Source organism: Bacillus sp. RC251, assembly GCF_044908765.1.
Lineage (GTDB): Bacteria > Bacillota > Bacilli > Bacillales > Bacillaceae_G > Bacillus_A > Bacillus_A wiedmannii.
The window spans coordinates 1,614,586-1,672,256 of the sequence record NZ_JBIYDP010000001.1 but is presented as its reverse complement, the minus strand read 5'-3'; the positions used below and the strand labels follow the sequence as shown (position 1 = coordinate 1,672,256).

General features: G+C 32.6%; 53 protein-coding genes, 5 pseudogenes, 1 riboswitch and 1 other annotated feature (2 of these 60 only partly in view). Of the genes and pseudogenes, 14 read left to right on the top strand and 44 right to left on the bottom strand.

Annotated features, from left to right (window positions below; all coding sequences use genetic code 11):
- Positions 1-374: the beginning of a GNAT family N-acetyltransferase gene (locus ABH961_RS08385; protein ID WP_098721268.1), read on the bottom strand. The gene continues 427 nt to the left of window position 1, outside the view; only the first 374 of its 801 coding nucleotides appear in the window; its start codon is at positions 372-374; its stop codon lies beyond the left edge, outside the window.
- A 496-nt stretch (positions 375-870) separates the two neighbouring features.
- Between ABH961_RS08385 and ABH961_RS08380 the strand changes: the two genes are divergently transcribed.
- Entirely contained in the window at positions 871-1,584 is a 714-nt protein-coding gene (locus ABH961_RS08380) for a hypothetical protein (RefSeq protein ID WP_095205749.1), read from the top strand.
- Between the two features lie 52 nt (positions 1,585-1,636).
- Here ABH961_RS08380 and ABH961_RS30065 read toward each other — a convergent pair.
- The 3 genes and pseudogenes from ABH961_RS30065 to ABH961_RS08370 form a co-directional block, all read right to left on the bottom strand.
- A pseudogene (locus ABH961_RS30065) lies at positions 1,637-1,768 on the bottom strand (methyltransferase family protein); the annotation flags it as partial.
- Positions 1,769-1,858: 90 nt separating this feature from the next.
- Complete coding sequence (locus ABH961_RS08375) at positions 1,859-3,154, bottom strand: MFS transporter (protein ID WP_098630736.1); 1,296 nt, start codon at positions 3,152-3,154, stop codon at positions 1,859-1,861.
- A 112-nt stretch (positions 3,155-3,266) separates the two neighbouring features.
- Positions 3,267-4,490, bottom strand: a complete 1,224-nt coding sequence (locus ABH961_RS08370; RefSeq protein WP_048547171.1) for a methyltransferase domain-containing protein — start codon at positions 4,488-4,490, stop codon at positions 3,267-3,269.
- Between the two features lie 261 nt (positions 4,491-4,751).
- Between ABH961_RS08370 and ABH961_RS08365 the strand changes: the two genes are divergently transcribed.
- Positions 4,752-5,324: a DJ-1/PfpI family protein gene (locus ABH961_RS08365; RefSeq protein ID WP_098721270.1), complete on the top strand. Its 573-nt coding sequence runs from the start codon at positions 4,752-4,754 to the stop codon at positions 5,322-5,324.
- A gap of 135 nt (positions 5,325-5,459) precedes the next feature.
- Here ABH961_RS08365 and ABH961_RS08360 read toward each other — a convergent pair whose 3' ends face one another.
- The 12 genes from ABH961_RS08360 to ABH961_RS08305 form a co-directional block, all read right to left on the bottom strand.
- Positions 5,460-6,266, bottom strand: coding sequence for a DegV family protein (locus ABH961_RS08360; RefSeq protein ID WP_048547168.1), 807 nt, complete (start codon positions 6,264-6,266; stop codon positions 5,460-5,462).
- A gap of 198 nt (positions 6,267-6,464) precedes the next feature.
- Positions 6,465-6,971, bottom strand: coding sequence for a DUF3189 family protein (locus ABH961_RS08355; RefSeq protein ID WP_098047630.1), 507 nt, complete (start codon positions 6,969-6,971; stop codon positions 6,465-6,467).
- 79 nt (positions 6,972-7,050) lie between these two features.
- Positions 7,051-7,518, bottom strand: a complete 468-nt coding sequence (locus ABH961_RS08350) for a DUF1453 family protein (RefSeq protein ID WP_000353194.1) — start codon at positions 7,516-7,518, stop codon at positions 7,051-7,053.
- 206 nt (positions 7,519-7,724) lie between these two features.
- A complete protein-coding gene (locus tag ABH961_RS08345) occupies positions 7,725-8,750 on the bottom strand; it encodes a serine hydrolase domain-containing protein (protein ID WP_404519221.1) in 1,026 nt (341 codons plus the stop codon).
- Between the two features lie 104 nt (positions 8,751-8,854).
- Positions 8,855-10,093: an MFS transporter gene (locus ABH961_RS08340; RefSeq protein WP_098077362.1), complete on the bottom strand. Its 1,239-nt coding sequence runs from the start codon at positions 10,091-10,093 to the stop codon at positions 8,855-8,857.
- A gap of 65 nt (positions 10,094-10,158) precedes the next feature.
- Positions 10,159-10,417 (bottom strand) — a binding site (T-box leader).
- Positions 10,418-10,594: 177 nt separating this feature from the next.
- Positions 10,595-12,733 carry a penicillin-binding protein gene (locus ABH961_RS08335; RefSeq protein ID WP_098077359.1) on the bottom strand — a complete coding sequence of 713 codons (2,139 nt, stop codon included), beginning with the start codon at positions 12,731-12,733 and terminating at the stop codon, positions 10,595-10,597.
- 359 nt (positions 12,734-13,092) lie between these two features.
- The gene (locus ABH961_RS08330; RefSeq protein WP_098077357.1) at positions 13,093-13,692 is read right to left on the bottom strand and encodes an undecaprenyl-diphosphatase; all 600 of its coding nucleotides are present in this window, start codon (positions 13,690-13,692) and stop codon (positions 13,093-13,095) included.
- A 249-nt stretch (positions 13,693-13,941) separates the two neighbouring features.
- Positions 13,942-14,928, bottom strand: a complete 987-nt coding sequence (locus ABH961_RS08325) for a zinc-binding dehydrogenase (protein WP_098077354.1) — start codon at positions 14,926-14,928, stop codon at positions 13,942-13,944.
- A gap of 108 nt (positions 14,929-15,036) precedes the next feature.
- A complete protein-coding gene (locus ABH961_RS08320) occupies positions 15,037-16,452 on the bottom strand; it encodes a HAMP domain-containing sensor histidine kinase (protein ID WP_098077350.1) in 1,416 nt (471 codons plus the stop codon).
- Entirely contained in the window at positions 16,449-17,123 is a 675-nt protein-coding gene (locus ABH961_RS08315; protein ID WP_404519219.1) for a response regulator transcription factor, read from the bottom strand. The genes ABH961_RS08320 and ABH961_RS08315 overlap by 4 nt, the downstream gene beginning before the upstream one ends.
- A 12-nt stretch (positions 17,124-17,135) precedes the next feature.
- The gene (locus ABH961_RS08310; RefSeq protein WP_048547155.1) at positions 17,136-17,666 is read right to left on the bottom strand and encodes a hypothetical protein; all 531 of its coding nucleotides are present in this window, start codon (positions 17,664-17,666) and stop codon (positions 17,136-17,138) included.
- Positions 17,667-17,783: 117 nt separating this feature from the next.
- Positions 17,784-18,293 carry a GrpB family protein gene (locus tag ABH961_RS08305; RefSeq protein ID WP_098077348.1) on the bottom strand — a complete coding sequence of 170 codons (510 nt, stop codon included), beginning with the start codon at positions 18,291-18,293 and terminating at the stop codon, positions 17,784-17,786.
- 127 nt (positions 18,294-18,420) lie between these two features.
- On the opposite strand from ABH961_RS08305, the gene ABH961_RS08300 reads away from it, so the two are divergent.
- Complete coding sequence (locus ABH961_RS08300) at positions 18,421-19,302, top strand: protein kinase (RefSeq protein WP_098077346.1); 882 nt, start codon at positions 18,421-18,423, stop codon at positions 19,300-19,302.
- An 85-nt stretch (positions 19,303-19,387) separates the two neighbouring features.
- Positions 19,388-20,656 (top strand): sensor histidine kinase, encoded by a 1,269-nt coding sequence (locus ABH961_RS08295; protein WP_098077343.1) that lies wholly within the window; start codon positions 19,388-19,390, stop codon positions 20,654-20,656.
- Positions 20,657-20,748: 92 nt separating this feature from the next.
- Here ABH961_RS08295 and ABH961_RS08290 read toward each other — a convergent pair whose 3' ends face one another.
- The 4 genes from ABH961_RS08290 to ABH961_RS08275 form a co-directional block, all read right to left on the bottom strand.
- On the bottom strand, positions 20,749-20,856 hold the full coding sequence (locus ABH961_RS08290) for a YjcZ family sporulation protein (RefSeq protein WP_000120182.1): 108 nt from the start codon (positions 20,854-20,856) through the stop codon (positions 20,749-20,751).
- 135 nt (positions 20,857-20,991) lie between these two features.
- Positions 20,992-21,792 carry an energy-coupling factor transporter transmembrane component T family protein gene (locus ABH961_RS08285; RefSeq protein WP_098047619.1) on the bottom strand — a complete coding sequence of 267 codons (801 nt, stop codon included), beginning with the start codon at positions 21,790-21,792 and terminating at the stop codon, positions 20,992-20,994.
- Positions 21,785-23,488 carry an ABC transporter ATP-binding protein gene (locus ABH961_RS08280; RefSeq protein ID WP_404519216.1) on the bottom strand — a complete coding sequence of 568 codons (1,704 nt, stop codon included), beginning with the start codon at positions 23,486-23,488 and terminating at the stop codon, positions 21,785-21,787. Before ABH961_RS08280 ends, ABH961_RS08285 begins: the two co-directional genes overlap by 8 nt.
- A 10-nt stretch (positions 23,489-23,498) precedes the next feature.
- Positions 23,499-24,047, bottom strand: coding sequence for an ECF-type riboflavin transporter substrate-binding protein (locus tag ABH961_RS08275; RefSeq protein WP_001038206.1), 549 nt, complete (start codon positions 24,045-24,047; stop codon positions 23,499-23,501).
- 138 nt (positions 24,048-24,185) lie between these two features.
- A riboswitch (SAM riboswitch) is annotated at positions 24,186-24,301 on the bottom strand.
- Between the two features lie 153 nt (positions 24,302-24,454).
- Between ABH961_RS08275 and ABH961_RS08270 the strand changes: the two genes are divergently transcribed.
- Positions 24,455-25,135 carry an aspartate/glutamate racemase family protein gene (locus tag ABH961_RS08270; RefSeq protein ID WP_098077338.1) on the top strand — a complete coding sequence of 227 codons (681 nt, stop codon included), beginning with the start codon at positions 24,455-24,457 and terminating at the stop codon, positions 25,133-25,135.
- 49 nt (positions 25,136-25,184) lie between these two features.
- Here the strand turns inward: ABH961_RS08270 and ABH961_RS08265 are convergent, their stop codons facing one another.
- The 6 genes from ABH961_RS08265 to ABH961_RS08240 form a co-directional block, all read right to left on the bottom strand.
- Positions 25,185-26,363, bottom strand: a complete 1,179-nt coding sequence (locus ABH961_RS08265) for a macrolide family glycosyltransferase (RefSeq protein ID WP_098077335.1) — start codon at positions 26,361-26,363, stop codon at positions 25,185-25,187.
- A gap of 336 nt (positions 26,364-26,699) precedes the next feature.
- Positions 26,700-28,826: a peptidoglycan D,D-transpeptidase FtsI family protein gene (locus tag ABH961_RS08260; protein WP_098077332.1), complete on the bottom strand. Its 2,127-nt coding sequence runs from the start codon at positions 28,824-28,826 to the stop codon at positions 26,700-26,702.
- Between the two features lie 222 nt (positions 28,827-29,048).
- On the bottom strand, positions 29,049-30,836 hold the full coding sequence (locus ABH961_RS08255; protein WP_098067889.1) for a PAS domain-containing sensor histidine kinase: 1,788 nt from the start codon (positions 30,834-30,836) through the stop codon (positions 29,049-29,051).
- Between the two features lie 459 nt (positions 30,837-31,295).
- Positions 31,296-32,147: a Cof-type HAD-IIB family hydrolase gene (locus ABH961_RS08250; RefSeq protein WP_404519215.1), complete on the bottom strand. Its 852-nt coding sequence runs from the start codon at positions 32,145-32,147 to the stop codon at positions 31,296-31,298.
- A 177-nt stretch (positions 32,148-32,324) separates the two neighbouring features.
- Positions 32,325-32,903, bottom strand: coding sequence for a cysteine dioxygenase family protein (locus ABH961_RS08245; protein WP_098047614.1), 579 nt, complete (start codon positions 32,901-32,903; stop codon positions 32,325-32,327).
- A 113-nt stretch (positions 32,904-33,016) separates the two neighbouring features.
- Positions 33,017-34,231 (bottom strand): cytochrome P450, encoded by a 1,215-nt coding sequence (locus tag ABH961_RS08240; protein ID WP_098642408.1) that lies wholly within the window; start codon positions 34,229-34,231, stop codon positions 33,017-33,019.
- Between the two features lie 140 nt (positions 34,232-34,371).
- Here ABH961_RS08240 and ABH961_RS08235 point away from each other — a divergent pair, with 140 nt between their 5' ends.
- Positions 34,372-34,869 (top strand): PadR family transcriptional regulator, encoded by a 498-nt coding sequence (locus tag ABH961_RS08235; protein WP_098077319.1) that lies wholly within the window; start codon positions 34,372-34,374, stop codon positions 34,867-34,869.
- A 102-nt stretch (positions 34,870-34,971) separates the two neighbouring features.
- Here ABH961_RS08235 and ABH961_RS08230 read toward each other — a convergent pair whose 3' ends face one another.
- The 6 genes from ABH961_RS08230 to ABH961_RS08205 all read right to left on the bottom strand — a co-directional run bounded on the left by ABH961_RS08230 (position 34,972) and on the right by ABH961_RS08205 (position 40,320).
- Complete coding sequence (locus ABH961_RS08230) at positions 34,972-35,127, bottom strand: DUF1540 domain-containing protein (protein ID WP_000046089.1); 156 nt, start codon at positions 35,125-35,127, stop codon at positions 34,972-34,974.
- Between the two features lie 70 nt (positions 35,128-35,197).
- Complete coding sequence (locus ABH961_RS08225) at positions 35,198-35,830, bottom strand: Vat family streptogramin A O-acetyltransferase (protein WP_098642407.1); 633 nt, start codon at positions 35,828-35,830, stop codon at positions 35,198-35,200.
- The gene (locus tag ABH961_RS08220; protein WP_098642406.1) at positions 35,820-37,103 is read right to left on the bottom strand and encodes an MFS transporter; all 1,284 of its coding nucleotides are present in this window, start codon (positions 37,101-37,103) and stop codon (positions 35,820-35,822) included. Before ABH961_RS08220 ends, ABH961_RS08225 begins: the two co-directional genes overlap by 11 nt.
- Before the next feature lie 267 nt (positions 37,104-37,370).
- Positions 37,371-38,606, bottom strand: a complete 1,236-nt coding sequence (gene cypA / locus ABH961_RS08215; RefSeq protein ID WP_098077310.1) for a cytochrome P450 — start codon at positions 38,604-38,606, stop codon at positions 37,371-37,373.
- A 158-nt stretch (positions 38,607-38,764) separates the two neighbouring features.
- Complete coding sequence (locus tag ABH961_RS08210) at positions 38,765-39,169, bottom strand: hypothetical protein (protein ID WP_000282702.1); 405 nt, start codon at positions 39,167-39,169, stop codon at positions 38,765-38,767.
- A 146-nt stretch (positions 39,170-39,315) separates the two neighbouring features.
- Positions 39,316-40,320: a DUF1835 domain-containing protein gene (locus tag ABH961_RS08205; protein WP_404519213.1), complete on the bottom strand. Its 1,005-nt coding sequence runs from the start codon at positions 40,318-40,320 to the stop codon at positions 39,316-39,318.
- Positions 40,321-40,537: 217 nt separating this feature from the next.
- Between ABH961_RS08205 and ABH961_RS08200 the strand changes: the two genes are divergently transcribed.
- Positions 40,538-40,750 (top strand): hypothetical protein, encoded by a 213-nt coding sequence (locus ABH961_RS08200; RefSeq protein ID WP_048547123.1) that lies wholly within the window; start codon positions 40,538-40,540, stop codon positions 40,748-40,750.
- A 247-nt stretch (positions 40,751-40,997) separates the two neighbouring features.
- Here the strand turns inward: ABH961_RS08200 and ABH961_RS08195 are convergent, their stop codons facing one another.
- The 3 genes from ABH961_RS08195 to ABH961_RS08185 form a co-directional block, all read right to left on the bottom strand.
- Positions 40,998-41,201, bottom strand: a complete 204-nt coding sequence (locus ABH961_RS08195) for a hypothetical protein (RefSeq protein WP_048547121.1) — start codon at positions 41,199-41,201, stop codon at positions 40,998-41,000.
- 139 nt (positions 41,202-41,340) lie between these two features.
- Positions 41,341-41,757 carry a DUF3995 domain-containing protein gene (locus ABH961_RS08190; protein ID WP_098642404.1) on the bottom strand — a complete coding sequence of 139 codons (417 nt, stop codon included), beginning with the start codon at positions 41,755-41,757 and terminating at the stop codon, positions 41,341-41,343.
- A 142-nt stretch (positions 41,758-41,899) separates the two neighbouring features.
- Positions 41,900-42,670 carry a DUF3959 family protein gene (locus ABH961_RS08185; RefSeq protein ID WP_098076737.1) on the bottom strand — a complete coding sequence of 257 codons (771 nt, stop codon included), beginning with the start codon at positions 42,668-42,670 and terminating at the stop codon, positions 41,900-41,902.
- Between the two features lie 884 nt (positions 42,671-43,554).
- On the opposite strand from ABH961_RS08185, the gene ABH961_RS08180 reads away from it, so the two are divergent.
- Together ABH961_RS08180 and ABH961_RS08175 are read left to right on the top strand one after the other, a co-directional pair.
- The gene (locus ABH961_RS08180) at positions 43,555-44,721 is read left to right on the top strand and encodes an oxalate decarboxylase family bicupin (protein ID WP_098077302.1); all 1,167 of its coding nucleotides are present in this window, start codon (positions 43,555-43,557) and stop codon (positions 44,719-44,721) included.
- A gap of 107 nt (positions 44,722-44,828) precedes the next feature.
- Positions 44,829-45,566: an alpha/beta hydrolase gene (locus ABH961_RS08175; RefSeq protein ID WP_098681632.1), complete on the top strand. Its 738-nt coding sequence runs from the start codon at positions 44,829-44,831 to the stop codon at positions 45,564-45,566.
- 312 nt (positions 45,567-45,878) lie between these two features.
- Here ABH961_RS08175 and ABH961_RS08170 read toward each other — a convergent pair whose 3' ends face one another.
- The 4 genes and pseudogenes from ABH961_RS08170 to ABH961_RS08155 all read right to left on the bottom strand — a co-directional run bounded on the left by ABH961_RS08170 (position 45,879) and on the right by ABH961_RS08155 (position 48,786).
- Positions 45,879-46,394 (bottom strand): GNAT family N-acetyltransferase, encoded by a 516-nt coding sequence (locus ABH961_RS08170; protein WP_086406224.1) that lies wholly within the window; start codon positions 46,392-46,394, stop codon positions 45,879-45,881.
- Between the two features lie 86 nt (positions 46,395-46,480).
- A complete protein-coding gene (locus tag ABH961_RS08165; protein ID WP_097820511.1) occupies positions 46,481-47,020 on the bottom strand; it encodes a GNAT family N-acetyltransferase in 540 nt (179 codons plus the stop codon).
- Between the two features lie 323 nt (positions 47,021-47,343).
- Positions 47,344-47,796, bottom strand: a pseudogene (locus tag ABH961_RS08160) (aspartate/glutamate racemase family protein); the annotation flags it as partial.
- A 165-nt stretch (positions 47,797-47,961) separates the two neighbouring features.
- A complete protein-coding gene (locus ABH961_RS08155; protein ID WP_086390278.1) occupies positions 47,962-48,786 on the bottom strand; it encodes an MBL fold metallo-hydrolase in 825 nt (274 codons plus the stop codon).
- Positions 48,787-49,348: 562 nt separating this feature from the next.
- On the opposite strand from ABH961_RS08155, the gene ABH961_RS08150 reads away from it, so the two are divergent.
- The 5 genes and pseudogenes from ABH961_RS08150 to ABH961_RS08135 all read left to right on the top strand — a co-directional run bounded on the left by ABH961_RS08150 (position 49,349) and on the right by ABH961_RS08135 (position 52,528).
- Positions 49,349-50,725 carry an alpha/beta hydrolase family protein gene (locus ABH961_RS08150; protein ID WP_098077293.1) on the top strand — a complete coding sequence of 459 codons (1,377 nt, stop codon included), beginning with the start codon at positions 49,349-49,351 and terminating at the stop codon, positions 50,723-50,725.
- A 386-nt stretch (positions 50,726-51,111) separates the two neighbouring features.
- Positions 51,112-51,750: pseudogene (locus ABH961_RS08145) on the top strand (lysostaphin resistance A-like protein); the annotation flags it as partial.
- A pseudogene (locus ABH961_RS30060) lies at positions 51,732-51,881 on the top strand (WXG100 family type VII secretion target); the annotation flags it as partial. The pseudogenes ABH961_RS08145 and ABH961_RS30060, both read left to right, overlap by 19 nt.
- Positions 51,861-52,100 carry a hypothetical protein gene (locus ABH961_RS08140; RefSeq protein WP_404519211.1) on the top strand — a complete coding sequence of 80 codons (240 nt, stop codon included), beginning with the start codon at positions 51,861-51,863 and terminating at the stop codon, positions 52,098-52,100. The pseudogene ABH961_RS30060 and the gene ABH961_RS08140, both read left to right, overlap by 21 nt.
- Positions 52,100-52,528, top strand: coding sequence for an SMI1/KNR4 family protein (locus ABH961_RS08135; protein WP_404519209.1), 429 nt, complete (start codon positions 52,100-52,102; stop codon positions 52,526-52,528). Before ABH961_RS08140 ends, ABH961_RS08135 begins: the two co-directional genes overlap by 1 nt.
- 69 nt (positions 52,529-52,597) lie before the next feature.
- Here ABH961_RS08135 and ABH961_RS08130 read toward each other — a convergent pair.
- The 5 genes and pseudogenes from ABH961_RS08130 to tenA form a co-directional block, all read right to left on the bottom strand.
- A pseudogene (locus ABH961_RS08130) lies at positions 52,598-53,050 on the bottom strand (N-acetylmuramoyl-L-alanine amidase C-terminal domain-containing protein); the annotation flags it as partial.
- A gap of 9 nt (positions 53,051-53,059) precedes the next feature.
- Positions 53,060-55,447, bottom strand: coding sequence for an RNaseH domain-containing protein (locus ABH961_RS08125; protein ID WP_098642401.1), 2,388 nt, complete (start codon positions 55,445-55,447; stop codon positions 53,060-53,062).
- A gap of 306 nt (positions 55,448-55,753) precedes the next feature.
- The gene (locus ABH961_RS08120) at positions 55,754-56,233 is read right to left on the bottom strand and encodes a homoserine dehydrogenase (RefSeq protein ID WP_176519560.1); all 480 of its coding nucleotides are present in this window, start codon (positions 56,231-56,233) and stop codon (positions 55,754-55,756) included.
- Positions 56,234-56,601: 368 nt separating this feature from the next.
- The gene (locus tag ABH961_RS08115; RefSeq protein WP_176519559.1) at positions 56,602-56,943 is read right to left on the bottom strand and encodes a heterocycloanthracin/sonorensin family bacteriocin; all 342 of its coding nucleotides are present in this window, start codon (positions 56,941-56,943) and stop codon (positions 56,602-56,604) included.
- A 294-nt stretch (positions 56,944-57,237) separates the two neighbouring features.
- Positions 57,238-57,671, bottom strand: the 3' portion of a protein-coding gene (tenA, locus tag ABH961_RS08110) for a thiaminase II (protein ID WP_087985859.1). The gene runs 256 nt beyond the window's last position; the window shows 434 of its 690 coding nt (coding positions 257-690); its start codon lies beyond the right edge, outside the window; it ends in the stop codon at positions 57,238-57,240.

Below are 57,671 nucleotides of genomic sequence, written 5' to 3'. Positions count from 1 at the left end.
GTAAAACCTTTTGTCATGTTTATTAATGGATGAATTGTTTTTAAGTCTGCTATCATCGCGATATTTTGTTCTGCTTCTTTTAAGCCAAGTTTTATTAATTCGCTTTTTATAGTCTGCTCATGTCTATCATCCCAAAACCAAACACTCATTGGAAATTTCTTTTGATTATAGTTGTTTACCACTTTATATAGTTTCTCAATACCTTCCGTTAAATTATTGTTTAGTATAGTAATGATATTAAATGTATCTGCCGGTAAACCACAGTCGACAGCAATGTAATCCTTCGTTTCTTTTACATTCATTCCATGTATCTGCCGCGCAATATATGAGGTTTTATATGTGAAGTTATCTATTAGTAACTGTTTATAATTCATTCATTTTGCTCCTTTCATAAAAATTCGTTTTCGAATTCTTCAGTATTAAATATAACACATAAGAAATGTATCTATTTCTATAAAAATATCTCTATACATCACTCTTTTTGCCCTAAAAGAATTAAAAATGATATAACGTTGTCGGAATGAAAAAAGTGGTATATAATAAATAGTAACATTACTAGTAATTATTTTAGGTATTCCTAGAATAAAGGAGCGATACATATGAAAATTACTATTTATTTCGGAAGTCATGAAGATCAAGATGTTCGTACTATGGACTGTCATTTAGATGTAGAAGATGCAGAAGAGATCGTTTCTGTATCATAATATAAATTGTTGGGATGAACCCTCTTCCCTACAGCGTTTAAGGCACCTTTTATAGGTGTCTTTTTTGTTGTTTTTTTCGTCAAAAACCCTTTACTTTAGAGCGTTTTAATAGTAAAATATAAATATACGAACAAACGTTCTTTTTATTTTAATTGTACATGAAGGGATGATTTTTACAATGGCTCAAGCAAAGCGCAGAGGAAGAAAAAAGCAAACACCTATCATTTCAAATACAGGCTTTATCGGCTCTGTCTTTATTGATACATTGGAGTTACAAAAGAAATCCTATTATTTCGCTCGTAAAAAACTTCAAATTGTTCATCACGTACTTGATGGCCTCTCTGGGGCAACAAGTTCTCTATTTAAAGAACATAACATTTCAGCATACATGTCATGTGTGTATTTACATAAACAAAAGAAAATCGGCTTTGTTCTTTCAACGAAACCATTTGAACAAAGTGACGGTGTTGCTTACTTTATAAATTATTTAATCGAAAAGAATTTTTACGGTAATGACGAAGATGTAGAATATCAAGAAGTATTTAATACAGGTTTTATCGGTGTAGTATTCGCTGATTTATGTAGCATAGATCGCTTTAATTTCGAGTTTGAAATGGGTATGTTAACGAAATTAATGAAAGATATGATTATTCCGGTTAAAGAACTCTTTTTACGCCATAATGTACCGGCCTACATCTCCACTTCTCATTTAGAGGAACAAAACAAATTAGGTTTCGTTCTATCTGTAAAACCATATGATGAACGTGCAGAAGCAGATTTATATTTTGAGGCGTATTTAAAAGAACGCGGGTTATTTAATGGTGATGAAGAAGATGATATTGATAAGATTGTTATTAGAAAAACAGCTGAATTACGATAGAAAAGCGCAGGATGATGATCCTGCGCTTTTTATAATTTATGAAACTGATTTACTAAATAAACGGTATTAGTTTTTTTGTTTTCTGTTTATACACTGTAAATTGTTCACCGTACTTATTCTGTAAGTAATCATCAGATTGCGGAATATAGTCAAAAACAAATACAAAGAATAGGCCTATAGGAATTCACAAACTATAAATTTCGTTTTATAGTATTTGCTTTTCTTAGCTTGAAAGAGGTAGCAGTATCCATTCTATACATAATCTAAGAATCTACTAAGCACTATAATCTTTCGAATGAACCTCTAATATGAAACGATTTGATGAAACTTTAATTACTATTAAATATAAGAATCCCCCTACAATTGGAATGGTGTACGCTGGGATATAATTTAATAATAGACCAGATAGTGCCATTGCTATAGGGAGCATCATTTTACCTATACTTAATCCAATGCTGAGAACCCTTCCCCTGTATTCATCGGGAATCTCATTTTGCATGAAATAAATTAAAGGAATATCAATTAGCGCTATAATAAACCCTAAAAAGATCATAACAACACAATACGTAATAACGAATACTAAATCATTCACTTCAAAACTTTTGAATAAAACTGGAATTCCTAAAATAATCATAAAAACTGACAACATAGAACTTAGTTTTTTCAAAAGATAAGAGTAAGAAAAACGATCAGTTATCTTTTTTACTACAATTGCACCAATTATCATCCCTACTGGAAAAGTCCCTTGAATGATACCAAATTGCTTAGAACCAAGATTGAGTACTGTGTTAATAATGTATGGCAATGGAACAGTTACAGCAAAGCCTAAGAAGAAATTAAACGAAATTAAAATATGAAACGTATTCTTTAAGCTTTCCTTTTCAAGTAAGTAAGAAACCCCCTCTTTTATATCTTTAATAAAATTAACTCTTCTTTTTGCATTTTCCTCATTTATATTACACTCGAACAGTTTAAAGTGAATAAATAGTAATGCTATCCCGGAAAGAATAAATGAAATACCGTTTATAATGATAAAAGTTTTAATATCAAATACTGAAAAAACGATACCACCTAACATAGGGCCAAGAATTAAAGATACAGAATCGATAATTTTACTTATAGAATTAATACTCATAAGCCTCTCTTTAGAGACGATATTCGGTTTCGCAGCTTCTAACCCTATTCCAAAAAAGGTTGTAAATACCGTCATAAGAAATGTAGTAGTATAAATGATGAATAAATTTAATCCATAGTGGCTGCTTACTATATAAACAGCTATTAATAAGCAGCCACTAAGTAGATCCATACAAACGACGAGTTTCTTTTTATCAACTTTATCAGCAATTACACCAGCAAATGGATTCATAACAATCATTGGAATCGTTCCTAATATGAGCGTAATTGCGAAATTTAACGCAGATCCAGTTATTTGTAAAACATATAATCCTAATGCGAAACTATACATAGCGGTACCAAATATTGATACTGTTTTTGCAATTGAATATAAACAAATATTTCTTAGTTCTTGGTTTCTTTTATTATTTTCTATATGTAATCGTAAACTTCCCATCACTTTTCCCCCTGCCTAATTTTGTGTTACGTACATTGTAAGTTCTTGGGTCAACCCAATCGCAATATGTACTATTTGAAAAGTTTTCAGGGAAAATAAATAAAAGATGGGGTTAACCCCATCTTTTTCCGAAAAATGAATATGTATAAATTTCTTCTCCTTGAACAAAGAAATCCTCGTACTTTCCTCCTCGTTTCAAATAATTTGAAGTACTTTCATCGATGGATTGAAAGTGTAGATTTTGGATTTCTTTCGTTACTTTTGAAAGTGTAAAATTTTCTCGAAAGTTATTTTTAATTTGGCTATTTGAGCTGAAATTTTTAAATAAAATAAATAAACTTACTAAATAACAATCCGTTTTAAAAAGTGGATTTAATTCGCGAAGTAAAAAATCCTCATGCTCAAAACTATAATTGCTCGTACCAGAATGATCAATTACAATATCAACTGACTGATTCTGAATAGGGATATTCAAAAAATCAGCACAGATAAAGAGAATGTTTCTTTTCGGATTTCTTCTCGCTAATACATCTTTTAAAAATAAAAGTTTATTTAAATCTCGATCCACTGCAATGTATAGGCAATCTTCGGGCAGTTCTTCATAAATGTTTCTCAAAAAGAATCCAAGTCCCGATCCTAAATCCAGTATTAATTTGTTATTTAAATTTAAATGTATTAGTTTCTTTTTCGCCCATTCCCCTTCTCTATGCATATTTTCCAAATAAGCATTATCAGTTTCATGAATATAATCCGAAATAGTATCTTCAAGTGACGTTTGCTCATTTAATTTAAATGATTTACCAGCAGTTATAATTCCTGAAGTAATAATGTATTCTTCACCACAATTACAAAGTAACCTCCCCTCAGTAATTTGATTGTTATTAATAATTCCATCTTGAAGAATTAGTTTTTTACTACACTTAGAACATGTAAGCAAATGCAGTACGCTTAAATCTATCCCTATAATTGAATTTGAAGTTTCATTTGTTAATAATAAATCATGTAACACTTTCTTTAATTTATCCCGCCTCTTCACCAAAATTTCTATTTCCTGTTCCATCTTGTCATATTTCAATTTAAATAAAGATTGGTAAAAAGGATCATTTTCGTAATTCATAGATTTCGCTAATTTTTTATAAAAAAATAGTTCTTTAATTTCATTCAAGCTAAATCCTAGATCTTTGTAATATAATATAAGTTCTAAATCTGTTTGACAATACTCATCAAAAAAATAATGCGATCCCTTTCTTTCAGGAATAATGAGGCTGAGATCCATATAATGTCTAATTGTATCAATACTTATGTTATTTACTTCTCCAAACTTACCAATTTTCATAATACCCCTACCATTTGTATATATTTTTATATAGATTTCTATTTTTATATTTAAAAACCCTTTAAACTTTCGAAACAACATTATTTACATTATGTATGGGGTATTTGAATGCCACATATTTTATAAGGTGTATAATCCTTTTATTTAATTAAATTTCCATCGCATAGAATATACAGGAATTTATAACTTAATATAGAAAATAAAAAGGAGGAGTTTATATTCTAAATAAGGGGACATACATACGGAATGAGGGATTGAAAAATGAAAATTGCAATAGTCTGTTTCGATAACTTTACTGATATAGATGTTTTTCTACCATGGGATTTATTAAATCGTGTACGTTTAGTTGGCGGTATTTCTGATTGGAACGTTCAACTATTAGGAACGGGAAAAACTCATATATCCATGTCTGGCTTACGTATTCCCATGACAGGAAGCATATCTCATATTCCTACCGCTGACGCAGTAATATTTGCAAGTGGTAAAGGTGTACAAGATTTATATAAAAATCAAGAGTATCTTAATAGCATTCATGTAGATCCTCAAAGACAATTAATAGGATCTATGTGTTCTGGTTCATTACTACTAGGTGCTAAGAAATTGCTAACAGGTAAAAAAGCCACTACATATCCATCCGCAGTAGAACAGCTTAAGGAATTTGATGTGGACGTTATTGAACAAAGTTTCGTGAACGAAGGAAATATCTCGACTGCTGCAGGTTGTTTTGCTGCTCAAGATCTTTCAGCTTGGATTATAAGAACCTTAATCAATGAAAAAATGGTCGATACTGTGCTAGAAACTGTTCAGCCAGTAGGCAAAGGTCTATATTTTTAATTTCAAATCAAGTTGAGGGATTGGTTGCTCCCAAAACCGATAAAATGAGCTTTTTTGCTTGATGGCGACGTAATATACCTCCGATTCCAATTTAATTAAATAAAAAAACCCGCGAATCATTCACGGGTTTTCTGCTTAATAACTAATTGCTATTGTACCTTCACCTGCATGAACCGCAAATGAAATTGGTAATGGGTATAATTTGAAATCCATTTCAGGGAATGCTTGTCTAATATCTGCAATCCATTCTTCAGCTCCATCTTTATCGTTAGCATGGAACATATGAAGTACTTTTGGTAATTCTTTTTCAAGTTCATTTTTAATATATTCTCGACATTTTTGGATTTTACGAACTTTCTTTTCAAGTAAAAGCTCTCCACCTTTTACTTCTAATATTAAGTTGACACTTAATAAACTTCCAAGTAAAAATTGAACTCCCTTTACACGTCCACTTGCGTAAAGGCCTTTTAAACTTTTCGGGAATACGTGGAAAGGTCTTCTTTTTTCATCTACTAATGTTTTGTGTATATCTTGTAACGTCATACCATCATTGTATAACGATTTCGCTTTTCTAATTAGTTCATCCATTGGATAACTTGTTGTTTCACTATCCAATACCGTTAATGGGAAACCTGCCATGTCTGCAGCTAACTTCATGTTTTGATAAGTTCCACTTACTTTTCCGCTAATAGCAACTGCAAATCCCTCTTCATATTCTTCTTTGCATTTCGAAAATAAATCTACCATTTCCCCTATGTTAGGCTGTGATGTAGTGACAGTTTTACTTTCGTTCAAAGCATTATAAACGCGCTCACGCACACCTTCTTCACAATCTTTGTACGACACACCATCAATAATAACTTCAATTGGGATAACAAAGTTATCTCCTTCTGTTTTAAAACTCGCAGTTGTACTATCAGTAATCCAAGCAACACGCTTCATGTTGTTCCTCCCTTAATTCAACTCCTCTTTTCTGACTTTTCTATATATTTATGTTACGAAAAGAGAATATCCCTGTAATAGTAACAGGACTTTATTGTTTTGGCTATAGTAGATGAATATTAAATGTGAATATTTTTTGTCATTTTGGCCAAAAAAAGAAGAAAATCGGAGTTTTTCCCAATTTTCTCTTATCATACATTATTTAAAAGTTTCATTATCTAAAATTACTACATAATCATTGGTCAATCGACCAGCTTCCTTCGTATAACTAACAAGCCTTTGCACGTTATCACAGCAAAGTTTCGCTCCCCATACGAGTAACGGTACGCCGATGAAGTCGATGTGAAATCTTCTAGAAAACAGACCACCGAAAGTCATTGGTAAAGGCACTGTTGGTGATGTATTAGAAAAAATAATCTTTTCATGACTTTGATAATGTTTTTGCAAAATCTCTCCTAAATGTTTCATCGCAGGTACAACGACTTTTGATGCACCACATCCAATTGTATAAACCGGATTACCATTTTCGTCTATTCCATGAAAAATGATTTTTCCCATATCCTCTGTTTTCAATTTATTAAAGTAATCTACATTCAAAATTTCTTCTTTCGTTAATTTACGATCCGTTGGTAATTTATTTAAATGATAAGCTGCAGCAAGTGAAGTTGAATGTGTTCCGCCAAAATCTGTATAAACGAATATCATATTATCATCCCTTGTTGTAAAAATTCAATGTTATTTAGTATTACCGTTCACGGCGCTGTTAAACAATGGATGAATACTTTCATGTTTTTTGTATTAATTCATTATATTTTTTCCAAATATAATATCGTTTACTAATTACAGTACCTAATGTGATACATAAAAAGGTATTTGTTACAACCATTAATGTATAGTGAGTACTGCTAGAAAACATACTTTGTTTAATCAAAACCTTCGTACCTAGAATGGCAAGTAGAATAATTGTACTTAACCAATTTCCTTTTCGTAATACATGACCTGTTTCACTATCTAATCGAAATGTTAAAACTTTTCCCCTAATCATTCCAAGGCCCAATCCAATCCCCAGCATTACAACGAATAGTAATACTTTCAATATAGTTAATTGTCCCATATGAATAATAGACTGGATTGTCGCAAAGCACAGCAAAGTCGGAATGAACCAAATACGATTAATATTCACTTTATATTCTTTACCTTGCATTAATATCATTATAAAAACAACAAGTAGAATAACAAATAGAATATCCATTTAGAGTCCTCCTATTTACTTGTTTACATTTGAAAATTATATTCGCTTCTTTTCATTCCATACTTTAAATAAACTAGCTAATAAAAATTATAAAATATAGAATGTGATTTCCCATCAGTTTTAAGCATTGTTTATGCAAAAAAGACGTACAAATAAATAGTACGTCTTTTTTACATTTATTAATGCGTTCATAAACTCTTTTAACCTTATGAAAAAGAGTTTTCTAATTCTTTCATTATCTTTTCAGGACCCGCTCCTTTATTTGATGGGATAACCAATGTAATTCCTAAGTCTGGATATACGGCCGAGCGAAAACTAACGCCTGGATCATAACCCATTACATGATATTTGAATATCTTGTTTTCTCTCGTTTCAATCCATATTCCATATCCGTAAGACTGATTTTTATTTACTTGAATGTGTGGGGTTAAAAGTATGTTTGTATATTCCCGGCTTACAATTTCATAGTTAAACAACGCTTCCCAAAACTTCAGCATGTCTGGCGCAGTAATAAAAGCTCCACCATCAGATCCTCCTATTATTGGTATAGAGTATGCGTTTGTTCTCCAATTTTGGTTAATTTCGTCTTTTATATATCCTAGAGCTGTGTGTCTTGGTAATCTATCTAAAGAAAAATAGCCAGAATCGTTCATACCAATTGGATTAAATATGTTTTTTTCTATATACTCCGTAAATTTAAGTCCTGTCTGTTCTTCGATTATTAATCCAAGTATGATAAACCCAGCATTGTTGTAGTGAAACTTACTTCCTGTTGCAAACATCATATTTCTGTTTTGGAATAATGGTATGAAGTCTTTTAAATTTTTTAATAGATACATAGGAGTTTGTTCCCAAAGATCTTCGAAGTTATCCATAATACTTTCATCAAAATAATCCGGAATACCCGAACTATGCGTCAAAAGGTGATGTATTGTAATATCTTCATTGAAGTTTGGAAAGTTTATACGTAAACACTCTTTTAACTTTGTATGAAAAGTGATTACACCTTTTTCAACAAGTTGACAGATACCGATAGCAGTGAATATTTTACAACCGGAGGCAATTCCAAACCTTGTTTGTAGCGTATTATTTATACATTCATTGCGATTTGCGTAACCAAACGCCTCTTCATAGACTAAGCCTTTTTCTTCTCTTACTAAAATTACCCCAGAGAAATCTATATGCTGATGCATTTCTTTTACAATACTGTCTATTTGATTTTTTGTTTTCATTACAAAAACCACCCTCGTTTATCAATATTGTTCACCCTTCTTATATTTCCATATATAGGAGGGTAAACCCTCCTATTGAATACCGTAAATCAAAACCAAGATTACTATTTTGAATTGATTGACTCAGAGGAATGCACTTTAGACTGTGATGGCAATAAAATAAACACACACAATATGATAGTTATAAGGAACATGATTGATGAACCTATAATAACTACAAGTTGTATAGAAATAAATTGGGTTACAACTCCGAATAGAATCGTAATCGAAATGGTCATGAACGCAATAACAAGCCCATATATACTCCCAATCCGTCCCATCATATAGACAGGGACATTATTTTGATAAAAGGTGTTAAATCCTGTATTTGCATATGCCATAGAGAAAGATAAAATAAAGAATCCGATAGTAGCTATTAAAAACTCATTTGAAAAAGCATAAATTAAATAACCGATTGCGATGAATAATGATCCTATTCCAATTAAAAATGAAGGTGTTAATTTTTTTGATAAAACTGTATTTGTTATAGCTCCTAAAATAAATCCAGCTCCGCCGGTACTAACTAAAAAGCCATACTCACTATCTGATAACAGTAAAATTTTTTTAGCAAATGACAATTCAAGTGAATCATTTGCGGCAGCTAAAACCATCATCCCTTGAAATAAGAAGTACATAAAAACGATATATAAAGATTTTTTACTAAATTTTAAAACGATGTTCCAATCTTTTTTTAGTACAGCTAGAGATAACTTGTCATTTGATGTATGAATATCGGATTTTTTATCAAGATTAGGTAACAGTAATGTAATTACTCCTGATATGAGAAATGCTATAGCATTTATATATATAGCAAACTCTGGTGTACTTGCTATTAACAATACTCCCGCTATCGCTGGCCCAATTAAAAATGCACCAGATCCTATTAAACTACGTAATGAGTTAAAACGTTGTCTTTGCTCAACTGGAATTAATTTCGTCATATACGTCATAGCAGTTGGCTCATAAATTGCACTAGCCATACTAATAAAGAATACGAACACATAAACAATCCAAAGTGATGGAAGTAAAGGTAAAATAGCGATAAATACCGCACGATATATATCGAGGTGAATCATTAACTTCCGTTTATTTAAACGATCAATCATACTTCCTGACCATGCGTTTGTAAATAAAGCGGCTAATGGTTTAATTACATATAAAGTAGCAACAGCTAAGGCTGAGCCTCCCATATTATAGACAAGTACATTCAGTGCTATTAAGTAAATCCATGCCCCTAAATTCGCAATACCAACTCCAGACAGTAATAATAAAGGATATTTCCAACCTTTAAGTAAGTTTTTCATTTTAGGCCCCCGCTTTCCAAATTGTATTTAAACAATAAAAAAATCCCACCCCCAAGACTTTTTGTCTTAGGGACGAGATTTATCATCGCGGTGCCACCCTAGTTTGTTAATATGTCGCCATATTAACCTTATTAGGTACTGCATTGTAAATCATGCTTATACCATAGCTCTATAACGGGAGCTCCCGTCACACCACCCCCTAATAAAAGGTTCCGATGTGCCGCTCAGAGGCTTGGTTCAATAAAGAATTTTTACTCCTTTTCAGCTAAATGGAGCTCTCTGTGAAAAATTCATTTTATTTACTCTTCTCTTCACTGCATTTGATTTTTTCCATATTATCACAGAAATATTTAACTGTAAATAAAAAATAATCAGATATTTAATAACGTGTTTCTGTTAATTCTTTTATTTATTATTTTTTCTAAAAATTACGGTGCGTGAAATTACTTAAATCTATAAAATAAAGAGCCTATTGTATATAGACCCTTCACTTTGTCCGAATTAGTTTGTATTCGCCTCTGCTAGCGGTTGTAACGGTGGTTCCAATTCTAGGATTAATGCATCTCCTTCTTGTATATCTTGTCCCTTTTCAATGCTCTGACTCGTTACATAGCCCGTACCTGTAGTTTTTAAATCTAATTTTAATAATTTAGAGAAATACATAACATCACGCATTGACCAACCTTGTAAATTTGGCATTATTGCGTTCTTCCCTAATAAAAATATACGATCCCCTTCACTCATTACTTCACCAGATTGCGGATATTGTTTTATTATTTTTCCTTCGCCTAAAATTATCGGTTGGAGCTTCTCTTTTTTCACACTATTCTCTACTGTATCCATTGCTTGATTGACATAGTTTTGTACTTTTAATTGGGATCGTTTCGTTGCATCTGCCATTTGTTTTTCTGTATATGGTTTCACTTTTAAATATTCAAGGCTATTTTTCATAACTGGTTTAAATATTTCAGCGAGCGGCTGAGCTCCATACTCATCTCCCTTTAACTTTGGTTGCTTAATAGCTAAGTATACAATTAACTCTGGGTCATCAATCGGAGCCATTCCTAAAAATGAAAAAATATAGTTTTCTTTTCCTTCCATATATCGTCCATTTTCAGGATTCGGAATTTGCGCTGTTCCTGTCTTACCTCCTATTGGATAACCATCCACTTTATACATTGTACCAGTACCTTTTGAAGACGTAATAACACGCTCCATTAAGTCTCTTACCTTGTCCGCTGTCTCTTTTTTTATTGGATTCCCAATTTCTTTCGGTTGATTTTCCATAATAACTTGTTTATTTATTGGATTTACAACTTTGTCAACGATATATGGTTGCATCATTTTCCCGTCATTTGCTATAGCAGTAGCTGCTTGGATTAATTGAATGGGAGTTACTGTAGAACCTTGTCCGAAAGAAGTTGTGACTTGTTGAATTTGTGTATTTAATAATAATGTGTTTTTACTTTCGCCAGGTAAATCTATTCCGGTTTTTTGGTTGAATCCAAATTTATTCATATATTGCTTAAATTTATCCGGTTTCAATAACTGATCTTCTAAAATAGAAAAAGCTACGTTGGATGATCTTTCAAAGCCTTCATCAAATGTAATAGATCCCCATCCAAACCCACCGTTATGATCTTTTATATCAGATGAACCAACTGAATATTTTCCAGATTGGAAATATTCTTTCCCGTTATATACCCCTTCATTTATTGCAGCAGCTAACGTAAATACTTTCATAGTTGAACCTGGTTCAAATGCATATGCGATTGGGTCATTTAAAAAGTATTCGATATCTCCTTTATTAGGATTAAAACTAGGTTTACTAGACATTGCTAAAACTTTCCCTGTCTTTGGATCCGCTATGATTCCTACTAGCATAGAAGGATCATAGTGCTCTTGCGCCTTATTCATCGCTTCTTCTAAAAAACTATTAATTTGTTTATCTAGCGTAAGGTATACGTTATTCCCATTTTTAGCGGGTTCTATTTTCCCTATATCATTTGTAAGTGGGATCCCTCTTGGTGCTCCCACATATTCTATATTTCCGTTTGTCGAGCGCAAATATTTATCCAGACTCTTTTCCAGTCCAAATTTCCCTTCTGTATTCCCTTTATCGTCAGGTCTCGCAAAACCAAGAATATAAGATGCAAAATCTTCATTTGGATATACTCTTGCTTTTTCTGACATAAAAGATACACCCGGGATTTTCAATTGCTTTATTTGTTCCTTTACTTCTCTAGATAAATTCCGGCCAACTTTTCCAATCTCAACTTGCGTGCGTCCCTCATGAAAATTTTTTAATACGTCCTCTTTATCAATTTCAAGTGCATCAGCTAATCGCTCTGCGGTTTCCTCTTTATTTTTCACTTTATTTGTTCCTTTCAAATTCACAACAACACGATACGTTGTGGAATCTTGGACTAGCACCTTTCCAGTTTGATCATATATTGTGCCACGATTTGCTTCCAAAACACCATTTTTATTATGTTGTTCAGTTGCAAGATCCTTGACGTTCACATTATGCACGACCCCTACTGCTTGAATATAGAAAAAACGCAAAAGCATAATAAGAAACAAAACAATAAAAGCAATCATAAAATACCGCGCGCCTTTATTCGTTTGAAGTTTATGCATATTGATCTCCTTTCTTTCACAATTAATTGCGGCAAAGGTGTGCTACAAATTATGTAGTTTTTGATTTCAATACTATATGTTTCGAACTTTTCTTTTTAATTCCTTTAAAACGTTCTGAAAGTAGCTGTTGTTTCTGCTTTTATTTTTCTATTTACAGTACGGTGCGTGAAATTTACGAATATTCCGTTATAAGATGGTTAACTTATACAAATTTAATAGGAACTTATGATGCTAATTCCGTTGTTCTTTCTCCACTCTTTTAATACGCATACCCTTATCTTGTGCATAATAAAAAAGTTCGCCTCTGGATTTCCAAAGGCGAACTCTTAAACAAACTTACAAATAGTTATTTATAAAAATTAAGCTATATGATTATATTTCGCTAAAAAAGGAATTCGTTTCGCTACCAATGCGTACATTTTAAATACAAATTTCGCTATCGGTTCAAACATACGTGTACTTTGTATTACTAAACTACTCGTAATAAATGTTAAGAACGCAGCACCTAGTATATCTAGAGGATAATGAACTCCTACGTACATACGTGATACACCAACTAATACTGCCCAAATAAGAGCGACATATTTAAGTTTTTCTCCTCTAAGTAAAAATACAAATGCGATGGAAAATACAAGTACAGAATGATCACTAACAAATGATGAGTCTGCTGCATGTGGTACTAATTGATGTACATCATGTGATACAAACGGACGTGGATGGTAATATACTGCATGTATCACCACATTTACTAGTAATGCGATAATGACTGAAAGTGTCGTATATAACACTGTGTATTGTTTTTTAATGGCATTGACTTTCTTTCCATTATTAAACCATAAGACAAACATAAACAAAATCGCTACATATACAGCACTATTTGTAATAGCAATCATTAGCGTATCTAATAGTTTGGACGATCCTGCAAAATTATTAAACCATTGAAATACTGTGTAATTCATAATACTCTCTCCTTACATAAAAGCGTTCGTGATTTACACAGTATACAACATCTATATGAAAATGGACTTAAACTTTTCTCATCTAATTCTCATTTTACTAATAGTTATTTGACAATATTAAGACTATTTATAATGGCTAATTATGTATAAAGCTGAAAAACCTTTAAAACAATACGAATCATATGCTTTTTATATATAGAATACATAACATAGTCATTTGAATATACTAGTTGCAAAATCATATTTGTATTACATCCGAAGTGCAATGTTACCAAATTGTTCTCCCTGTTCCATACGTCTTAATGCTTGAATCGCTTCTTCCAACCAATAAACTTTATCCATAATTGGTTTAATTTTATATTTCTCTATAAAATTAATCATTTCATTAAATTCTTCACTACTACCCATAGATGTCCCCATAATATCGATTTGATTATAAAATAACGCTCGTAATGGTAATTCAATTTTATCTCCAGAGCTTGCACCAAAATTAACAATTCTCCCATTTGGTTTTAATACATCAAAGTATTTTAAGAATGTTGCTGGACCTATACTATCGATTATTAAATCTACCTTCTCTCCGCATAAACTCTCTTCCCAATTTCCAGAACTATTAAAAGAAAAGTCTGCGCCATAGGTTTCGGCAAACTTTCTTTTGTTCTCTACCCTTGAAGTAACACTTACTTTTGCGCCAATTGCTTTTGCAAATAACATGGCAAATGTCGCTACACCGCCGCCTATGCCCGGAATTAAAACATGTTCTCCACTCTTTAATCTACCCTTTGTAAAAAGCGCTCTATATGCAGTTAGTGCCGATAAAGATAAGACGCCAGACTCTTCCCAAGTAAGATATGACGGTTTTTTCACTACATTTTCAGCGGGCACAATCACATATTCAGCAAACGTTCCATCTTTCGGTCCACCTAACACCTCTGGTAACTCGGGTATTTCAGCAATATGATCCCATCCAATACTAGGATTAATAATGATCTCGGTTTGTAATAAATCACCTGAAACACCTTCTCCAATTTCCGTAACAATACCTGCACCATCTGATCCTAGAACTAATGGTAATTGCATTTCTTTTCTGTTATTCATTATAAATAAATCTCGGTGATTTAAACCGGCTGATTTTAATTTCACTTTCACTTCTCCAGCATTAGGTGTTATCTCTGGTAATACTTTATATTCTACCCCTTCAAATCCAGATTTATATTGTTGTACGATAGCTTTCATTATTATTCCCCCTTCATGATTCTAATGTACTAGAAAGTTCGAAATAAACAAAATAATTTGACCGTAAAAAAGAAGGAATGCACAAAAACATCCCTTCTTTCTAAATTATTAAAGTGAAACGGTAGGCAGTGTAATCGTAACGATTGTTCCTTCGCCTTCTTTACTCTCTATTTGAATTGTTCCGTTGTATTTCTCTATAAGTCGTTTTGCAATAGACAAACCTAGACCGTTTCCACCCTGTTTTCGACTTCTTGCTTTGTCCACTCGATAAAAGCGGTTAAGAACAAAAGGTAAATCAGCTTCGGGTATTCCCGCTCCACGATCTATGATACGAATTTTAACTTTCCTTGATTGCACACTAGATTCAATACAAATATATTTATTAACTTCTTTTGTATACTTCACAGCGTTATCCATTACGATAATAATAATTTGTTCTAAGTAAGATGAGGGTATTGAGACATATGCCGTATCTCCATCCAGTTTCATTTCAAATTGAAATTCAGTTTGAAGTACGCCAAAGTTTTGTGTAACTTGTTTTAATATACTATTTACATGGACTGGCTCAGCTGCGATTGGATGCATCTGTTCTGATTCGGCTCTTGATAGTTCTAACAATTCTAAAACTAACTTATTTAAACGATCGACTTCCTTTAAACTGGATTGAAGCGATTTATCTAAAACTGCTGGGTCATTTTTCCCCCACCGATTTAACATAGATAAGTGTCCTTGAATAATTGTTAGTGGTGTTCTCAGTTCATGGGATGCGTCTTCAACAAACTGTTTCTGTTGTGTAAAAGAAGTTTCTACCTCATCCATCATTTCGTTAAAAAGAAACGATAATTTTGCAAGTTCATCATTATTTTCACGTACTGGAACTCGTTCATTCAATCCATTTTTCTTAATGCGTTTCATCGTATCCGTTATATTTTGAACGCTTGATAATAGTTTTTTCGTGATTAGTAGCCCACCTAAAAAACTAAAGATTAGTCCACATATTCCAGCAATAACCATTACCACTAGAATAATTTTTAATAAATGATCGAAAGCCTCTAAGTTTTTCGTAAGCTCAATAGTACCAGTGAACTCTTTTGTTTGGATTGGTATACGCTTAACTAATATGCGATCTTCTACATGTCTTTTTATAAATAATTCCTCTTGTGTAACTTGTTTTGGCTTTATCCATGTTTCATTAAAATCTCGCGAAACAGTAACAATTGGTTTCCCGTCCATGCCGATAATACGAATCATTTGATGCTTATCAATCATATTGTTTAAGAAATCTTTACTGTTTTCAAACGTTTTACTCAAAAGGGTATCATTTTTATCTTGGAAATAGGCCGCTATTTCTGTCACTTGTCTATTTATTTGTTTCTGTTCATAGTCTATAGTCCACTTGTTAATTACAATAAACTGCAGAGTGCTATATAAAATGAATAAAATAAATACTAGAGTAGTGGACCAAAGTGTTAATTTCCACTTTATAGGTAGATTTCGAATTCGATGCACAATATTTTTAATCATTTCATTATATATCCAGCACCGCGGACCGTTTGGATATATTCCTCCTTATCTACACTATGTAACTTGTTACGTAAATAACGAACGTATACATCAACGATATTTGTCTCAACCATCGCGTCATATCCCCATACTTGATCCAATAAAACATCACGGGTAAGTACTCTATTAATATTTTTCATAAACATCAGTAATAGTTCAAATTCTTTATTTGTAAGTTCGATTTCTTCATTACCTTTTGTAATAGTTCGCGATTCAATCTGGAGCTGTAAATCTTTAAACGTAAGAGATGATACATGTTTGTTTTCTATATGTTTTTCTCGTCTAAATATAACTCTCATTCGCGCTAATAGCTCTTCAATTGCAAATGGTTTCGGAAGATAATCATCGGCACCGCTATCTAACCCTGTCACGCGGTCCATAATACTATCGCGTGCAGTCAGCATAATAATAGGTGTATTTTTAGTTGCCCTTAATCTACGACACACTTCTAGTCCATTTAACCCTGGTAGCATTAAGTCAAGTAAAATAAGATCATAATTTATTTCAAGTGCGGCCTCTAATCCCTTCCTTCCATCAAACTGTATGTCTACCTTATATCCTTCATACTTTAATTCTAATTCTAAAAAATCAGCTAAACTTTCCTCATCCTCAATAATTAATATATATTGCAACCGTAATTCCTCCTATATAGTTAAATGAATGAGTAATCCTATCCCAAATATAATTGCAATGATTTGATGTGCTTTTCTATACAATATCAAGTTTGTTTTTTTATTATGTTTCTGTAAGAAAAATCCGACGACTCCTAGTATGATTAAAATGAAAAGAGAGAATATACCACTATAAAATATAAGTATATGCCGACTTCCTTTTAATAAAAAATAAACGCCATGAGTAAATGATACAGCTAATACAGTATATCCAATTAATACGTGAAATTTTTTTATAAAAAGATATATATCCTTTATCAATTTAAACCCAATTATATTTTTCTTTTTTAAAAATAACCATACATGACGTAAAATCCATAACGATGCAGCTAAAATTGCCCCGTATTCACCGAAAGAACCTAATTTCTTATTTAACCATTTCACATTTAATGCGTTGCCGTATATTACATTAATAACTAACAATGCTATACTACAAAAAATTATAGTAATGCCTGTAATTTTAACATACAAATGAAAATATTTATTTCTTAGTAGCTTCTCCAATTCATTCAAGCTCCTTCCTTATAAACCTTCTGTAACAAGCAGAATATCAAATTAAAAAGAAAGGAACATGAGAGAAAGATTAAAATAAAATGAGAATTTGAAGATCACTTGAATTTTCTAGTGATCTTTTTTAGCTAATTTTATTATATTTTGAATAAACGGTGCTTTTGCACTTGTATATGAAACACGATCAAAAGGATATGTAGTTGCAAGTTTCTCTTTTAATTCTCTATATTCTTTACGTGCCCATTCATGTTTTATTAGAAAGTCTCGAAATAAAAGATTGTTTTTCCATTCGTCACTATTATAAATATAAACATGCAAATGATGAGTACCAGCTCTCCATTTTCCCTTTCTAAAAAAACGTCGATTAGGTGTTTCTTTTGGAACATACTCATATCCAATATTTAATAAATCTTCAATCCACTTTTCAGTAATTTGTAAATCCGTTACGCCAATCATCATATCAATTAGAGGTTTCGCTCCTAATCCTTGTACAGATGTGCTCCCTATGTGCTCAATAGCAATACATTCTCCTTCAAATAATGAAATAAATTTCTCTTTTTCTATTACATACTCTTCATACCAATCTTTTTGATATGGTTTAATAACGATTTGTTGTTCCATATTGTTCACCCTCTTATAAGTGTTTATTATTATATTTATAAAATTTTATGTGATTAACATAGGATTTTTACAAAATATGTCGAATACTGAAATATACAACTTAATTATAATAAATGTGAGGTATATTATGAAAGATATTCCAGTTGAAATTCAATTAAATCAAGTAACATTTAAATTAAAAGAACATCATAATTTTGATTGGCTATTGAAATTAGGAACCGTATTTGCGGTTTTTGACCAGCAAGATTCAGGCAATCTATCTTTTGGTGTAGAAAAAGATGGTCATAAGAAATTTATTAAATATGCAGGGGCACATACAATTGCATATAACGGAAGGACCAGCGATGCAATTGATAGATTAAAAAATTCAGTTTCCTTATATGAAGAATTAAAGCATGAGTCACTAATACAATTAATTGAACATTTTCCCGTTCAATCTGGATATGTCTTAATTTTTGATTGGTTTGATGGCGAATGTCTTCATTCACATTGGAGTTTCCCGCCTCCTGAGAAATATAAAAATCCAAACTCTCCTTATTATAAATATAAGCATTTATCTGTTTTGGAGCGAATTCAGTCCTTAAATTCTATGTTTTCTTTCCATACATATGTCGAAAAGGAAAACTATGTAGCAATAGATTTTTATGACGGTAGTATTTTATATAATTTCCATACAAATGAGACGAAGATTTGTGATATTGATTTATATTCTAAAAAACCATACGTGAATAAAATGGGAAGATTATGGGGTTCCTCGCGTTTTATGTCTCCTGAAGAATTTGAGCTAAACGCTATGATTGATGCAAGAACAAATGTATTTAATATGGGGGCGATGGCTTTCGAAATTTTAGGAGGTGGAAAAGATCGTTCCTTTACAAAATGGGAAGCAAGTAGGGATTTATATGAAATAGCGCATCGTGCTGTAAATGAAAGCCGAGCTGAACGATATGAATCAGTTAAAGTATTTTATGAAGAGTGGATAAACGTGGCAAATGCTGAAAAGATATAACCTATATTATTAAAAACATAAAGTTTCTACTATAATCATGTATAATACATATAAAATGGAAATTCAAAATAACGAGGAAAATATTATGAACTTTGTTTATATTAATCAAAACGTATTAAATAATCTTCTTTACATTTTAAGTAGTATATTTATTTTTTATTTTATATATGATAGCGGACGCTATTTAAAGAAATATAAAAAATTACTTATTATCCTTTGTACGAGTATCCCTCTTATTTTATGTATGCGCTATCCAATCTATATGGATGAAAATTGTATTCATGATTTAAGACAAATACCAGTTATAATAGGCACACTTTATGGTGGCTTCCCTGTTGGTATCATTTTGTTTGCTATTTTATTAATTACAAGATTTTCATTTTATGGATTTAGTATGTTAACAATACTAGTTTATGGAACAATGTTTATCGTTACAGCATTCGCATCCGCAAAATTTAATAAGTATAATAGAAAAATTAAAGTAGCTTATGGAATGTTTTTAACATTTTTTCTAGCAATATTTACAACTGTAATTGTATTAACTTTATCAGATTTTGAAGTAAATAATTTGTACATTATTTATTTCATAATATTACCAACCACTTTGATGTTGTTTGGCATTTATTTTAATGAAGTTTTAAAAGATGCAGTATGTATGCGATCGAAGATGATTAAAATGGAGAAAATGGAGATTGTTAGCCAACTTGCTGCTAGTATATCGCACGAAGTAAGAAACCCCTTAACTGTCGTAAAAGGATTTACTCAACTTTTAAAAACACCTAATTTAACTCCAGAATCAAGAGATGAGTATATTGAACATATACTTGAAGAGTTACATCGTGCACAAGGAATTATTGATGATTATTTAACGTTTGCCAAACCCGCTTCAGAAAAATTAGATCATATTTCAGTAGAACAAGAGTTGAACCGAGTTATTAATATGATCTTACCATTATGCAATATGAATACAATACATATTACAAAAGATTTTTCTACGGCAACAATTGTAGGCAATAAACAGCACTTTCAACAATGTTTTTTAAACTTAATAAAAAATGGGATTGAAGCAATGCCTAATGGTGGTACTTTACATATCTCCTCATCTATTAGTAATAATAAAGTTATTATTCGAATTGAGGATAGCGGAATTGGTATGTCACAAGAGCAAGTAAATCGATTTGGTGAACCATATTTTAGTACAAAAACAAAAGGTACAGGTTTAGGTACAATGGTTGCTGTTAAGATCATTGAAACGATGCAAGGTAGTTTGAAAATCCGAAGCGTTATTAATAAAGGTACAACTTTGACAATTACATTGCCGAGATGTAATATGAATTCATCTGAAAACAAATAAAAAAGGAGCATAATTGCTCCTTTTTTATTTGTTTCGATACATAAGTATCTTCTATGTTTTTTAAGTTTACATTTGTGGAGACTAATTAGAAATTAGTACCCTCCGCCCCAGCAGCTGCATCCAACGATAATTAATAAAATAAATAACACAACTAATAACGCGAAACCTCCACCAAAACCACAAGAACCACCGTAACTCATATTTTCTCCTCCTTTTGGTTTGAAAACTAATAGGTAGTTGATCATTTTAACTGGTTCGTATTATACATTATGTAAATATCCCTTTTTTGAGCATGTCCACATAAAAATAAGTAAAAGCACTCATTTGAGAGTGCTTTAAAATGGATACCAAAAGTTTTGGAATACATGTAACTTTAAATACACTGCAACAATTAAAATAAAAACACCTACAAATAAAGCAATGAAATCCCCGCTTTTCGCTTTATTTGTATAAAACCAAGTTCGTGTATTCTTCTTTCCAAATCCTCTTAAATCCATTGCATTTGAAACTGTATCGATTCTATCTAGTGAATGAATAATTAAAGGCCAAAAAATTAAGACACGGTTTTTCATACGAATCCATAAACTTGCTTCTCCTTTTTCAAAAGCTACTCCTCTCGCCTCTTGTGCATGTTTAATAACTTTATATTCGGACTGAATATCAGGTATATAACGTAATGCAATATTTATTGCATATGTAATCTTATAATGAATTCGAAATTTACTTAAGCTACTCACAAATTTGCTTGGATCAGTCGTATATATATAAATAAGTGTAAATGGTAATAACGTAAAATATTTTAATGAAAGTGTAGCTGCATAAAATAATGTTTCATATGTAATTGTTGCATATCCGATATGTAAAAACGAAGTATATGATTCGGTTAATTCGGATCCATGAGTTGGTGTAATAAATAAAATCATGACAGAATTTAATAAACTAAATGTAAATATAACAGTAAAAACAATGCAAATTTTACGAAATGGAATTTTAGCAATAAACAGTCCGATACATCCAATCATAAATACAAATAGCAATATACGAAAATCAAAAAACAAAAAAGTAAGTGTCATACAAAAGATAAATAACAACAATTTCACTGCTCCATCCATGCGATGAAAATATGTACTATACACCTTCCTCCCTCCTATTATCCTCAAAATAATATTCCATAAACCTTTCAGGATATGAAATTCCACTAAATTTAACTAGTTTGAATAAAGAACTTTCCCTTAGGTTTGCCCTTTGTAACGTTTCTGTATCCCCTAATACAACGCACGCGGAATTATTCGCAATAATTTCCCCTTCATCTAGAACAATCGCTCTGTCTGCATATTCTAAAGCGAGATTCATATCATGTGTGATAAAAATAAAAGATATTCCCTTTACAGCTAGTTTTCTAATAAACGACATAAACTGTTTATAATGATAATAATCTTGTCCCGCTGTCGGTTCATCTAATATGATAAGTTTCGGATTTGCTATTAGTACAGATGCAATCGTTACTCTCTTCTTTTGTCCATAACTTAATGCCTGAATTGGCCAATTTCGAAATGGATACAAACCACAAAGTTTTAATGTTTCTTCCGCTCTAAGCTTAATTTCTTCCTTTGAAAACTTTTTTAATTTTAATGAAAATGAAACCTCTTCTATAACAGTAGGTTGTGTAATCATATGATTTGGATTTTGCATCACATAACATATAACCTCACCACGTTTACGAATAGACCAAGAATTGATATTTACTTCATCAAATATAATCCTATCATTTTTTGTTTTGTTTATGCCTATAAGACTATGAGCTAATGTTGATTTCCCGGCTCCATTATGGCCCAAAAGTGCTACAATTTCACCTTCATATATGGAGAAATTTACATTGTCCAATACTTTTTGTTTATTAGGATAGGAGAATGATAAATTCTCTACTTTCAATAATTCTTTTTTTGTAGGAGTACCTTTACAAGAAACTTGCTTCTCCATCCACTCATTTATTACGCTACGAACACTTTCCCTTTGAAGATTTTCAAGTGGGTAGTATATTACGTCATTATTACCATCAAACTGCAATTTCTTTAATACTTCTACGTACATAGGCTCTCTTAAGCCGATAGATGGTAATATATTTGACGCTAAAATCTCTTCTGGTGTCCCTATCGCAACAATTTCCCCTTCATTCATTAAAATGATTTTATCTAAATCCAGGTTTAACATTTCTTCTATTCGATGTTCAATAATTACAATTGTTTTATTATATTGTTTATGTATGCCTTTAATAAGTTCTATTGTATGTAAACTACTTGCTGAATCTAAATTTGCTAACGGTTCATCGAACAATAATATATCAGCATTTGTTGTTAACAAACCTGCTAAAGAAACAGTTTGTTTTTGCCCTCCTGATAATTCATGTGGACTTTGTTTATGAAAAGCATGCATCTTTACCTTTTTTAATGAGTTCGAAACAATCTTTTTCATATCATCTTGATTTACACATTCATTTTCTAAATAAAAAGCTACATCCTCTTCTACTGTAAGACCAATAAATTGAGCATCTTGATCTTGCAAAATTGTGCCTACCTGTTTACTTAGTTCAAAAACACTCTCTTTCCTCGGGTCTTTTCCGGCAATTAAAATATTACCAGTATTAATCCCTTCATAAGAAAAGGGGATTAGCCCATTTATACAATGAGCTAACGTTGACTTCCCTGAACCACTTCGTCCAGCAATTAGTACTTTTTCTCCAGGGTATATATGAAATGTAATGTCTTTTACAGTAGGCTGCGCAGCATGTTCATATTGAAAACTGAATTGTTCAAAAGAAATGATTGGTTGCATGTTAACATCCCTACTTTTCAATTTTTAAATGTGTATGTTTCTTATTAGATTTAGCTAGACCTATTGTAATTGGCAATCCAAGAACTAAAAATACAATAACATCCGCAATTGTCGCTCCTAATACTTGTATAACAATTTTGTCAAATGGTTCTCCCATCACAATAACATCGAATGCCCCAGCAAATATAATAGCAATGACAATACCAATTAACCCAGTAATGGCTAAATAAGAAATATCCCGCTTATTATACGTCCCGTTTTTCACACTAAAGCTAACTCTTTTTTGAATGAGTCCCATTGCAAAGCCGATAATACCTGAACTAATAACCCACCCCCACCAAATACCCCATCCAGCGATTGTATCTGTTACGGTATGACCGATAAGTCCTATTAACAGTCCTGCCACTGGACCAAATAACGCTCCAAAAACGGTTAAAATAGCTAATGCAGGTTTAATAAATGTATTTGGTGCAATAGAAAATCCCCAAAGTCCTAATATCCCGTATAATGCTGCTCCAATTCCGATTGCTACTACTAACTTTGTTGATAATTTGTTCATTACAATTCCCCTCCCGTATTAGTCAACTTTTATTACTCTATATTTATTTTGAAAATGAATTATGCATCGACACTCCCTTTCTATACAACAAAAAATGACCCCTTACATAAGAGGTCATTTTCTTCACGTTCAAGAATCCTCTTATCTTCCAAAAAACACGTCGTGTCCTCTGCGGAATTAGCACCTTCCTATAAAGTTATATAGGGGTTGCTGAGGTTTCATAGGGCCGTTCCCTCCACCTCTCTGGATAAGTATTAATTTGTAATTCGTATTATGGCATTAATAAGTGTAAATTTCAACACTTTTCTAATTATTTTTATTTTTCGTTTAACGGTACATTTAAATCATTGTATTCTTATCGGAATTATGAAATAATGAATTCAAAATAGTAACGGGAGGAATGTACGATGAAAGTAATCGGTTTAATTGGTGGACTAAGTTGGGAATCTACATCGTTATACTATAAACATATTAATACACTTACACTCTCTCAATACGATCAAAATGCGAAGCTTGTTTTATATAGCATGGACTTTGGTGAAGTAACTACTTTATTACAAAATCATCAATACGAAGAAGTGAAAAACGAATTAGTCACAGTTGCAAAAAAGGTTGAAAAGTCCGGGGCTGAATGTTTATTAATGTGTTCCAATACGGTCCATTTATTTGCTGAAGAAGTAGAACAGGCAATATCTATTCCACTTCTTCATATTGGTGATGTAAGTGCTAAAGAAATGGTAGAGCAGAATATAAAACGGATCGGACTATTAGGTACGAAACAAACGATGGAACAAGACTTCTATAAATCACGTCTAGCGAACTATAACATTGAGACAATTATTCCAAATAAAGAGGAAAGAAATTTTATTCATCATGTTATTTTAAATGAATTAAGTAAAGGAATTATTTCAGAAACATCAAAAGAAAAGCTATTACAAATTACAAACTCATTAATTCAAAATGGCGCAGAAGGTATATTGCTAGGCTGCACTGAAATACCATTGCTCATTTCCCAAAACGACCTTACTGTACCTGTTTTTGATACCGCTTTTTTACATGCAAATACTGCTGTGCAGTTTGCAGTATAATAATATAAAAGCATAAAGGTAGTGCCTCTATGCTTTTATATTGTCTAAACTATTTATTTAAAAGAGATGTAATCACTGCAATTGCTTCTTTAGTACCACCACATTCTAAAAAACTATCATTCAGTTTTCGTATACCATGTTTATATTTTTCATTTGAAAGAACGTCTGTTACCGCTTCATTTAAAGTTTGCACATTAACATTCTCTTTCAATAACCGATGTGCGGCTTCAAGTTCAGTTAATCTTTGCGCTATCATTGGCTGGTCTTTATCGTGTGGAATTATAACAAATGGGACATTAAAATAAATGGCATCGTGTACGCTATTCATACCACCATGTGTAATGAAAACATCTGCTTCACTTAATATTTCTGATTGGGGTACGTATGAAGCAATTATAAAATTGTCTGGCGCTTTCTTAATTTTTGAACGATCATTTCTATCACCAATTGCCATTACAACTATTCCATCAAAATCCGAGAAAGTATCAATGCAAGTATTAAAGAATGGTTCAAGTCCTTCAAGCAGTGTCCCCATTGAAATATAAATAACTTTCTTATCTTTAAGTAATTCAAATGGAAACTGTACATTTGTTTTACGCTTTGAAATACTCGGTCCAATAAAAATGTTATTTCTTCCAAATAAATCGCTATTAGGTTGAAAATAGCGACTTGTGTACACAAGAGTAATATCTCCCTTGTTATGCATAAATTGAAGATTATTTTTAGGTGTTACTCCAAATTCATGTTCCATTTGATATAGTAACTGTTCAGAAATTTTATCAGGTTGGTATGGTATTTCTGCATTTGGATGAAAAGGTAATGTTTCCAAAAAATTTGGAGGAATTAAAAATATAGGAGAAGAAACTATGCCTAGAATTTGTAAATACTCCTTTACTAACTCTCCAGCGCCAAATATATCATAAATTACGAAATCAAAATGTATGTTTTCACATAATTGTTTCGTAATTTCTAATATATATAAAGAAGTTTGAACATGTACACGAAAGAAAGAATTCAGCCCATCTGGAGTTTCAGAATCAATAGAAATCTCCTTTAATAAATCTGGATGTGTATATACAGTAGCTCCCAAATCTTCAATTCTGCCTTTAAATTGTTCTGTCGTAATATAATGTACGTGATCACCTCGTTCAGTATAGGCTTTGACTAAACTTAATGTAGGATTTACATGTCCCTCCGCTGGAAAATTAACCACTAAAATATTTAGCACTTATTTCTCACTCCTTACATTTCAATTCGCTTATTAAGCATACTGTAATTATTACCGTCAATCTTCACCTAATAGTCCTAATACGCTTGCTACTTTAGGTTGATAAATAATTGTTAGTGATTAAATTAAAAAAGGCATCTACATAAGTAGATGCCAAACCGTGATAAGGAGTGTTCTGTGAGGTTAGAATAAGCTTTTCAGCTTGTCCTATGCTATCAATATATGATTTATTTTATAAAATGTGAATAATTGATAGAATGATTTTACCTCTTTATCACCCATTTTGAACCTATTTCTAAATAAGTCGACTCTAGTTTCTGTACTATTTTATATGTTTTAACCTTCTTGAGAGCTATCTATTTTTATAGTTTCTCCAGTCAATCTCTTATTTTTCAGTTCAAAATAAGCATCTAAAACTTCTTTTCCAATATCAGAGTTAATACCAGATTTATCATTAATAACCCACGGCACAACTACAGAGAATGCTACTTCAGGATTATCATACGGGGCATATCCTGCTAACGTTAAATTATAACATTCTCTTCGCTCACCTTTTTCATTTCTTCCAATATCACTTTCTCCACCGTATACTGTCTGTGCTGTCCCTGTTTTACCTGCTGGCTTATAAGATGCTTTTTGGAACGCCCTTACTCCTGTTCCATCACCTTCTTGGAATACCTTTCTAAATCCTTCTTTTACTTGATTTATATATTCCTCTTTCATATCTATCTTATTTAAAACGATTGGTTCTACTGTATGCACCACTTTACCAATCTCATCTTTTTGCGACGTTTGCTCTCTTACCTCTTGAACAATTTGTGGCTTCATTCGATATCCACCGTTTGCGATTGTTGAAATATACTGTACAAGTTGAAGTGGCGTATAGGTGTCATACTGGCCAATTGAGTAGTCTAGTAAGAAACCAGGTTGATTATCTTTTTTACCAATTTGTCCAGCTGTTTCATTTGGTAAATCAATACCCGTTGGAACACCTAATCCAAATTGCCTGAAATAATACCTCATTTTATCAAAGTACTCCTGTTTAATATTTAATGAACTATTTTTCACATAATCTACACCTGCAATTTTTAATGCTGTATGAAACATATAAACGTTTGAAGAGACTTGTAACGCTCTTAAATCATCAATATTTCCAAACTCTTTCCAAGACTTTTTTTCCTTTGTTCCTTTAAACTTCATAGGTGCATCATAAAAATAAGTACCTGGTGTTATAGCTTTCGTTTCAAATCCAGTTAAAACTGTCGCACCTTTCACTGTTGATCCAAGCTCATAAGAACTAGTCATTGTGCCTAATGCATAGTCTTCAACTTCTGTTTTTCCGTCTTTTTCTACAAGTCTTTTCCCGGCCATGGATAATACTTGTCCGTTTTTCGGATTTATCATCACAACGAAAGCACGGTCCAACATGGATTCTGACCCTTTATATGTCTTTAATATTTTTTCAATACTTTCTTCTACTTTCTTCTGTAATTCCATATCTATTGTTAAAGTTAAATTCTTACCGCTCTTTCCCTCAGAAACGATTTCCGTTCTAATTGTATTACCTTGTTTATCTGCAACGCTTCTTACTTCTTTTTTTGTACCATGAAGTACATCTTCGTATTGCTGCTCGATATAACTTTTTCCAACCCTATCATTTCGGCTATAATCACGTACCAAGTAGTAATCTAATCGTTCACTTGGTAATCCTTCATCGGAATTAGAAACATTTCCAAGAACAGATCGGAATAATCCATCATTTACATACACTCTCTCCCAATCAACCGATACGTCTACACCTGGGAGATTCGCTAAACTTTCACTAGTTATAGTAAATTCCTTTTCACTAACATCTTTTTTTATAATTTGAGGAGCCATTTGATAACCAGAAGTCATCTTACTTTTAATAGCTAACACTTTTATATCTTTCTCTGTTAATTCCTGAAGATTTTTATCTGTAACCCGTTTTCTTTTTAACTCTTCTATTTTTTTATCTAGCTTCTTGCCGCTAATATCCTTTTCTCTAAATGTATCTATTTCTTTTTTCGATACTAGATTTTCAGCCAGTTTCGGATTTAATTGCATCCAAAAATCTTTCTTATCTGTCTCAGTTAACTTAGCTATATCTTCTTGCGGCATTTCAATTATGTCTGCAAGTTGTCTTGCAGTTTTTAATATATCTTCTGATTTTACACCTTTCATCTTTGTGTACGTGATCGTACGCAAAGATGTATTATCAACTACTGGATTCCCTTCTCTATCAAATATTTTTCCACGTGGGACAGATAGGCTCACAGTTGCATTTTCTCTCTTTTCTACTTCATTTTTATAAGTCTCTCCATCGAAAATTTGCACTTTACCTAACTGTATAATCATTGCAGAAAATAATAAAAATACACAAAGAAATAAAATATTTAACCGCGTCGGTATTGCTCTCCCACTTTTTTTCTCATGCTTTTTCACCTTGTCATAATCTCCTCCTTACCGAATTCCTACTAATAATTGAATCTATATATTAAAAGTAATGCACATTTTCTATACAGTACTTTGCACAAATATTAATATACTGATAAAAACTTAATAGAAATTAAAACAAAGGTTAAGAAAAGGTAAAGTTTACTAAATTAAATATAAAAATCCCCAATAACCAAAAGTTAAGCTTTTGGTTATTGGGGATTTAGTAATTTAAGAGTTAATAATTGGACGTATTGATTCGAATCTATCATCATAATTTGATAGAGATTTTTCGCTCTGAGCTTTCGGTAAGTAAATCGTTACTGTTGTCCCGACTCCAACTTCACTCATAATACTTATATTTCCTTGATGACTTTCAATGATTTTATAACTTAACATTAATCCGATACCGGTACCTTTTTCTTTCGTACTATAAAAAGGCTCACCTAATCTCTTAATTCTATCTTCAGGTATCCCTATTCCTTCATCAATTACATGAATAATGACACCTTCATCGTTTATCTCTTTAATATGAATTGTAATTTTCCCGCCATCTGGCATAGCTTCGATTGAATTTTGCAAAATATTAATAAACACTTGTTTCAATTGATTTTCTGAGCATTCAATGCTTATGTCTTTGTTGTCTGCATATAGTTCCACTTGAATATTCGTCATAATTGCTTTTGTATTCATTAACGATACGACATTATTATAAATTTGATAAATATTTTTTTGTTCTGTATTTATCTCATCTGTTTTAGCAATTGATAAAAACTCTTGAAGTATCGCTTCTATTCTTTCAATTTCAGAAAGCATTAAATCAAAATATTTTTCTTGATCTTCTTTATTAATTTGAAATAACTGTATAAACCCTTTAATGACAGTTAATGGGTTCCTTACTTCATGAGCCACACCAGCTGCTAATTGACCAATCGCTGCAAGTGTATCTGATTTATTTAGCAATTCTTCTGTCTTTTTCCGTTCTGTAATATCGCGTACAATGATCATAATTTTATCATGTAATAATGGTAAGCATCTAGCTTCAAAGAAATCGACACTCCCATTAATTGTAAGTGGATACTCAACAATTACATTCGTCCCTTTTTCCTTCACTTGATGAATTGCTTCCTGAAACTGCTGTGCTACTGGAGATGGTAATACTTCGAAAAACTTTTTTCCCATAAAAGCTTGTGCCGGTACGTAAAATTTCGAAGGGGATCCTGCTTTATAATCTATAATTGTGCCATCAGCTTCTGTTAAGAAACATAAATCTGGTAAAGCCTTAAAAATTAATTCCAATTCAGACGTTTGTTGTTTTAACTGGTCTTCTATCGCTTTTAAATGTGTAATATCTACTCCGACAGCCCAGTAGCTATATCCTGTTACAGGAAACTGTTCTGATATATTGGACCACATGATTGTTTTGATTTCACCATTTTTACATGTTAAGTGCATTTCCCAATCCCTGAAATTTTTTCCACAAGTTAAAAATTTCGTTTGTATTTGGTGACGATAATTATGATCTGGGTACAATAATTGTAGGGCATTTGGATTCCCTATTATTTCTTCAGCTGTATAACCTGTTACAATTTCACACTCCCGATTCCACAAAACAAAATCTCCATTATAATCAAGCGCATCAACCATAACAGGCATGTTTTGTAAAATCGTATGCAGTTCCTCCTCTTTTCGAGAAAGCAACGTTGTATTTTTACTTTGAAATACCTTTGTTGCTCCATCTATAATTAGATTTGAAAGCATTTCAAAGTATTTTTGACAATTGAAAATGTCACTTTTGTTTGACCATACTACAAAAGATCCTAAATGTTGATTGTATAAAAAAATGGGGATTTCAATTTTGGGAAGTTTACATATTTTCATTTCATTTATTCCAAAAGAAAATATACATTCTTTTTCAGCATCAAGAAGTTGATGTGATATGTTGGTTAATTTATAAAACTGTTCTGCCATGGTTTCTATTGTACTCACATCAATAAGTTCCATTAGCCGCGCATTCATTCCTTTTTCACCTCAATATGTAAAATTAATACAAATTCAAATTTTATACTTCTCCATTATACGTAGAATGTGCCTTTAGGTATATAGCTGCAGAATAATTATTCGAATAAATTTTATTTTTCAATTAAAATAGAGAAGAATTTGCGTATAAAATGAATCCTTAATCAGTACGTATTTTGTTCATCACATATTAATTCTGAATGTACGACCAACCTAAAACGGGTACTCATGCAGAAACCGGATTTTAATATCAGAGTCATACACATCGATTTTAGTAGTATAAAAATACAAAAATATAAAGTTCATAAAATTTTCACAATTAGTATGAAAAATATAAACATTTATTCCAATATATTCTATATAATAAAAAGTAATAAGGCTTCTATGAATCTCATAGAATACCTTACCCCTAATAAAAAGAAAAAAAGAATCCATTTGGATTCTTTTTTTCTTTTTATATTACATTACATAATTATATAAAGCATGTGCAACACCGTGTTCTTCATTTGATAAAGTTTCGTATTTACACATTGCTTTTATTTCTTCGACTGCGTTCCCCATTGCAATTGATATGTTTGCTTTTTCCATCATGGATACATCGTTTAGCCCATCACCTATCGCTACAGTATTTTCAACTGGAATATTTAGATGTTCTGCTAAAGTATATAATCCATTTCCTTTTTGAGCATCTCGATGATTAATTTCTAAATTATGCCAATATGAAGATGTAATTGCTAAATCAGTATTATGCAGAAACGTTGCTTTTAACTTTTGTAATTTTTCTATGTTATAAGAAAATGGTAAAAGCTTATGCACATGTATATCAGTTTCTACAATCGGTTTACAACTTTCTGCACTATGAAACGCTGTATGCTCAAGGTATAAAGCTGCGATCGTTTCTAATTCTTTCAAGTCGAAATTTTCTTTTGAATTCTTCACATACTCAATTTCATTACGTACACTCTCTACTCCATAATCCGGTACATACACACCTTTATCAGTATAAAGCTGATAATATAAGCCATTCTCTTCAAGATATTCTACAATCTCAAGTGCTTGCATATTTTGAATTGGATATCTCTTCATCATTTTTTTATCTTTATATATAAGCGCACCGTTTTCCGCAATAATTGGACACTCTAAATTAACTTCTAACAACAATCTTTCAATGTCGAAGATAGAACGTCCTGTACAAATTGCTACAACATGACCCGCTTCCTGACATTTTCGAATTGCTTCTGCATTCTCGTTACTAATCATTTTATTCCCTGAAAGAAGAGTTCCATCTAAATCAATTGCGATTAATTTCATTATTTCTTCACCACTTTCTATAAATACACGAGTTCATTATAAACACAAGGTATCGTTTTCATACTGATCTCGTGAAGTACCCCTTATTTATAATTTATGAAAAGCGTTTCAGGTCAAGAAATAATTAATAATAAAATCAAAAACTTTTCTTTTTAAAGAAAAGTTTTTGATTTTATACTATGAACTATAACTAATATATTTCGTCTCACACATGTACACATTCTTTTCTTCAGTTGGGACATATACTTTAAACTTTTCTAAACGTTTACCGTAAATATGAATAGTGATAACGCTTTCATTTTTAGCTATTTCAAGAATATGACAATCAGCTGGTGGAATGACTTTATCTGTTTCTCCTTCTCCCAAATAAAGATTTCCTGTATGTGTTAAATAAACAAGTGAATTTTCAAACTGCTTCGTTTGTATAAAGTTTTGCACCATTATCCTCCCTGTAAAAACGCCTTCTACTCCCCATGTACCATCATGATCATGTAAAGGTGTAGATTGTCCATCTTTCCATACAAGAGCTAATACTTCAAAACGATTAAAAGGATCTTCATATAACAAATGTCGTGCGTATTGAGCCGAATTCGCCTTCTGTTTTTCTAACGGAAGCCATGTTTTCTTTTCTAAAAGTTCTTCTAGTAATTTTTCAATCGCACAAACAATTTGATCTTCTAATAAATTACTATCCATTAAATCCGTTACAGCTTTAATGAACGTTTGAAACGTTTTACTTCCATTACACGTTAACATAAGCGTCCTCCTCCATTCTTTTTCACACATCTCCATACTAAATAATCAACTAAAAATTTACAATTGAGAAATAAAAAAACAAGGTACAGTAAATTTGTACCTTGCTGATCAATTTACCTATTATTCAAAAGAATAGGTAAATAATTTAACGTTTGTTCATTTTCCAATAGACATTTTTCTAAATTGAACAATGGAGATAACTCTATTTTTTCAAAAGCATTTATGAAAGTTCTTAATGCAATCTCAGCTTCTAAACGTGCAAGTGGTGCTCCTAAGCAAAAGTGAGCACCTTTACCAAATGTTAAATGCTTTTCATTTCCTATTCGGTGTATATTAAATTTAGAGGCTTGTGAAAACTTTTTCTCATCTAAATTTGCTGCACTTACCCACGCAACAATCATTTGATCCTTTTTCATAAAAGGCCCAAATATATTTGTATCCTCTGTAATCCTCCTAGCTAATGTAACGGGAAATCGATAGCGCAATACTTCCTCAATTGCCTTTGAAATTAATTTAGGTTCTTCTCTTAATTCTTTATATGTTCCAGGTGAATCCACTAAAAAGCAATACAAGCTATTAATAATTAAATTAGTAGTTGTTTCATTGCCTGCCGCTAATAAACCTAAAGAAAAAGTAACAATTTCTTCATCTGTTAATCTTTCGCCTTCATATTCAGCTCGTATTAAATCCGAAATAATATCATCGGTTAAATGGTACCTCTTTCCCTGAACAATCGGTAGAAGATATGCTTTAAATTCATTTAGTGCTATACCCTTTTCCGCATCCAGATCACTAAACTTTTCTTTACTATACGGCATAAATAAAATATCAGACCATGCTTTAATTTTTTTACGGTCCGTTGTTGGCACTCCTAATAAATCGGATATGACGGTAACAGGTAAAGGTGCAGCAAACTCTTCAACAATATTAACCTCACTATATTTTTCGATATGTTCTATAAGTTCATTTGCGATTGCCTGTATTCGGGGTTTCCATTGTTCTAAACTTCTTGGAGTAAATGCTTTAGAAACGATAGAACGTACATTGCGATGTTCTGGTGGATCCGTAGAGTTTATATTTATCCTAGTTTCTAAAGGAGGGATTGCGAATTGTCTTCGCTCCCTTCTACTTGAAAATAAGCGATAATCCGATAAAACTCGATTTACATCATCGTATAAAAAAACATTCCATACATCTTGCTCTTCATCGTAATGTACAGGGTGATTATCCCTCATAAATTGATACCACTCATACGGATTCCACAATTCTTCTTTTGTTTTCAGCTTTGAAATTTCATGAACTAAAATCACATTTTCCGGCGAAGCCATAGTTCTTTCCTCCCTTTTCTTTTACAATAAAAGTGATAGGTCGGTAGTTCAAAGTTGTATAATCTAACATATGTTATTTTAACATATACTAAAGGAGATTTTTTATTGGAGAACTTGAGAAATATATAAGGGGGATTTTTATGTACGTTGACATTTTACTATTAGCAGAATTAACAACTGGACCAAAACATGGATATGAAATAAAGAAAAATGTTCAAAACCGGTTAGGTGAGAATTTCGAATTAAATCATAACACACTTTATCCCGCTCTTCGGCGCTTCGAAAATATGGGTGCTATAACGAAAAAAATACATAAACAAGTCGGAAAGCCAAACCGAAATATGTACGATATAACTGAAACAGGTGAAGAAATTTTTTCAGAGATGTTAAGAGAGTTTCCTGAAAAAATTGCGACAAATAACGCTGAGTTCCTTGTACGTATCGCTCTATTTGAAAAACTTAATTACGAAGGTAGAAAAGAAATTTTAACAATACGCCAAGACGTACTAAATAAACAGCTTACTGCTATTCAATCTTTAGATGTTAGCTCATCTTTTATTACAGAAGTTATTGAATTTAGTAAATCACGTATAGAACACGAATTACTCTGGATTACATCACTTATGAAGAAAATATAAAAATTAACAAGAAAAGTTAAAAATAATGAATGAAAATGAGATTTATTATCAATACTATAATTAATAAAAGGGCAACCACGATTTGGCTACCCTTCAAAAAATTTATACTTCTGGATCGAAAGTTTTGCAATCTGTTTCTTCCGTAGTTGATGCATGTTTCCCTTTATGACTTACTACATAAATTGCATCTGCACTACATTTATTGCCGTTAGCCCAAAATTTACAGTTGTTTACTTCACATAAAACGTCTTGTGCCATAGTATCACACCTCCTTGTTCTAATATCATTAACAAAATTCGGAGGTATGATACTCTTTGTCATACATTTTTTATTCCCTTTTTAGTTTTCTTAATGGTTCAATGTTTCCTTGTACAATAGCATCTATATTTTCTGTTATTTTTTCAATGTCAAAATGCCACCATTGAATTTGCAATAATTCTTCTATTATTGCATTTGTAAATCTTTTCTTTATTTTATTTGCAGGGTTTCCGCCAACAATTGTATATGGTGCGACGTCTCTAGTCACAACAGATTTAGCTGCAATGATTGCACCATCCCCTATTTTTATTCCAGGCATAATCGTTGTATCCATACCAATCCATACGTCATTTCCTATAACTGTATCACCTTTGTAAGGTAAATCAGACAAATTAGGTGTATACTTCTCCCACCCATTTCCAAATATATTAAATGGATATGCCGAAAATCCATCCATCCGATGATTCGCTCCGTTCATAATAAAGGTAACTCCATTTGCAATACAACAAAACTTTCCAATAGTAAGATGATCTCCAAGAAATTCATAATGATGTAATACTCGATCTTCAAATGTTTCTCCATCTTTCGCATCATAATAAGAATAGTCACCAACAAGTATATTAGCTTTCGTTATTGTATTTTTTATAAAATGAACGTTTTGATTTCCTTCAATTGGGTATTTTACATTTGGATTAGGATTCATGTTGTACAGCACTTCCTTTACCATTTATTTCATTTTCTACCGCTATTACTGGCTTTAAATTGTATATAGGTAAAATAAATAATAATCCAATTATAAATAGTAAAGCTGTGCCCTCATACATCGTACTTAATGAGAACACCTCTTTTAATGAACCAGCAATACTCATTGTTACTACCATTGAACCGGTGAATAGTGGACTTAAAATGCCATTTACACGACCAATAAAATCTGTATCGCTGTTTTGAATAATGAGCGTATTAATACCTATTTGGATACATGGAAGAGCTAACCCACTAAAAAGTTGTGCTGTAAGTGTCACCCATAAATTCGTCGAATAACCAATAATACCAATGCCGATTGCCTGACCGAGCATCCCTACAATTAACATCTTTTGCGGAGCAACATTTTTCGCAAATACCATCGCTAAAGCGCCGCCAACAATCATACCCGCGCCATTTACTGTTAGTAACCATTGCAAACTCTCTTTTGATAACCCTAACTGCTCAGTCACAATAAATATACCTAATGGCTGAATCAATCCTATACCTAGTCCTGCTGCCATAAAACAAAGCCCAAGCAAAGTTAATGCTTTTTTCTTTTTTACGTATTTAATACCGTCTAGCATTTCCTGTAACAACGTGATTTCTTTTTTCTCATTTTTATTCTCAAGATCTTTCGGAAGAAATAACAACACAGCTGCTGCCAGTAAAAAAGCGATACCTGTTATGATAATTGAAATATAAATTCCAAAACTATGAAAGATAAATGTTCCAAGAATCGGTCCTAACACCATAAAAATCGCAAATATTGTTTGATATATAGACATCGCTAATTGGATTTGTTCCGTTGATAAATGCTGTTTAAACAATTTCATACCTGATGGTTGAGAAAACTGCGAAAGGATTGCAGAAATAAGCGTGACAAAAAACACGATTTTCCATGTTCCAAACATAAGTGTAATTAATACAGCGAATACTGAAATGGAACTTAACGTTTCACACCATATCATTGTCTTCTTTGGCTTCCACCTATCAGCAAAGGTTCCACCTATAAAGGAAAAGATGAAAATTGGAGCAAACTCAGCAACCGAAATCATTGAAATAGCAAAAGCATCACCTTTCGTCATTTCCATTACATATAGTAATACCGCAAAGTTCCGAACCCATATTCCAATTTGTAAAAACAATGCTGATGCAAGAATTCCTTGCACAAACCGATTTTTTAATACTTGTGATACCCCATTGTTTTGTTTCGTTACTACATTTGTCGACATAAAAAAGCCTCCTATTTCATGTTCTGAACAGGAGGCAGCACAAATCATATAAAAAGACTATATATTCGCAGAGCGAAATACATCCCTTTTCTATAAATGCACAGACTAATCCTATTCAGAAGAATATTTCGTTTTTTTAACGAAGATCTCTTACAAATAGAATTAGTTGATCATTGGGATGTTTTCACCCTTCCGTTTCGAATTTAAATAACACATACATACTCTATGTAAATCATTTTCTATGTATGCATGTCTACAATAAATATTCTAGAATGTTAATGGTAATTCCTCTAAAGAACGCATTAAATAATTACCCTGCCATTTCATTTCTTCACGGTTACCTTTTATTTTTAGTTCAGGCATTCGATTAAATAAAGTAGTAATAGCAATCTTGGCTTCTAACTTAGCAAGTGGAGCACCTAAGCAGAAATGGCTACCATGGCCAAATGCAATATGACGATTATTCTCCCGAGTAATATCGAATACTTCCGGATTTTCAAATACAGTTTCATCACGGTTTGCAGAAGCTAATGCAATGACAACCATATCTCCTCTTTCGATTGTTCGGTCGTGAATTTGAAAAGGTTCATCTGCCCATCTTGAAGTTGTAACCTCAACTGGAGAATAATATCGTAATCCTTCCTCAATAGCTGCATCAATTAATTTTGGATCTTCTTTTAATAACTGTAATTGATCCGGATTTTCGAGAAGTGCTAATACCGTATTTGTTATTAAATTTACCGTTGTCTCATGACCCGCCACAATTAGTAACATTATCATTGAATATAGTTCTCGGGCGCTAAGTTTATGCCCTTCACTTTCCACAAGTATTAATGCACTCACCAAGTCTTCTTTTGGCTCTTTTCGTTTATTATCAACTAAATATTGGAGATATGTAATAAACTCAGATAGTTGCTTTTCGGTTTCTTTTATTTCTTCTGGCGTTTCTGGGTAAGCAATGACAGCATGAGACCAAATTCTAAATTTCGCTTGATCTTCTTTTGGAATGCCGAGCATTTCACTTATTACAATAATCGGTAAAGGAAACGAGTAATCATCAACAAGATTTAATGAACTTTTTCGCTCGACTTCATTTAACAAATCATCTGCAATATCCTGTATTCTTCCTCCCAATTGCGTGATCATCTTCGGTGTAAAAGCTTTTTGTACGAGTGATCGTAAACGATTGTGGTTAGGTGGATCTGAATTTAGCATGTGCGTCGTTAAATAATCACTATTATCAACAGTAAGAAAGACATTCAATGTATCTTGAGAAAATACATTGGCCGGATCTTTTTTTAAGCGATTATCTTTTAATAGTGGCAAAGCATCTTCATATCTTGTAATAAGCCACTCTGCACCTAATTCAGTTTTATTCACAAATAAGATAGGTTGCACTTTTCTAGATTCTTTATAAATTTCATACGCATCTTCTTTAAACTGAGCTGAAGCTAAATTAATACCATCCTCTATTCTTAGCCCAACTTTGTTTTTCATTGACATTGTATTCCCTCACTCTCATTTGTTTTTGAAAACCAACCAACATATGCATTATACTCTAATAAAAACGCAAAAATTGTAAATTTTCATTCAAAACCTTACTTCGTATATTGAAAAATAAAAAGTGAGAGAGTAAAATCCTTCTACTCTCTCACTCTTCTTTACGCAAAACACATGAAATTACTAATTTGTTGATAGCGATAACTTACTTTACGACGGCGACCACCTTGCCAAGTGTAACCTGAAACCCCATTTCTCCTCACTTCAGTCGGGAAGAACCATAAGTCTCTTCCGAAAGGTCCAGGACGATGCAAACGTAAATATCCCCATCTTCCTAGACAGTTACACATCCATGATTTCATATTCCCTGCTTGAGCTGGAGAAGCAAATGTAGACGGTAACGACGGCGCTTGTGACGGTGGTGGTGACGTTGGAGCATCTTCCGCATCATCTGGTCTATAATCTTCTTGTTCCATATCTCTCACTTCATTTACAGATTCATACCCGTAGTTTTGTGGATTATAATACATCCCTTGATCATATGGATAATTTTGCTGGTTATACATATTAACAAATCACCTACTTTTCATTCAGTACCTTTAACATTCATATGTAATATGCGCTCTATAGGAAGCTTATGTTATAGCCCAAATTCAATTTAAAAACCTCGTATTATTTAAAATACGAGGTTTTTAAAAATAAAATGTATTTATTATTTCCTTAACTTTACACTATAAAAACGCATTTCTTTTAGTGAACCTTCAAATTCAAATACTTCTTGTTTAATTAATTCCTTTAAGCGATATTCTAAAAACATATCGCCAACTAACTGCTCTACATGACCAAGTGCTTCACCAATTACCCTAGGGGCTTTTAGGAATTCTCGATCAGCACCTATACTTTTCGCACATTCAATAATAAATTGATCAAAATAATCTTCTTGTACAGAACGCACTTCATTGTCTGTCCAAACTCTTAAAAATTCCGTACTTTTCGATAGACTATCCCACTCATGTTCAAACTGCATACGTTTCTCTACAGTTAAATATGGAAATTCTACAAAACTTTTTTGAATTAGAGCTAAACTTTCAGGTGCTAACTCTCCAGTTCCACGAATAGCATACTCTTTTTTTAATATTTCTTTACTTGCTTCAGACGTATTAATAACGCGAATGTTTTTCTTATCTTTTAATTGCGCCATTACAAAACATAAGCCTACATGTTCATGTGCGTTATTAGATTTCCAAATTGTAATAGGTGTTTCAATAGGAATAGTGTGTAGTTCTTCCATAGTTTCTAAAAACCTTGGTAAATACTCTTCTTCAAAATAATTATCATAAGCAGTTAAATTGTTTACTAACCATTTCTGTCTTGCAAGTTGTCCCTCATTCATATGTAGCTTGTTTATCGGCCCAATTGAAAAGAATTCAGAAAAAGCGACAACCCTCTCTTCCAATTGTTCTTCTTGACTAAGCATATATTTTAAACATCCAGCTGTTGAATCATCAAACGCAATATGTACGTGTGTGCTTTCTTTTACATTTCTTATATATGATGTATTACTCGTTAGTTGCTTAGGAATATCCATCAAATTTTTAATTGCATCTTCACTATAGTTTTCTTCTAATAAATTCAACTGAATAAGAATACTTTGAAGTAAATGTTTTGCTTCATCTTCGTACATATCCTCTACAATATTTTTGATATTATCTATCATACAAATCCCTCTATTCATTTCATAAATAACGTATATTATAGTGTATCATTCTTTTAAAGTTTTTTTAAGTAAAAGCATTTATTATTCAGATTGCTACAGCTATCCACATTTTCAACAAAATCTCTCCTACAATTCTTAATTACTAAATATTCTTTTGTAAATCCTTTTATTTAAATGTATAATTATATAGAAAATAAAAAATATAGGAGCTATATGTATGGAGAAAGCGATTACTACTTATAAACATTATTTGAAAAATTGGAGATTTATATTTATTTGTATATTACCTACTATCGCCTTATTATATGTTTTCGATGTCATCTTTGAATTACTATTTCATCAAGATTTCTATTTATCTAACTTAATTTTTGCTATTATTTTATTTTTAATATTTATGAGCATCAAAGATATGTTTAAAATTGAAAGTTAAAGAGCAGGATAAAAAAAGAGCACCCTGCAATCGGATGCTCTCATGTGATAGAGGTTTTTTCTGAGTATTAAGTAGGACACGAAGGTCTTGTCCTACAATATAATATATGCTTGTACTTATTTTATTGTGCATCTATTAAACATCAAATGTATACGTATTGCTAAAAATTCTGCTCATTTATTAATTGCATAATTATTATATTTACACATAAAAAACATCCCTATGGATGTTTTTTATGTACCGATTTTTAAGCTTCCATAAACTTAGCCGGTACACCAATTTTTTCAACTACAGAAGATATATTAGTAGGATTAATCATTACATTTTCAATACTAACTAATTTATTTTCTAATAGTCCATTCTCTGTAGTAATAAGTTCTTCAAACCGATCTAAAGTCATCGAGAATTTATATTCACTTCCGCCATTCATACAGACTTTAACATACTTCATAGTGTCACCGCCTTTCATAATAATCTATATTTCGACAAGAAGACGCTTACATCCTTTTTATTTACTACTAGATTTCTCACTTTTACTCCTTGCTAATTCACGTTTATTTATTTTAGAAAAAGCAGTTACTATTTTATGTTCACATTATAATTGCGAGTAAAAATGATAAAGATAGAAATGCACAAAGTGGTATAAATAAAACAGTATCCATTTTAGCAAAATGTGTATCTTTTTCGCGTTTAAAAATACCAAAATAACGAAACTCACCAATTACTCTTATGAAAAACACAATCATACAAACCCAAGATCCCATTCGAACAATAATATTATGAAATGCGAAATGAACAAGATTTGTTTGTTGTAATAAAATTATTGCGGCCGTACTTAATAATAAAGCAATAAACAATGTCATTCCTACACTTGGTATAAACGCCTTTTCTCCAGCTTTTGTTGGAATGACACTATTTGTCGCCCACTTACCACTGAAAGCCCAGTAAACATGTAAAAAGCTAACTAAAAATAATATACAGACAGAAATATATGTAATAATAAGCATTTTGTCCTCCTATTATTTTATTTAAGTCTTCAACTTCAGAGTATGCTATAAATTCCACCTTAGCAATCTATATTTAATAACATAAAAACCCCTTAATGATTTTTCGTAAAATTGATTAATCATTAAGGGGCTTTTCACTTTACTACGCATTATACCTATTTCTACGACGTTCCATCCTCGTTTGTCCTTTAGCAGTACCTTCTTGATATTGATCTATTTGCTCTCTTATTTCATATGTTGCAGCTGGAGCTGGTTCTTCGTAATTATGCTCACGTATTTTTTCTGGTGTTTTTCGTTTTGATCCTTTTCCACCAAACTTATATAATTTCATCTTTAATTTCGGTAATTTTGGAAGTGGAATCTTAAATGATAGCTTTTTGCGTTTCTTTTTTTGTTGAAATAGATTTATATTTTCTTTATTATCTTCCTCTTTACGGTGTAATAACATGGCAATTAACCCGCCTAATATAAGCCCGCCAACTAAAAGCATAAGGTATTTGAAATTACTTATCATTAAACTCGACATACGTTCAAGTATGACTAACGACTGTACTTCTTTAATATCCCAAAGTAAAGCGGCCCATAATGAGAATAAACCGAAAGTAAGTCCATATGTACGAAAACGGAATAAACATGGAATTAAAGCGACACAAGCGGCGATTTTCGCATTCCCTATTATTGAACTTGTTGAAATATCTTGATGCCAAATTACTAACAGTAATGTTATAAATGGCGCATAAGCTATCCAGCTACATATACGTGAATATATTTTTTTCGCAAAATAGCTACCAAAACTAGTAAAAAATAAAAGGCCTCCAATATATAAAGATTGTTCTAGTGGGATTTGCTTCATAATTCCTGCAACTGGAAAGAGGCCGCTCAATAGCATTAATAGCACATCCAACTTCTTCACAATTCCTCATTCCTTTCAAATTTCTTTTGAATCAATTCATATTACTTTTCCAAATAAAATGTTTTTATTACTAAAAAACATCTTAATCCTGTATGCAAATAAAGTAAATACGTAAAATAGCAGATACATGACAAATGATATCCTTATTTACATGAAAAAATGACAAATCCTGATCGATATAAGGAGCAGGATTTGTCTGTTATTATTTACAGTAGAATAATTGAATCTTTCTTTTCTATCTTTATTATATCTACATCCAGTTCATCATCAAACTCTTTAAACTCTCTTGCATCTATATCCGTCATATCGCGAATATTTTTATAAGTAATTCGTATAAGTGTGATTTCGTTAATTAAAGCTGTTTTAAAGAAGACATATCAGCGATAATTTATGTCTATTCTGTATAAGTGTTAGCAAGTTCGTTTGCAAACTTGTTAGCACTTTTTTATTTTTCTTCTATTAAAAAACTTAATTGTATCTCTTCTATTACACATCACTTTTACTGCCACTATGATGAAAATCATCAATTAAAGAAAATAATTATAATAGTCACTTTCTTAACACACATATTTTTTAAATTATTCTCAGGCTGTAAAATTCGTATTTTGTTGGTGCTACCCCATGCCCATCAACCTAAGATTTTTAATTCCCCCCATAACGAAAATTTTATACATCGTTGACTATTGATAATGATGCGTTATGTAAACCTTGCATGAATAAGTTAAATATCGTCATTTCCTCGCTTCTCCCTATATTTTGTATATTGGCATACCAAACATGCTTATATCATATATTGGTACAAGCAATCATATATACATTATGGTACATAAAACAATAATCAAGGTAGTACAGTACCAGATTGTAAGGAGAGAGGAGCATGTTTTATGGAATCACGACCTACGAAGAAAACTGGGCATAGGAATATACCGCAGCCTATAAGAGATGATGGTGCTGGTGCGACCGATCTTGGCCCCCGGGACGTCATGCGGGATATTGAAAATCCTGATATGCTAGTTCCGCCAGCCACTGATGCGGGATTGATCCCTAACTTAAAGTTCTCTTTCTCCGACACACATATGCAATTAAATCATGGCGGCTGGTCTCGGGAAGTGACAATAAGAGAACTACCAATTGCGACAACTCTTGCAGGCGTTAATATGCGTCTGACACCAGGTGGTGTGCGAGAGTTACACTGGCATCAACAAGTAGAGTGGGCTTATATGATTTTAGGTCGGGCACGTATTACCGTGGTTGATCAGAATGGGCAGAACTTTATAGCAGATGTCGAGGCAGGTGATTTATGGTATTTCCCCCCGGGAATTCCACATTCAATTCAAGGACTAGAGGAAGGCTGTGAGTTTCTTCTTGTTTTCGATGATGGCAATTTCTCGGATCTTAACACCCTATCTATCTCAGATTGGTTCGCGCGCACACCAAAAGATGTATTGGCGAAGAATTTTGGTGTATTGGAAAACGCCTTTGCCCATATCCCAACACATCAACGATATATTTTCCAAGAACAGGTACCCGGACCCCTGGAAACCCAGAAAGTACCGGATCCTTACGGTACTGTGCCAGAGAGCTTTACATATAAACTACTTTCACAAAAGCCGATAGTAACCCCAGGTGGAACTGTACGAATAGTTGATTCTTCTAACTTCCCTATTTCAACTAATATCGCAGCAGCACTGGTTGAAATTAAACCCGGCGGAATGAGGGAAATGCATTGGCACCCGAATAACGATGAGTGGCAATATTACCTCACAGGTATGGGTCGTATGACTGTGATGGGAAGTAATGGTAATGCTCGCACATTCAATTACCGTGCTGGTGATGTAGGATACGTACCGTTTGCTTTCGGACACTATATTGAAAACACCGGTGACGAAAGCCTTTGGTTTCTAGAGATGTTCAAGAGTGACCGCTTCGCTGATGTGTCGTTGAATCAGTGGATGGCATTAACTCCGCATGAGTTGGTTCAGGACAATTTGCATGTAGGAAGCGAGCTGATGGACGTGCTGCGAAAACAAAAATGGCCTGTCGTCAAATAGAAGATTGTGTTTTCCGTTGTTAACTATTCATTCATCTGGATTCTAAATCAGATATTCCCCCCTAGCTTCGCTTCAAAAAGTATTGATAAAAGAAAGGACGATGAAATATGTATCGTAAATTGACCTTCGTCATTATTCATGGTTCCTGGGCTGACGTCAGCCAATTTGATGGAGTCGCTGCCGAGCTTCACAAGCTTGGCCATTCGGTTTATGTGCCTGAATATCCAGGTCACGGTGTCCTGACAGACAATAACGTAACTCACGAGCAAATCACGAATGCAGTCATCGAATATATCGAGAAAAGAGGTTTGAAACATATCGTTTTGCTCGGACATAGCTTCGGCGGAACGATTGTCGCAACAGTAGCCCAGCAAATCCCGCATCGAATTGACCGTCTCGTATTTTCTAACGCATTTGTTCCTCTAGACGGACAAAGCTTGTACGATCAACTTCCGCCGCCTCTTCAAGAAACATTCAAACAACTGACCGATGCTTCAGGTAACAATACGATCATGCTTCCATTTCTACTGTTCCGCGATGCCTTCACAAACACAGCCACCTTAGAAGAAGCGACATCGATGTACCACAAAATTATACCGGAACCTGCAGGGCCTTTATTTCAAAAGCTAAATTTGAAAAAGTTCTACAATCTACAAATTCCGAAAAGCTATCTCAATCTGACGGAAGATATCGCTCTTCCGCCCGGATCATTTGCTTGGCATACGAATCAATCCAGTCATCTCGGTTTTTACCGATACATTGAAGGCAACGGAGACCACTTTACGACCTTCTTCAGGGAACCGAAAATGATCGCCAAGAAATTCGTGGAAGCCGGCAGACCATAAATAACAACACCGAGGGTTTGAAGCCCTCCAGACTGAACGATCACAAAAAAATCTACGTTTAATGTGGGGTTCAATCGAGATACGTGCAAATTTCGATTGAGCCCCTTTTTTAGCTTGATGACGGTACCCCATCGCTATCAAGCTAAGAAAAAGAAATGCGCCCTCAAATGAAAAAACGCGCTATTCTTTCTGTAGAATCATAGGAAAGGATAACGTTTTTTTCGTTTTATAGATAGTGCAAAACCTTAGTGTTGCTTTAAAATAAAGTTTGATTATTTCTGGTTATATAACCATAGTAATAATGGACAAATCTTATAAGTTTTGTCCATTATTACTATATTTCCAATAAATTAATTCTGTATCTCTGTGATCCATTTGGAACCCTAATTTCACCAAAACATTTTCTGAATTGATATTATCAAGTTCACATCTGGCTGTGATATATTTGACCTCATCATGATTTGAGGCCCAGTTTAATAATTTTTGGGCAGCTTCAAAACAATAACCTTTGCGTCGTTGACTTTCATTAATAGCAAAGCCAATCTCAATCATACCGTCTAAATCGGGATTACCAAAAAATCCAATGCCGCCAACTATTTCTTTGGTATCTTTCGCCACAATGATCCAAGAGTCAAATCCTTTAGTTCCATTATTTTTAATCAGAAGTTCCCGAAAGTAGGGTAAAGCTTCAAAAAAATCTGCACCTGGCCACTCACCGTTGGTTTTGTATCCCATTGCTTTGATTGCCTGTATATCACGCTGGGCCGCAGCCTCAATTAGATTAAGATCAAGGGTTTTTAAAATCAGTCTATTAGTTTCAAGCTTCATATTAAGTTCACCTTTCTTTTAGATACTAGTTTCATGAAAAATCCTATAGAGGGGAGATAACGTACCAACTGTTTCTCATATAGCTGTCAATGTTGCAATGAATTATAAATCGAATAATCTACTTCACCTGAAATATTCTCCAGACCATTTTCATACAACTCAATAGCCATTAAGTTTTCCACAGAAGGCGGAAGATTTTTCTTGGACGCATAGATACCGAATTCAGTTGATGTACTAAATCCAAAGCGTTGATAATATTGATAATCTCCCTCAACAATAATTCCCTTATATCCCATTTTAGTTGCAAATTTAATACCTTCCTGCAACATATACTTACCAATACCCTGGCGTTGTTTATTAATTGCCACTGAAACAGGTGATAACATTAGTATTTCATTTTCAAATCTATTACTAATTGGAAGTTTTGAAAGCATAAAGTGTCCTATAATAATCCCTTCTTCCTCAACAACTAAATCAAGTTCAGGAATATAAAATGGTTTTTCTCTGATTTCCCTCACCAAAGCTTTTTCAGCTATTCCATTTGAATAGTTAGTATTTTTGAATATCTCGTATACAAAGTCATCAATAAAACTATATTCTTCTTTTTTAACGACTCTTAACTTCATTAATTCACCTCTCTTGATGCCTTTTTAAGGTTATTATTAATAATTCTTTAAAAGTTGGAGAACCCCTGTTTCAACCGCCCTATATTTAAATAAAAAGGGCGTATACCGTATATTTTTTTGTTTTAGGGGCGTTATAAAATTCTTAAGTTGATGAATATAGTGTAGCGTCAGAAAAGTGCGGCTCTACAACGTTAAGGAAATTTCAATATTAAAAAGCCTAATTTCTCAATTTAATGCGAAGAAATTAGGCTTTTTACATTGCTCCATTAAAGCGCCAGCTAGGAAAAAATAACGAACAAAAAACTATCATCTAATAGGAAAGACTAACCTCTGTCCATTAATGATAAATATTTATGTACAATAGCTTGAGAGAGGCATGTTGATGAGTCAATAATGGAAATATCATTGGATTTTTTATCTGTAATAACATTTAAATCTGTACATGCAATGATAGCGGTATCAATCGTTTCAGCTAATTCTGAATAGAGTTCATCCCATAATTGAAGGGACTCATCAATTTGGCCTTGTTTAATCTTTGCTATTATTTGATTCACACAGGTTTGCCAACGATCTTGATGTAAGAAATCATAACCTTCTCTCACTAAAACATCTTGAAATATTCCAGACTGAACCGTTGGATTGGTGGCTAAAAGAGCTACCTTTTTTGAGTTTTTTGGTATTTCCTTTATTGTTTCATCAATCATGTTTAATACGGGAACTGATACTGAGTTTTTAATTTGGTTAAAATAGATATGTGCCGTATTACATGGGATAGCATCACATTACTATCAATCTAAGAGGAATTTATACCCATAATTCATAGAAAGCGTTATTCTTTTTGTAGAAATATACAGAAAGGATAACGTCTTTTTTGCTTTATGGATAGTAAAAAACCGTAATTACTTTTATATAATCGGTGTCGTCAGAAGTGACTTACTTTTTTAAGTATGAAAAAGTTTTCCCTGTAAAGCTTTTATATACCGATCAGCAGATTTTTGAACAGACTTATTTGCATCCTCGACTATTACTCTATGAAATGCATTATACAAGCGATTAAAAGGTAAGTCTTTAATCTTATCTACCATTTCTTTTACTTTATTAGCTGGCAACGGAATTAAATTTGGATAACTATACATAAAACTTACCCACTGACGATCTGCAACAACTTGGATGATATCACCTGTCAGAAGAAGACCCTTTTTGTCACTGCCATCTTTCCAATGTAAAATAGCTCCACCTTTAAAATGTCCTCCCAAACGATAAATTGTAATCGCATCAGTTAATACCAAAGATTCTCCAGACCAGAAAATAATTTGTTTACTTGAACGATTTACCCACTCTTTATCATCTTCATGAATATAAATTGGAATATTAAATGTTTCTGCCCATTCTACTTGTGTAGAATAATAGTGAGGATGGGAAAGTACAATTGCTTGTATACCTCCCAGTTTATGTATCTCTTGTATTGTATTTTCATCTAAGTAAGTAATACAATCCCACAAAACATTAAAATTTTGACTTTGTATTAAATAAGCTGTCTGCCCAATTGCAAATTCAGGTTTTGTAGTAATACTATATAAACCAGTTTCTTCTTTTAAGATTTCATTTTTATATAATTTACTTTTTTGCATTTTTTCAAGAGTAGTCCATGATTGTCCAGATGGATTAATATACTGCCTTTCTTCATTACAAATTATACAATCAGAAGGAACTTCTTGACTTTTAGAATATTGAACGCCGCATGTAGTGCAGATGTAATTTAACATATGTATGCCCCTTTGTTATAAACTTTCCCACAAACTAATTATAAACTTTAAACTGTAATTAATCTATTTGTATATTGAGAATCTTTGAAAATGTTTATATATACTCGCCTTTTAGTTAACAAAACACCATTTATCAACAGTAAATCTCATTATCAGGCATCAAATTATATACTTGCCCTCCTTTTCTAATAAACATTTTATATCATTTCTAAAGAATTTAAGTTCATTTTTTGTTTTGGGGGTGACTTAATTTCCTAGCTTGATAGCGATGTGGTGCTACCCCATATCCATCAAGCTAAGTTTGTTAACACTTAAGGAATTTGTAAGTATTAAGTAAGAAAAACGAGAGCTTTGTTTCTTATAATTAAAATATAAAGTGAAGGAAGAAAGGTTGTTTCTGGGGTTAATATGCATGTGAAAAAAAGAGAAATCTACGGTTTTTTAGAGTAATAATATCAGTATGTCAAAGTTTTGGAGATTACTTGCAAATATTTTGAAGTTTTTGTACCAGAACCCTAATTACCATACCTGTTTTTTACCATCACATATTGGAGGTTAAAACATGAATAAAAAAAAGAAAATACAAAAATCAGTACTTACCTTTACCCTACTCTTTTCTTTAGGCGTTTCATCTTTCCCGCTTACAACAGCTATTCACGCAGATACACGTGAGGAGAAATCTGCAGAAAAGAAACAAATCTCTTTAACGGAGCGTACATCATTATTTTTTGAATATCTCCAGCAAGGTAAGTGTGCAGAGGCACTTCAGTTGACGTCTGCTGCTTTTCAATCCAAGTTTACAGCAAACACATTACAAAACTGGTGGACACAAAGTGGGATAAAAATCATGGGAACACCTGTAATAAAAGAACGAAACTTGGTCCATCAGACGGTGGAAATTCCAGGAGCTATTGAAGGAACTACCATACCGCTACTCATTAAATTCACACCTGGCGGGAAAGTAGATGAAGTTGGAGAAAGGCCGCCCCAGGAATCTTACATTCCGCATCCTAGATATGACCAACCTGCTTCCTATCAAGAACGTGAAATCGTCATTGGAAATTCTACTTATCCATTACCAGCCACATTAACAGTTCCAAAACATAAGCCTGGTGAAAAGGTACCCGTTGTTGTTCTTGTTCATGGTGCTGGCATTCATGATCGCGATGCTACCTATTTGGGAACAAAAATCTTACGAGACCTTGCGGTGGGCCTTTCATCCAACGGAATTGCAGTGTTACGCTATGAAAAACGTACCTTAGAACATGCATTAAAGATGAGTGCAGAACCTGTTACGTTAGACCGTGACACTACAGATGATGCCATATATGCAGCAAAGTCAGCAGCGCAGCAGGAAGGCATTGATCCAAATAATATTTTCATTCTCGGACATAGCCAAGGAGCTGGCACAATGCCGCGAATACTGAGCAAAGCGCCTTCCTCACTTGTGCGAGGAAGTATCTTACTCGCACCACCTGCACGCCCTTTGACTGACACTGCCATTGATGTGAGTCAATACCTTGGGGCGCCAAAGGAAGTAATCGATGAACTAAAAAGACAGTTCGCTTTTATCCTGGATCCTACTTTCGATCCTGACCATCCGCCAGCTGGCTACAATTTTCCGTTTCCGTCTCCTCATTTTATGTATGATGTTACTAGGTGGCGTCCAGTTGAGGAGGCAAAATCACGAAAAGAGCCTTTGCTGATTCTGCAAGGGGCACGCGATTATCAAGTAACAGTAAAAGAAGATTATACAAAATGGCAGGAAGGACTTTCAAACCGCGGGAATGTTCAGTTCAAAGAATATCCGAAATTAAATCATTTCTTCACGGAGGGTGACGGGGAATTGAGTCTTCCAAGTGAGTACGAAATCCCTGCAAATGTTCCCGAGTACGTCATCCAGGACATTATTACATGGGTCAATGAGACAAAAAAATAAGAAAACATCAAAAGCCTTCATGCAATCATCATTGCGTCAAGGCTTTTTTGAAACTAGTGATTCAAACATATCTATTATTTTCAACATCATTTAATATAATGTTTGCCCCAAAACGAAAAATTAGAGTCTTTTATAGCAATGAAGTTTATTTTTATCGTTTTGGTGAACAACAGATTTTTTAACTTGATAGCAATGTGGTGCTATCCCCAGATGAACTCAAGATAGATACAGAAATAAAGAAAACTGTTATAAAAATTTCTACATTTCGTTGGTAACGTATCGCTTCTTTCTTACAAAAACCTTAACTTTATCACATCAAAAAGGTTCTTTATGAAAACTTATAGAATTAGAATATATCGCAGTACTTTATAATTGAAGGGATGATTATGTTGGAGTATTTAACAAAATCAAAAAACTCATCATCAGGTCTGAGAAAGTATTTGGAATCCTATCCGTTAACTTCATTCTTTGTAATGACATATTTATTTTCGTGGGTTGTATTAATTCCATTTATCTTATCCCAATGGGGGATTTTACCTAAAACAAAAGCGTTTGGTATTTTCTTTGTTGCCAATGCATTTGTAGGCCCTATGTTAGCAGCATATATCATGATTCGAACTCTTGAAGGAAAAGATTCATGGAAAAAAGTTAGAAAAAGCATCATATCTACTAAAGTCGGTTTGAAGTGGTACTTATTTACTCTCATTGTTATCCCTGCTGCAATGTTTCTGGGTATGGTGATTTTAAATAGAGGGATACCTACTTTCGATGACCTTACTTCTAGGTTTTTTATAACCTATCTCATCTCTTTTGTAGTTACTTTCTTTTTCGGTGGACCTTTACCTGAGGAAATCGGATGGCGTGGTTTCGCTCTCCCTCGGTTACAATTGAAGTTTGGAGCGTTAAAAGCAACATTACTACTTGCCGTCCTATGGGCTTTTTGGCATCTTCCGCATTTCTTAACTGTTGCACAAAGGGGCGGACCAGGTTCTAACCTTTCTATCCTATATATTCATTTACCAATCGTGCAAATAATACCAGAATCGCATTAGAATCTATACATAATAATTTATGTAACGAAATAGATCGATTGTGTTTTCAATGGATGGGTGCCTCTAATCAGCAGTTCATTCAAATGTTCAATGATGCGAGACCACCTCTCACCATTATTTCTAATGCACAGAATCTAAGGCGTGATGAGCGTTTAAGTTCAGGCAATGGAAAATGGAGCTCTACTTTACAAGATGAATTAAAAAATCTAGTATCTGGTTTTGAACGCGCCGGATTCTCTAAAGAAAACATTTCAGAAACTTTAGAACAGCAATATAAAATGCTTGATAAATTAAAGGTAAAGTCTGAAAGGATTGATTATTAATGAATATTCTAGAAAAATTAAACGAGGCCTTCACATTAGAAGCTCAGGAATCACCAACGAGTAAAGAGGCCATTCAAGAATTACAAAAGTTCTCATCAATAGATGTACCATTAGATTATTTAGAAGTAATCCAAAATTGTACAAACGCAGAGATTAATGTACAAAATGAACTTTACATACGTATTTGGGGCCCTACTGATTGCATAGAGATGAATGAAGCACATGATATTCAAAAATATATACCAAATTCACTGGCAATCGGTGATGGTGAAGGCGGAAAAGCATTATTATATGTAGATGGAAAAGAAGGATTCGGATTATATACAGTGGATTTTGGAGATTTAGATATTGAAGAAGCAATTAAAATAGCTCCTTCATTAAAAGCATTGTTAATAGATGGTGTCGGAGTAGAGGAATTGTTGTCATAGTTAAAAAAATAACAGCCGACTCATTTATATCGAGTCGGCTGTTATTTTTGATTAAGCTATCCTTTTGTTTTACTTCAAATGCTCATACCACCAATCTCTACGATCAAGGTACTCCTTCATCGCATTTAATTGAGCATCTGAAGTTGGATCAGAAATAAAATCTGCTAATCCATCAGGTTGTAAAATGAATTTAACTGACATTTTTAACGATGTCAATGCTCCCATAACCTCTTCAATATACTCTCTTGAAAATGCTCCTGATTGGATGATATTTAGTTTAGTTGCTTGAACTTGCTCTTGCTCTTGCACTGCTCCAGTAAACCAAGAAAGCAGCTTGCCTCCTATCAATTGATTTAAATCACAATTACCGATACCAGGTACATTTCCTGTTTCCGTGTACTGCCAAAAATCGCAAGGATATGCTGGCTTATTACCGACATATAAACCAACTTTCTTAGCACCTAAACAGTATAACTCATCGATAAAGGCTTATATGCCGGCTCTCATATCCTCCATCGATTTGTCTATTATTTAAAGTAGAATAATTGAATCTTTCTTTTCTATCTTTATTATATCTACATCCAGTTCATCATCAAACTCTTTAAACTCTCTTGCATCTATATCCGTCATATAGCCTTTTATTACTTTCTCCATATGCATGGAATACGGCATGTGTACATCCTTTTCCAAAAGCATACTTGTATTACAGCACATGTAATGTATCATTTTGGCAATATAATTCCTTTCTACTGCTTTTACACCTAGCGGTAAAATTTCAAGTATGTATCGCTGCAATGTTTCACTACCATTAAGCGAATATTCACCAGTGCTATAATACATTCCTTTTTCATCTACATATAAACTCGTACCATCCAGTATATCTTCACATTCTATTGCACCGTATTTTGGTACATCAAAAGATGTATTTATCCTAATAATATTTAAGTTTGGGACTTTTAACACATCTGGAACAAAGTAAGGGACAGTATCTATATCGATTTTTTTATTTTGTAACTCTTTTATCCAATGTTTTCTTAAATTTGCATCAATAATAAAATATACTTGTTCATTTTTTTCTTTTGCATGTTGTAAAATTCCTGTTAATGTTTCAGAAACAAATTGTTTAAACTGAATTCCCATATCATTTCTTTTTGAAGGCTGTGGTAAAAAGGTATTATGTTTATTTACATGTAATAATAAACGATCAATCGTTTGCCAATCTGTATTCCCATATAATTTATATAAAATTTCTTTTCCTTTTATTTGTGAAAAAATAGGTAAGAAATCAAATTTCGAGATTCGTTCAATTGATAAATTAACATATGTACAAGGTAAATTTATCTTATTCCAACTACGTTTCAAAAATCCTTTTTGTTCTAATAAACTAAGAACGCAATTAATAATTGTCTTACGTGATACACTTTGTCCTATAAATAAATTAATAAATGCAGAAATACGGTTTGTTCGTGCAAACCCTTCTCTAACAATTTGCTTTGGATCAATTTTTTCACGTCCATCACAATTTTCCATTGCGATTAACGCTAATGTCGCATCATTACGCTCACCTGCAGTAGCATAAATCGCTTTCATAACATCTTCTACTAAATTCGCTTTGTATTTCTGGCAATATTGCATTTTATATGGGTTTTGCAATACTTTTTCAATATTACATCTTACTATCTTTAATAATACTGGTGAATCTGCATTTAATACGTAAGATGACTCACCGATTTGAGCTAACACAATTTCACTTTCAAATAACGCTTGTTCAACTTCCAACGATATTTTTTCAGACCATATTTCTAACGTTATAGTCTCTAATCCTTTTGGTGCAATTAAAGGGAATAATTCATTTTCATTATTTGTTGCTATCTTTTTACATTCTGGTAGTAATGTGAAATAAGTGAATTTTTGCTGAAACCCTTTAAATAGATACTCTCTTTCCTTTACTTTTATACCAGGTTTTATTTTAGTACCTTGAACTTTATATATTCTCTCATTGTATGGAAGTAACACCCTAATATTTGTTCCTAGCATATAATCTTTCGGATATTGAAGAATATGCTCTAATTCAACTTCTCCACCTATACGAAAATCATCTTTTAAATTTCTAAATATCTTAATCCATTTTATGCCGTTTGTAGCTTGTTGTACTTTTAGTTTTACAAACCGTAATTTCTTATTATTCGATGCAAATTCTGGCGTAGAAACCAATATCATGCCCCGTTTACGTCTTAATAGCAAAGGAATATCTGGATGATTATATTCTTGATAAAACCTCCGAATTCCTATCGAAACATTTAATAACGGAATATTCTCGCCACCGCGCGTTATACATTCGAACCGATATACATAGGCGAAATAATCTTGTGTTTTTTCATCTTTAATTGGCTTTGACATTGCCTCACAAATATTTTGTGATCTAAGAGGAGAAAAATATATATCTTCTTCGTTGATATTCTCTAATCGTACAGGTTGTTCACAAAAAACATGTGAAATTAAAGCGGGCACCCACTTAGAATATATTTCATTATCATGTAGTACTGTTAAATTAGAAATTAAATCGTAATGCCATTCATATTTTGGCAATTCTATTAATTTATTAGGTTTCCAATCATGAATCACCTCATACCAACTTTGGAAAATATAATCAAGTTGTTCTTTTCTAATAGGTTCTTTGGATACAATCCATGGTGTATTTTCATTTAATACATATGGATTATGCTGAATAAACAATATATCAGAAAACATATCATATAATCTTTCATTCAATCGTTTCAACTTACTCGTTAATAAAAACGTCTTATAATGTATCTCTACAATATCGAGCCATTCAATAGGAAAATATATAAATGATACGCTTTCGTTTAAAAGAGGTTCTACTATATTTTTAAATGTTAACAACTTTAATTTTTCCATAAAATGATTACTTCCTTTCTTCGTTTGTCTTGATCACAAAAAGCTAGAAAAATTAACTCTTAATCTAATCGATTTATACCAAGTATTTAAAAGAAAAGTAAAAACATTCCTCCGAATAATAAATTATTAAATAGACTGATTTAATAATTAAAAGTAATTATCATATACGACACCTCTGATATTATTATTTTAATACATTAGAATTATACAATGTTATTAATGTAAGTATTTATTTTTTACAATAATTTTACAATAAAACTAAAAAAGAACACCTTAAGTCGGTGCCCTTCTTGCAAATATCAACCTTTATGTAATTGAACATACAGATAAAACTAATCCCCCAAATGTAATTGCACCTAGTAATCCTAATACAAATCCAGTTATGCAAATACAATCAGCAAGACAAATGGAAGACTGCGATAATGGAACAAATGACCTACTTGTACTCGATCCATATTGTTTTATTTTCTCATAATTCATATCTAACATTAATTGTAGACATGCTATACCTTCCTCAATAGAATAAAGAGATTCTTTTTCTAATCGATCCAATAATTTACAATTAAAAGTAATTGGAAGAGGATACCGTTTATCTAATTTCATATGTTGATAAATTAATTGTAAACGAGATAATATATTATTTTTCTTTTTTTCACATGTTACTGTGTGTTTCATTTTATTAAATTCATTCAATAACAGTGTCAATTCATCTCTGTTTCCGTATAAATCCCTTGCTATTTTTCTCTTTAGTTTGTACGAATGGATAATAGATTTAAGTTCAATCATTTTAATACACTTCCTAATAGAATTTTACTTACCTCAATATTTTAAAAATAAACAGTTCTTTTAAATCTTATTTAAAATACACTCAAGTATCTTCATTTACTATCGATTAACATTACATTAACCTTACATAGCTGTAATAATTTCTTTCGCTACCCACTAACTAGAAGCAACAGATTCCTTATTTGATGGTAAAAATATAAAAAAGCAATGATTAGGTTTTAAGTCTAGTCATTGCTTTATATATCTTATCTTGATTTACAACTAAAAATCTAAATATCATTCTTTCACTTGAATGCTACATGTGTTTTTATTAAATTCTTTAATAAAAATTATATAATACTTCACTATTGGATTCCTTTTTTCTCTTATCAATATTCATATGTTACAATAGTACCAGTTGTATCAGTAGTACCATTAAAACCACTAAAACAATTTGAACAACTACCACAGCCACCACAACCTCCGCAGCCGCCACAACCAAAACAACCGAAGCAACCAATACACCGGAATCCACCACAGCGACCTGCACAACCTCCACAACGACCACCACAACCTCCACAACGACCACCACAACCTCCACAGCGACGAACAGCATCTTCAATATAATAATATGGATATTGGTTTTGCTGGTCCCAATACACAATATTTCCAGACTGGTAATCATTAAGGCTTAACGCTTGTAGTTCTTGTTGAAACTTATTCATTTTCATGACCTCCGTTTATAAACTTCAACCTTTTCAATGCTTTCCTATATTTCTGTTCGTTAAATCTAAGTAGAAATAGCGCTATCAACTAAGTTCAATACGTACACCTACAAAGTATGACCTATCACTAGATAATGCACCTTGTTCATATACCTATTTTTAGGTTATTCTTCCCATAGGCTCATTTTTATAAATTGAAAAAAGACGCACTTAGATCGATGCGTCTTTTTGCGATACTTCTTTTGTGAAATCATATACATAAGTATTATTCATACCTGTGAATAGCAATACCTCTACTCATTATCCAATTACATCTTTTACATCTGTATCCACTGGCCACTTTTCTAATGTATAAGCCATATCCCAAAATGAATATTCATATTGACTGCTAATAATAAAGTGCTGTTTCATTCGATTTCGATCTGCCTCTGTCACTTTTTCAGCTATTGTATCTAACCGTGTAATTTGTTCTTCAACTAATGTTCTGAACCAATCAGATCCATAAGCAGAAATCCATTCGTTATAAATTTGCTCTTCTGGCTGACACTCTTTTAAACGCTCACCAATTTCATAATACAACCAATAGCAAGGTAAAATTGCTGCAATGATATCGCCTAAATGTCCTTCATACGCAGCACGATACATATGTGAAGTATAAGCGTATGCAGTTGGAGCAGGGATAAAATTATCTTTCTCTTCTTGTGTTATCCCTAGTTTCTTCGCAAAGTTCTCAT

Bases quoted from the DNA above. Each gene is read 5' to 3' on its own strand.
- ABH961_RS08380 (WP_095205749.1), top strand. From the start codon at position 871: ATGATTTTTACAATGGCTCAAGCAAAGCGCAGAGGAAGAAAAAAGCAA.
- ABH961_RS08375 (WP_098630736.1), bottom strand. From the start codon at position 3,154: ATGGGAAGTTTACGATTACATATAGAAAATAATAAAAGAAACCAAGAA.
- ABH961_RS08370 (WP_048547171.1), bottom strand. From the start codon at position 4,490: ATGAAAATTGGTAAGTTTGGAGAAGTAAATAACATAAGTATTGATACA.
- ABH961_RS08365 (WP_098721270.1), top strand. From the start codon at position 4,752: ATGAAAATTGCAATAGTCTGTTTCGATAACTTTACTGATATAGATGTT.
- ABH961_RS08360 (WP_048547168.1), bottom strand. From the start codon at position 6,266: ATGAAGCGTGTTGCTTGGATTACTGATAGTACAACTGCGAGTTTTAAA.
- ABH961_RS08355 (WP_098047630.1), bottom strand. From the start codon at position 6,971: ATGATATTCGTTTATACAGATTTTGGCGGAACACATTCAACTTCACTT.
- ABH961_RS08350 (WP_000353194.1), bottom strand. From the start codon at position 7,518: ATGGATATTCTATTTGTTATTCTACTTGTTGTTTTTATAATGATATTA.
- ABH961_RS08345 (WP_404519221.1), bottom strand. From the start codon at position 8,750: ATGAAAACAAAAAATCAAATAGACAGTATTGTAAAAGAAATGCATCAG.
- ABH961_RS08340 (WP_098077362.1), bottom strand. From the start codon at position 10,093: ATGAAAAACTTACTTAAAGGTTGGAAATATCCTTTATTATTACTGTCT.
- ABH961_RS08335 (WP_098077359.1), bottom strand. From the start codon at position 12,733: ATGCATAAACTTCAAACGAATAAAGGCGCGCGGTATTTTATGATTGCT.
- ABH961_RS08330 (WP_098077357.1), bottom strand. From the start codon at position 13,692: ATGAATTACACAGTATTTCAATGGTTTAATAATTTTGCAGGATCGTCC.
- ABH961_RS08325 (WP_098077354.1), bottom strand. From the start codon at position 14,928: ATGAAAGCTATCGTACAACAATATAAATCTGGATTTGAAGGGGTAGAA.
- ABH961_RS08320 (WP_098077350.1), bottom strand. From the start codon at position 16,452: ATGATTAAAAATATTGTGCATCGAATTCGAAATCTACCTATAAAGTGG.
- ABH961_RS08305 (WP_098077348.1), bottom strand. From the start codon at position 18,293: ATGGAACAACAAATCGTTATTAAACCATATCAAAAAGATTGGTATGAA.
- ABH961_RS08300 (WP_098077346.1), top strand. From the start codon at position 18,421: ATGAAAGATATTCCAGTTGAAATTCAATTAAATCAAGTAACATTTAAA.
- ABH961_RS08295 (WP_098077343.1), top strand. From the start codon at position 19,388: ATGAACTTTGTTTATATTAATCAAAACGTATTAAATAATCTTCTTTAC.
- ABH961_RS08290 (WP_000120182.1), bottom strand. From the start codon at position 20,856: ATGAGTTACGGTGGTTCTTGTGGTTTTGGTGGAGGTTTCGCGTTATTA.
- ABH961_RS08280 (WP_404519216.1), bottom strand. From the start codon at position 23,488: ATGCAACCAATCATTTCTTTTGAACAATTCAGTTTTCAATATGAACAT.
- ABH961_RS08275 (WP_001038206.1), bottom strand. From the start codon at position 24,047: ATGAACAAATTATCAACAAAGTTAGTAGTAGCAATCGGAATTGGAGCA.
- ABH961_RS08270 (WP_098077338.1), top strand. From the start codon at position 24,455: ATGAAAGTAATCGGTTTAATTGGTGGACTAAGTTGGGAATCTACATCG.
- ABH961_RS08255 (WP_098067889.1), bottom strand. From the start codon at position 30,836: ATGAATGCGCGGCTAATGGAACTTATTGATGTGAGTACAATAGAAACC.
- ABH961_RS08250 (WP_404519215.1), bottom strand. From the start codon at position 32,147: ATGAAATTAATCGCAATTGATTTAGATGGAACTCTTCTTTCAGGGAAT.
- ABH961_RS08245 (WP_098047614.1), bottom strand. From the start codon at position 32,903: ATGTTAACGTGTAATGGAAGTAAAACGTTTCAAACGTTCATTAAAGCT.
- ABH961_RS08240 (WP_098642408.1), bottom strand. From the start codon at position 34,231: ATGGCTTCGCCGGAAAATGTGATTTTAGTTCATGAAATTTCAAAGCTG.
- ABH961_RS08235 (WP_098077319.1), top strand. From the start codon at position 34,372: ATGTACGTTGACATTTTACTATTAGCAGAATTAACAACTGGACCAAAA.
- ABH961_RS08230 (WP_000046089.1), bottom strand. From the start codon at position 35,127: ATGGCACAAGACGTTTTATGTGAAGTAAACAACTGTAAATTTTGGGCT.
- ABH961_RS08225 (WP_098642407.1), bottom strand. From the start codon at position 35,830: ATGAATCCTAATCCAAATGTAAAATACCCAATTGAAGGAAATCAAAAC.
- ABH961_RS08220 (WP_098642406.1), bottom strand. From the start codon at position 37,103: ATGTCGACAAATGTAGTAACGAAACAAAACAATGGGGTATCACAAGTA.
- cypA (WP_098077310.1), bottom strand. From the start codon at position 38,606: ATGTCAATGAAAAACAAAGTTGGGCTAAGAATAGAGGATGGTATTAAT.
- ABH961_RS08210 (WP_000282702.1), bottom strand. From the start codon at position 39,169: ATGTATAACCAGCAAAATTATCCATATGATCAAGGGATGTATTATAAT.
- ABH961_RS08205 (WP_404519213.1), bottom strand. From the start codon at position 40,320: ATGATAGATAATATCAAAAATATTGTAGAGGATATGTACGAAGATGAA.
- ABH961_RS08200 (WP_048547123.1), top strand. From the start codon at position 40,538: ATGGAGAAAGCGATTACTACTTATAAACATTATTTGAAAAATTGGAGA.
- ABH961_RS08195 (WP_048547121.1), bottom strand. From the start codon at position 41,201: ATGAAGTATGTTAAAGTCTGTATGAATGGCGGAAGTGAATATAAATTC.
- ABH961_RS08190 (WP_098642404.1), bottom strand. From the start codon at position 41,757: ATGCTTATTATTACATATATTTCTGTCTGTATATTATTTTTAGTTAGC.
- ABH961_RS08180 (WP_098077302.1), top strand. From the start codon at position 43,555: ATGGAATCACGACCTACGAAGAAAACTGGGCATAGGAATATACCGCAG.
- ABH961_RS08175 (WP_098681632.1), top strand. From the start codon at position 44,829: ATGTATCGTAAATTGACCTTCGTCATTATTCATGGTTCCTGGGCTGAC.
- ABH961_RS08170 (WP_086406224.1), bottom strand. From the start codon at position 46,394: ATGAAGCTTGAAACTAATAGACTGATTTTAAAAACCCTTGATCTTAAT.
- ABH961_RS08165 (WP_097820511.1), bottom strand. From the start codon at position 47,020: ATGAAGTTAAGAGTCGTTAAAAAAGAAGAATATAGTTTTATTGATGAC.
- ABH961_RS08155 (WP_086390278.1), bottom strand. From the start codon at position 48,786: ATGTTAAATTACATCTGCACTACATGCGGCGTTCAATATTCTAAAAGT.
- ABH961_RS08150 (WP_098077293.1), top strand. From the start codon at position 49,349: ATGAATAAAAAAAAGAAAATACAAAAATCAGTACTTACCTTTACCCTA.
- ABH961_RS08140 (WP_404519211.1), top strand. From the start codon at position 51,861: ATGTTCAATGATGCGAGACCACCTCTCACCATTATTTCTAATGCACAG.
- ABH961_RS08135 (WP_404519209.1), top strand. From the start codon at position 52,100: ATGAATATTCTAGAAAAATTAAACGAGGCCTTCACATTAGAAGCTCAG.
- ABH961_RS08125 (WP_098642401.1), bottom strand. From the start codon at position 55,447: ATGGAAAAATTAAAGTTGTTAACATTTAAAAATATAGTAGAACCTCTT.
- ABH961_RS08120 (WP_176519560.1), bottom strand. From the start codon at position 56,233: ATGATTGAACTTAAATCTATTATCCATTCGTACAAACTAAAGAGAAAA.
- ABH961_RS08115 (WP_176519559.1), bottom strand. From the start codon at position 56,943: ATGAAAATGAATAAGTTTCAACAAGAACTACAAGCGTTAAGCCTTAAT.